Genomic DNA, 40,716 nt, shown 5'->3' on the forward strand with positions numbered 1-40,716 from the left:
AAGTTGAAGGGGCGGGGTAGCGATGTTCATGTAAGAAGCTTATGGCGATGCCCGCGCCATTTGCTTGCAAAATCTACCCTGTATTCGCTTTGATGGAGAATAGTTTTCTACATCCAAGGCGCGTCGAGCAATCATCGCAATATTTTTCCCGGAGGCCGTTGGTAGACTCGTTTGCAGAAAACCCAGCCGCTTCATTTCCCTTCTTTTCCCAGGAGTTTTTCATGAAATCCCGCGCCTTTCTGGTCTCGCTGCTGTCCCTGGCGGCCCTGGCCGGCCTGCCTGCCCAGGCCCAGTCTTCCTTCCCCAACCGCCCCGTCAAGCTGGTGATTCCGTTCCCGCCGGGCGGCTCGACCGACATCATCGGCCGCGCGCTGGCGCAGCAGCTGTCCGACCTGTGGGGCAAGCAGATGGTGGTGGACAACCGCCCGGGCGCGGGCGGCAGCATCGGCGCCGACTTCGTCGCCAAGTCGCCGGCCGACGGTTACACCCTGCTGCTGGGCCACACCGGCACGATGTCGGTGAACCCCTTGCTGTACCCCAAGCTGCCTTACGACCCGGTCAAGAGCTTCGAGCCGATCTCGCTCGTGACGCTGCTGCCGCTGGTGTTCGTGGCCAACGCCTCGATCGAGCCCAAGACGGTCGCCGAGGTGATCAGCTACACCCAGGCCAACCCGGGCAAGCTGAACTACGGCTCGGCCGGCAACGGCAGCGCCAACCATCTCGCGATGGAGTATTTCAAGATGCTGACCAAGACCAACATCGTGCACGTGCCCTACAAGGGCACGGCGCCGGCGGTGACCGACCTGCTGAGCAACCAGGTCTCGCTGGTGATGGTGGGCGCGGCCACGGTGCTGCCGCACATCCAGGCCGGCAAGGTGAAGGTGCTGGCCGTGGCCAGCCCCAAGCGCCTGGAGGTGCTGCCCGATGCACCGACGATGGCCGAAGCGGGCCTGCGCAACTTCGACCCCTCGCCGTGGTTTGGCATCCTCGCGCCGGCCGGCACGCCGCCCGAGCTGGTCGCCAAGATCAACGCCGACATCGTGAAGGTGATGGGCACCGAGCAGAGCCGCAAGGCGCTGGCCTCTGAAGGGGCGGTCATCACGACCAACACGCCGCAGCAGTTCGGCGAGCTGATCAAGGCCGACCTGGTGCGCTGGTCCAAGGTGGTCAAAGACACCGGCATGAAGATCGAATGACGCAGGTCGCCAACCCCGTGAAGGTGCGCGACGCGCGGCGCGCGCGCGTGGAGGCCGCGGTGCAGGGCGGCACGCCCGACCGCGTGCCGGTCAGCGCCTGGGGTCACTTCTATCCGCAGGAGATCTCGGCGCGCTCGCTGGCCGACACCATGGTCGATTTCTTCGAGCGCCACGACTGGGACTACCTCAAGGTGCATGCGCGCGCGAGCTACCACGTGGAAGGCTGGGGCTTCGAGTACGAAGCCTCCACCGACCCGGCGCAGCTGCACACCTGCACCGCGATGCCGATCCGCTCCAGCGCCGACTGGGGCCAGCTGCGGCCGCTGCCGCTGGACACGCCCGCGCTGCACGAGCAGATCGAGGCCATCCGTTACATCCGCGAGCGCGTGGGCCGCACGGTGCCGCTGATCATGACGGTGTTCTCGCCGCTGGACGTGGCCGACAAGCTGGTGGATCGCGACGGCGCGCTGCTGCGCGCGCACATCGAGGAGAACCCGCAGGCCGTGGAAAGCGCCATGGCCGCCATCGGCGACACCTTTGCGCGCTTCGTCGCGCAACTGGTGGGCGAGGGCGTGGACGGCATCTACTTCTCCACCAAATGGGCCAACGACGGGCGCCTCACGGCCGAGCAGTACGCGCGCTTCGTGCGGCCGTTCGACCTGCAGGTGCTCGAAGCCGCCAGGCCGATGTGGTGCAACATGCTGCACCTCTGCGAGGACGCGATCCGCCTGGACGCGATGGCCGACTACCCCGTGCAGGTGTTCCACTGGGACCGCAGCGCGGGGCACAACCCCGGCCTGGCCGCCGGCCATGCCGAGCTGGGCAAGGCCGTGGGCGGCGGCGTGGACGCCAGGACCCTGCGCGCCGGCACGCCGGCCGACGTCACCGCGATGGCGCGCTCGGCCATCGACGAGATGCAGGGCCGTTCCCTGCTGCTCGGGCCGGGCTGTTCGATCCAGGTGGCGACGACCACCGAAGCCAACCTCGACGCGCTGCGCGCAGCCGTCGAAGCCTGAAAGGGAAGGGAAGACATGGTCAATGCGCTGGACAACACCGATCGCGCCATCCTGGAGCTGCTGCAGAAGGATGCCACGCTGTCCGTCAACGAGATCGGTGAACGCGTCAACCTGTCTTCCACCCCGTGCTGGCGCCGCATCCAGCGGCTCGAGCGCGAGGGCTACATCCAGCGCCGCGTGGCGCTGCTCGACCCCGAGAAGCTCAACGTCGGAGTGACCGTGTTCGTGGCCATCAAGACCAACCAGCACAACGACAAGTGGTTCCGCAAGTTCGCGGACGTGGTCTCCACCATTCCCCAGATCGTGGAGTTCTACCGCATGAGCGGCGAGAACGACTACCTGCTGCGCGTGGTGGTGCCGGACATCAAGGCCTACGACGCGGTCTACCAGCGCATGATCCGGGAGATCGAGCTGTCCGACGTGAGCTCGAGCTTCGCGATGGAGCAGATCAAGTACACGACGGCGCTTCCGCTGGACTACGCCTGATCGCGCGAAAGCCCTGGCGGATGCGTTCGACCAGCGCCTGCTCCAGCGCCGAGGCCGGGAAGTTGGGGTTGCGCACCATGTACACCTTGCTCGACGGCGCTTTCTTGACCGGGCGGAAGGCCAGCCGGTCGTGCGGCCAGGCGCGCGCGGTGAGGCTGTCGACCACCGCCACGCCGGCGCCGGCCGCCGCCAGCGCGCAGGCCACCTGGCCGGAGCGCACCTCGATGCGCTGGCGACCCGGCTCCAGTGCGTGCGGGTAGGCCTCGGCCACCATCCGGCCCTGGGGCGTGTCGGGGCTGAAGGCGATCAGTGGTTCCTTCACGATCTCGCGCAGCGAGACCGCGCTGTCCTGCTCGAAGCGGTGGCCCTTCTGGAACACGCAGCTCAGCGACCACGAGCCGATGGCTTCGCTGACCAGGGGCGGGTGGTCGACGGCCAGGCTGCTGAAGCCCACGTCGGCCTCGCCGCTGGCGAGCAGGCGCACCATCTCGCGCACCAGCTGGGACTCCACGTAGAAGCGCGAGTCCGGGCGTTCGGCCGAGAGCGAGGCCACCGCCTCGGGGATGATTTCCAGCAGCAGGCTGGGCGTGGCGAGCACGCGCACCGACAGCCCGCCGCCCGACTTCAGGGCCTGGGCCCGCGCGTCGATGCGCTGCACGCCCCGGTACACCTGCTCCACCTCGGCGTACAGCGCATGGGCCTCGGGCGTGGGCTTGAGCCGGCCCTTGCCGCGCTCGAACAGGCTCACGCCGAGCTGCAGTTCGATGTGGCCGATCATGCGGCTGATACCCGGCTGCGAGACGTGCAGCAGGCGGGCCGCATCGGCGGTCGAACCGGTGAGCATGGTGGCGCGAAACACTTCGATCTGGCGCAGGTTCATGGCTTTCTTTCCGTCGATAACAGCATGTTATTACATGGCATCGAATTGGTATTTGCAGGTTAGGGGTGCCGTTCCTACCATGCCGGCTTTCGATACCGATCCTGGAGACAAGCTCATGACCTCGCCTTCCTCTTCCTCGACCCTCGTGCGCCGCCGCGCGCTGCTCTCCGGCGCCGCCGCGCTGACCTGCGCCGCCGCTGTCTGGCCCGATCGCGTGTTCGCGCAGTCGACCTGGCCCTCGCGCACCGTGCGCATCATCGTGCCCTTCGCCCCCGGTGGCGGTGCCGACAGCTCCGCGCGCGTGCTGGCCGAGCTGTTCGCGACCCAGCTGGGGCAGGGCGTGATCGTCGAGAACAAGCCCGGCGCGGGCAGCGCCGTCGGCGTGAACGCCGCCGCGCAGAGCAAGGACGGCCACACCTTGCTGATGGGCAGCAACAGCATGGTGATCAACCCCTCGCTGATCCCCAACATCGGCTACGACGTGGCGCGCGACTTTGACGCCGTGGGCATGGTCTCGGCGCAGCCGCTGGTGCTGGTGGTGCCGGCCAACTCGCCGCTCAAGAGCTTCGCCGACGTGGTCGCCGAAGCCAAGGCCAAGCCCGGCCAGCTCATGGCCGGCAACAGCGGCAACGGCACGCTGGCGCACCTCGCGTCTGAAATCTTCGCCAGCCAGACCGGCACCACCATCACCCCCGTGCCCTACAAGGGCGAAAGCGCGCTCATGCCCGACCTGATGGGCGGCCTGGTCTCGATGGGCTTCCTGAACCTGCCCAGCGTGATCGCGAACATCCGCGCGGGCCGCCTGCGCGCGCTGGCCGTTTCCTCGCCGAAGGAAGTGCCGGAGCTGCCCGGTGTGCCCACCTTCCGCTCGCTCAACCAGCCCAGCCTGGAAGTGCAGGGCTGGGCCGCGCTGTTCGCGCCCAAGGACTCGATTCCCGCCGACGGCCTGGCCAAGCTGGAGAAGCTGCTGGCCCAGGCGCTGGCCTCGGACGCGGTGAAGAGCCGCTTCGCCACGCTGGCCGTGTCGCCGGTGAGCCAGAGCCGCGCCGAGACCGTGAAGTTCATGAAGGCCGAGACCGAGCGCTACGCCGCCGTGATCAAGGCGCGCGGCATCAAGGCGGAGTGACGCACGTGAGCCATGCCAACGGACGGGCACCGATGACGGTGGATGTGCTGGTGTGCGGCGGCGGTGTCGCCGGCACCATGGCGGCCGTGGCCGCGGCGCGCCAGGGCGCCTCGGTGCTGCTGGTCGAGCGGTATGGCTTCCTGGGCGGCAACGCCACCGGCGGGGCCGTCGCGCAATTCAACAGCTGGCAGACCGAGAACGGCCGCCGGGTGATCGCCGGGCTGGCCGGCGAGGTGGTCGAACGGCTGCGCGCCTACCAGGCGGCCGGCGAGCACGAGGTCTTCGTGATGTCCACCGGCCACCGCATGGACCGCGTGGAGTACGCGCCCGAGGTGCTCAAGCTGGTGCTGGACGACCTCGTGACGGAAGCCGGCGTGCAACCCATGCTGCACGCCCAGGTGTGCGACGTGGTGCGCGAAGGCCAGCGCATCCAGACCGTGCGCCTGCTCACCAAGAGCGGCGTGATCGAGGTGAACCCGCGCGTGGTGATCGACACCTCGGGCGACATCGACGTGCTGCACCGCGCCGGCGCGGACTTCCTGGAGCTGGACGCGGGCGACGCCTTGCAGCCGGCGACCATGATGTTCCGCTTCGGCCCGATCGACTTCGCGCGCTTCGACGCGCTGGCGCCGGCCGAGGTGCAGGCCCTGGCGCGCCAGGGTTACGAGAGCGGCGAGCTGGCGCGCGCCGCGCTGCACTCGTCGCGCGACCCGTATTCCACCGACGGCTGGTTCAACATCAGCCGCCTGGGCATCGACGCCACCGACGCCGGCGCGCTCAGCCGCGCCGAGATCGAAGGCCGCCGCCAGGCCTGGAAAGCCGCGGCCTACCTGCGGCGCGCCGTGCCCGGCTGCGAGGCCGGCCGGCTGCAGGCCTTCGCCACGCAGGTCGGCATCCGCGAGACGCGGCGCATGCGGGGCGACCACGTGCTCACCGCCGAAGAACTGCTGAAGCCCGAGCGCTTCGCCGACGGCATCGCCTGCGGCGCCTACCCGATCGACATCCACCCCGCCGCGGGCGGCGAGCTGATCTATTCGGGCCTGGGCGAAGACCACGCGTACCAGATTCCCTACCGCAGCCTGATCCCGTCGGGCCTGTCGAACGCGCTGGTGGCGGGGCGCGGCATCTCGGCCACGCACGCCGCGCTGGCCGCGATCCGCGTCATGACGATCTCGATGGCGGTCGGCCAGGCCGCCGGCACCGCCGCCGCCATGGCCTGCCGGGCCGAGGGCGCGCCGGATGTGCGCGCCGTGGACGCGGCGGCGCTGCGCGCCAGCCTGGTCGCACAAGGTTCTCTGGTAGGCGACTGAGCGTGGGCATCGATGGACGCACCGAGCTGATCGCCCTCATCGGCCACCCGACCCACACGGTCAAGTCGCCGATGATCTACAACCCGTACTTCGAGTCGGCCGGCATCAATGCCCTGGTGGTGCCCATGGACTGCCGGCCCGAGCACTTCACCGGGCTGATGCACAGCCTGTTCGCGCTGGAGAACACGCGCGGCGCGCTCATCACCATGCCGCACAAGGTCGCCACCCTGGCGCTGCTGGACGAGACCAGCGTGGCCGTGAAGGTGGCCGGTTCCTGCAATGCGGTGAAACGCACCGAAGACGGCCGCCTGGTGGGCGACATGTTCGACGGCGAAGGCTTCGTGCGCGGCGTGCGCCGCAAGGGCTTTCGCCTGGCCGGCGCGAGCGCGCTGGTGGTGGGCAGCGGCGGTGTGGGCTGCGCCATCGCGGCCTCGCTGGCCGGGGCCGGCGTGGCCACGCTGGCGCTGTTCGACGCCAACACCGCTTCGGCCCAGGCCCTGGCCGATCGCCTGCGCCAGCACCACCCGGCGCTGCAGGTGCTTGTGGGCAGCAAGGACCCGCAGGGCTTCGACCTCGTCGTCAACGCCACCCCGCTGGGCATGAACGCGGGCGACCCCCTGCCGCTGGACGTGGACCGCCTCTCGCCCCACACCCTGGTGGGCGAGGTGGTGATGAAGACCGAGATGACGCCCCTGCTGCAGGCCGCGCAGGCCCGGGGCTGCGCGGTCCAGGTCGGCTCCGACATGCTCTTCGAGCAGATCCCCGCCTACCTCGAATTCTTCGGCCTGCCCACGACCACGGCCGAAGCCCTGCGCGCCGGCGCCCGGCTGTCGTACTGACCACCCGTCGCCCGCCGTCACCTGGGCGACGGAGTTAGGGGAATACCCTAATATGTGTACGGTACCTTACATACAACAATAAAGGCATTCCAGGTTTTTTCGGAGACAGCCATGCCTTGCCGCCTTCACGGCCGCACCGTGCCCCCCGCACGGTCGGTGTTTTTTCTGGAGGCGCCATGAGCACGGTGTCGACCCGCAGCGGGCCCGTCGTGCGCGTGCTCGAAGCCTTTCTCGCTTTCTGTCTCATCGCCATGGTCGTCATGGTGTTCGGCAACGTGGTGCTGCGCTACGGCTTCGACTCGGGCATCGTGATGTCGGAAGAGCTGTCCCGCTTCGCCTTCATCTGGCTGGTGTTTGTCGGCGCGGTGGTGGCCATGCACGAAGGCTTGCACCTGGGCGTGGACTCGATGGTCAAGGCCCTGCCGCGCGGCGGCAAGGTCGCCTGCCTGGTGATCAGCGAGCTGCTGATCCTGGGGTGCTGCGCGATGTTCTTCTGGGGCACCTGGCGCCAGCATGAGGTCAACCAGACCACGATCGCGCAGGTCACCGGCATGTCGATGATCTGGGTCTTCGGCATGGGCTACTTCACCAGCCTGGGCATCGGGCTGGTCTCGCTGCACAAGCTCTGGCGCCTGGCCACGGGGCGGCTGCGCGACGACGAGCTGATCACCGTGCACGAGAGCGAAGAAGAAGTGGCCAAGCAGCCGGCCGGGGAGCGCGCATGACCGCCGGCGTCTTTGTCTTCTCCCTGCTCGGCGCCATGGCGCTGGGCATGCCGATCGCGTTCGCGCTGCTGGTCTGCGCGGTGGCGCTGATGATGCTGCAGGGCTCGGTGGACACCACCATCCTGTCGCAGAAGATCATCGAAGGTGCCGACAGCTTCCCGCTGCTGGCCATCCCCTTCTTCATGCTGGCCGGCGAGCTGATGAACGCCGGCGGCATCTCCAAGCGCATCGTCAACTTCGCGCTGGCCTTCGTGGGCCACATCCGGGGCGGCCTGGGCATCGTCGCCATCGTGGCGGCGGTCATCATGGCCGCCATCTCGGGCTCGGCCGCGGCCGACGCCGCCGCGCTGGCCACCATGCTGATCCCGATGATGCGGCAGGCCGGCTACAACATCCCGCGCTCGGCGGGCCTGATCTCGGCCGGCGGCGTCATCGCCCCGGTGCTGCCGCCCTCGATCGGCATGATCATCTTCGGCGTGGTGGCCAACGTGTCCATCGGCAAGCTGTTCATGGCCGCCATCGTGCCGGGCCTGCTGATGGGCGTGTCGCTGCTGGTGGCCTGGATGATCGTGGCGCGCAAGGACCAGGTCGCGGTGCTGCCGCGCATGCCGATGCGCGAGCGCGCCAAGGTGGCGGTGAACAGCACCTGGGCGCTGATCATGCCGGTGGGCATCGTGGGCGGCATGAAGTTCGGTGTGTTCACGCCGACCGAGGCGGCCGTGGTCGCGGCGGTCTACGCCTTCGTGGTCGGCATGTTCGTCTACCGCGAACTCAAGTGGAACGCGATCTACCCGCTGATCGTCAGCGCGGCCAAGACCACGGCGGTCGTGGTGTTCCTGATCGCCTGCGCGCTGGTCTCGGGCTGGCTGATCACGGCGTCGGACATCCCGCAACAGGTCAGCGAGCTGCTGCAGCCCTTCGTGGACAGCCCGATCCTGCTGATGGCCATCATGATGCTGCTGGTCGTGATCGTGGGCACCGCGCTGGACTTCGCGCCCACGCTGCTGATCCTCACGCCGGTGCTCATGCCGCTGGTGCGCGAGGCCGGCATCGACCCGGTGTACTTCGGCGTGCTGTTCATCATGAACAACGCCATCGGCCTGATTACCCCCCCGGTGGGCATTGTGCTCAACGTGGTCTGCGGCACCGCCAAGCTGAGCATGAGCGAGCTCATGAAAGGGATCATGCCCTTCCTGCTGGCCGAGATCGCCGTGCTGTTCCTGCTCGTGCTGTTCCCCTCCATCGTGCTGGTGCCGCTGCGCTGGCTGACGGGCTGATCGCCTGTCCATTCCCCTTTCTGCCTTCATTCCAACCAGGAGACCTTCCCATGATGTTCCGCCTTGCCGCCCTCGCCATCGCCGCCGCTGCGGTCACCGTCCCCGCGCACGCCCAGTTCGAGGCGCGCTCGCTGCGCGTGTCCTCCGGCGTGGCCAAGGGCCACCCCATCAGCTTCGGCATCACCAAGATGACGCAGTGCGCGGCCGACAAGTCCGGCGGCAAGCTCAAGCTGGTCACCTACTACGACGGCGCGCTGGGCAACGACACCACCGCGTCGCAGCAGGTGCGCACCGGTTCGCTGGACATGGTGCTGACCTCCACCGCACCCCTGGTCGGCGCGATCCCGCAGCTCGCGGTGTTCGATCTGCCGTTCCTGTTCTCCAACGAGCGCGAAGCCGACCAGCTGCTCGACGGCCCGGTGGGCAAGTCCTTCGCGCCCAAGTACGAGGCCGCCGGCCTGGTGAACCTGGCCTATTGGGAAAACGGCTTCCGCAACGTGACCAACTCCAAGCGCGCGGTGGGCAAGTGGGAAGACCTGCAGGGCGTGAAGATGCGCGTGATGCAGAACAAGGTGTTCCTCGACACCTTCAGCGCGCTGGGCAGCAACCCCACGCCGCTGGCCTTCTCCGAGGTCTATTCGGCCCTGGAAACCCGCACCGTGGACGGCCAGGAAAACCCGATCGCGCTGATCGAGAACATGAAGTTCTACGAAGTGCAGAAATACCTCTCGCTCACGCGCCACGCCTACAGCCCGCTGGCCGTGCTGATCTCCAAGAAGAAGTACGACACCCTCTCGCCGCAGGAACAGGCCGTGATGCAGGAATGCGCCGTGACCGGCCAGGAAGAGTCGCGCCGCGTGGGCCGCGCGGCGGACGCCGATGTCATCGCCAAGCTCAAGAAGAACGGCATGCAGGTCAACGAGGTCTCGCCCGCCGAGCTGCAGCGCATGCGCGACAAGGTCAAGGACGTGTACGCCTCGCAGGCCAAGGTGGTCGGTGAAGACGTGATGACCGCTGTGAACGCCGAACTGCAACGCATCCGCGCCGCCAAGTGAACGTGAGCACCGCCAACGCCATCGCGACCCAGCCGCCGGCCGGCCTGGTCGTGGCCATCACCGGCGCGGCCCAGGGCATCGGCCTGGGCCTGGCGCGGCATTTTGCGCAGTCCGGCGCGCGCGTGCTGCTGTCGGACCTGAACGCCGAGGCCTGCACCGCCGCGCGCGATGCGCTGCGCGCCGAAGGCCACGAGGTCGAAGCCGCCGCCGCCGACGTGACCGATGCCGCCGCCTGCGAGCGCATGGTGGACGCTGCCGTGCGCGCCTTCGGCCGCCTCGACGTGATGGTGTGCAACGCCGGCGTCGCGCAGGTCAAGCCCTTCATGGAGCTGCAGGCCGCCGACTGGGACCTGCACATGGCGGTCAACGTCAAGGGCACTTTCCTCAGCCTGCAGGCCGCCGCGCGCTGCATGAAGGCGCAGGAGCCGCTGGCCCCGGGCCGCCCGCGCGGCAAGATCATCACCATGGCCTCGATCGCCGCGCGCTACGGCGCGGGCGTGATGGCGCCGTACCAGGGCCCCTACCGCGCGAGCAAGGCCGCCGTGGTCAGCCTCACGCAGACGGCGGCCTACACGCTCTCGCCCGACATCACGGTCAACGCGCTGTGCCCCGGCATCGTGGCCACCGACATGTGGACCCGCATGGACCGCGACCTGGCGCAGCTCAACAACGGCCGCGAGGGCGACGTGTTCGCCAGCCGCGTGGCCAACGTGCCGATGGGCCGCGCCCAGACCCCGCAGGACGTGGCGGGCCTGGCGCTGTTCCTCGCATCGCCGGCATCGGACTACATGACAGGCCAGTCGATCAACATCGACGGCGGTCTGGTGCTCAGTTAAGGTTCGGGCACTTTGCAACACGAGGAACCCGCATGACCCGCAAATTCGACTTCGAGATGCCCAAGTCCCTGACGGAGATCGTCGCCAGCCGCCTGCGGCAGGCGATCGTCGACGGCGAGTTCGCGCTGGGCGAGATGATCTCGGAGGACACGCTGGCCGCGCTGTTCGGCGTCAGCCGCACGCCGGTGCGCGACGCGCTCACGCTGCTGCAGAACACGGGCCTGGTCGAGATCCGGCCCAAGCGCGGCAGCTTCGTGTTCCAGCCCACCGAGGCCGACATGCGCGCCATCTGCGACTTCCGCGTGATGCTCGAAGTGCAGGCCGCGCGCTGCGCCCACCGGCACGACCGTGCTGGCGTGGTCGCCGCCCTGCAAGCCGGCATCGACGAGATGCAGGCCGCCATCGCCGCCGACGACGACGTGCGCTACGGCCATGCCGACTCGGCCTTCCACCTCACGCTGTTCCTGCACTCGGGCAACTCCTACCTGCACGACGCCTACGACCTGGTCGCGGGCAAGATCGCCGCGCTGCGCACCGCGATGTCGCGCCAGTTCGCCGACGCGCGCGAGGTTTCGCTGGCCGAGCACCGAGCCGTGGTGGCCTTCGTGGACCAGGGCGACTTCGCCGGGCTGGAAGACCTGCTGCGCGTGCACATCGACCGCACCGTGGACGCCTACCGCCTCGCGCTCGACAGCGGCCGCATCGCGCCCGCCACTTCATCCCGGGTGCAACGCATCCATCCCACCGCTTCCACATGACCTCTGCTTCCCAATTGCGCCGCCTGCTGCAAACCGGCGAGATCGTCATGGCGCCCGGCGCGCCCGATGCCATCACCGCCCGCCTGGTGCAGAAGGCCGGTTTCCCGGCCGTCTACATGACCGGCTTCGGTGCCACCGCCAGCCGGCTGGGCACGCCCGACATCGGCCTGCTGAGCCAGACGGAGATGACCGGCCATGCGCGCGACATGGTGCGCGCCGTGGACATCCCGGTGATCGCCGACGCCGACACCGGCTACGGCGGCCCGTCCAACATCCACCGCACGGTGCGCGAGTACCTGCAGGCCGGCGTCGCCGCGATCCACCTGGAAGACCAGGTGGCGCCCAAGCGCTGCGGCCAGATGGCCGGCATCCGCCTGATGGACGCCGGGGAAAACGTGCGCCGTCTGTGTTGCGCGGTCGAGTCGCGCGGCGACGGTGACCTGCTCATCATCGGCCGCACCGACGCCTTGCCCGCCGCCGGCATCGACGAGGCCGTGCGCCGCGCCAAGCTGTACCAGGCGGCCGGCGTGGACCTGGTGTTCGTCGACGGCATCAAGACCGTGGCCGAGGTGGAGGCCGTGGCGCGCGCCGTGGAAGGCCCCAAGGTGGTCTCGCTGGTGGACGGCACGCCCGCCGCCGCGCTGACGGCCGCGCAACTGCAGTCCATGGGTTTTGCCGTCGTGTTCTACGCGGTCACCGCGCTGTTCACCGCTGTGCGCGCCGTCTCCGGTGCGCTGGCCGAGTTGAAGCGCGCCGGCACGCCCCTGGGCGCGGCCGGCGGCATGGTGAGCTATGCCGAATTCACCGAACTGGTCGACCTGGACTTCCACAAGGGCCTGGACGACCGCTTCGGCGCATGAAGATGCAACCCCCAGTCTGCGCGCTGCGCGCTCCGCCAACCCCCTTCTGCTTCGCGAAGGGGGCGCACCCAGCGGCCGGGCAAAGCCCGTTCCGCGGGTGCCCTGGTATGGCCTGCTCCGCGGCCTTCTGACCGACAACCTTTTCATTTCATCGATTGCTGCCCATGTCCACGCTTGCCGTCTCCCATCCCGCCCTGCAGGAACTGCTCGACCAACTCGGCCCCGTCGCCGTGCTGGTGGGCGATGCCGTGCCGGTGCGCAACCACAACGACTACAGCGGCCTGCCGCCCACCACGCCGCTGGCGGTGGTGCGCCCGGCCGACACGGCCGGTGTGGCCACGGCGCTGCGCATCTGCCACGCGCACGGCATCGGCGTGGTGCCGCAAGGCGGGCTGACCGGCCTGTGCGGTGGCGCCCGCGCCGGTGAGAACGAGATCGCGCTCTCGCTGGAGCGCCTGGTCGGCATCGAGGAAATCGACACCGCCGCCGCCACCATGACCGTGGCCGCCGGCACGCCGCTGGAGACGGTGCAGCAGGCCGCGCTGGCCGCCGGCTTCTTCTGCCCGCTGGACCTGGGCGCGCGCGGCTCGTGCGCCATTGGCGGCAACCTGTCCACCAACGCCGGGGGCAACCGCGTCATCCGCTACGGCATGGCGCGCGAGATGGTGCTGGGCGTGGAGGCCGTGCTGGCCGACGGCACGGTGGTCAACAGCCTGAACAAGATGATCAAGAACAACGCGGGCTTCGATCTGAAACACCTGTTCATCGGCAGCGAAGGCACGCTGGGCGTGATCACCCGCATCGTGCTGCGCCTGTTCCCCAAGGCCGGTTCCTCGGTGGTCGCCATGTGCGCCTGCGAGGACTACGCCGCCGTGCTGCGCCTGCTGGGCGCGGCGCGCTCGGGCCTGGGCCCGCTGCTCTCCGCCTTCGAGGTGATGTGGCCCGACTACTGGGACCGCGCCGTGGGCGAGCTGCGCGCGCGCAACCCGTTCGCCGGCGACGACACGCGCTACGGCGCCTACGTGCTGATCGAGGCGCTGGGCACCGACCCGGCGACCGACCTGCCGCGCTTCGAGTCCTGGATGGAAGGCCTGCTGGAAGAGGGCGTGGTGCCCAACGCCGTGGTGGCGAAGTCGCTGGCCGAGGAGCAGGCGCTGTGGGGCGTGCGCGATGCCTGCGGCGAACTGCACCAGACCTGGCCCGGCCACCTGGCCTTCGACATCGGCCTGCCGCAGACCGCCATGGACGACTACGCGCGCGCCTGCAAGGCCGAGCTGGCCGTGAAGGTGCCGGGGCTGGAGAGCGTGTTCTACGGCCACATCGGTGACGGCAACGTGCACATCGTGGCCTACCGGGCCGGTGACAAGGTGCAGCCCAAGGACGAGGTGGAAGAGGTGGTCTACAGCCTGGTGCAGCAGTACGGCGGCACGGTGTCGGCCGAGCACGGCATCGGCACCATCAAGCGCCGCTGGCTGGGCCACGCGCGTTCGCCCGAGCAGGTGGCGCTGATGCGCACGCTCAAGAACGCGATGGACCCCAAGGGCATCCTGAACCCCGGAAAAGTGCTGTGAAGACCCTGGCCGGCCGCGTGGCCGTGGTCACCGGCGCGGGGCGCGGCATCGGCCGCGCGATCGCGCAAGACCTGGCCGCGCGCGGTGCCGACGTGGCGCTGTTCGACCTGCAGTCGCCCGACGACACCGCCGCCGAGATCGCGGCCGCGCACGGCGTGCGCGCGCTGCCGGTGGCGGCCGATGTGAGCGACGAAGCCGCCGTGCAGGCTGGCTGCGCGCGCGTGGCGGCCGAGCTCGGCCCCATCGGCGTGCTGGTGAACAACGCCGGCATCATGCAGCGCGAATCCGCCGACCACCACACCCTGCCAGCGAGCGATCTGCAGCGCATGCTGGCCGTGCACGTGGGTGGCGCCGCCGCCCTGTGCGCCGCCGTGCTGCCCGGCATGCGCGCGCAGCGCTTCGGCCGCATCGTCAACCTGTCTTCGGTGATCGGCCTGGTCGGCCTGCAGCGGCGCACCGCCTATTCCACGGCCAAGGCCGCTATCGCCGGTCTCACGCGCGGCTTGGCGCTGGAGAACGGCCGGCACGGCGTGACCGTCAACGCGGTCGCGCCCGGCTACGTGCTGACCGAGGTGCTGCGCGAGAAGATGCGCCTGGGCACGCTGGACTACGCGCTGTTTGCCGAGCGATCGGCCGTCGGCCGCTGGGCCACGCCGGAAGAGATCGCGCGCGTGATCGGCTTCCTGGCCGAGCCGGCCTCGGGCTTCATCACCGCCGCCGTGTGGGCGGTGGACGGCGGTTATGCCGCCAACGGCAACCCCGGCGAGGCGCTGGGCCCGCTGCAGGCCATGGAGGCCTGAGCTTCGCTTCAGGTGCGGGCGGCGTGCTGGTAGCCGGTGCGCAGCAGCGGCGTGAGGGCGCCGAAGCGCGGCCACTCCAGCAGCACGCCCTGGGCTTGCAGCAGCCGCTGGAAGTCCTGCAGCAGCGCCGGTTGGGCACGCACCGCGCGCGGCGGCTCGGCCCGTTGCAAGGCGAAGGCGGCGAGCGAGCCGGCGGCTTCGCCGATGCTCCATTCGGTGGCGTGCTCGCGGTAGGCACCGTTGGTGACGCGCGTGGTACCGAGGTTCTTGCAGGCCGGCAGCAGGTTCTCCACCCGCTGCGGCAGCAGGGCGCCCAGCGGGATCTGGAACGGGTACGAGTCGATGTCCACCGTGTTGCGCCCGCGCGTGCTGGGGTGCAGGTCGATGCGGTAGGCGCCGATGCCCACGCTGTCGAAGAAGCGCTCCGCGCCATCTTGCCCAGGCCGCGCGGCCACGCCGATGTGCTGCTCCCGCACCGTGAACTCGGCCTGGATGCGCCGGCCTTCGCGCCAGTAGACCTGCTGGGCCAGGCCGTCCTCGGTGCCCAGCACGTCGCCGCGCAGGCGCAGGCCCGGGTAACCCACGCCGCCGTCGTGGCGCGGGGCCTCGGTCTGCATCCAGTAGAAGAAGCCCAGGCTGAAGAGCTTGGCCTGTTGCAGCGCGTGCCGTTCCTCGGCTTCGGACACACCGATCAGCGGCTTTTCCCAGTAGTCCATCTGCGGCCAGTTGGCCAGCGTGATGTCGCTTTCGTAGGCGCCGGGCTGGAAGTGGCCGCGCCAGGCGATGCGGCGCGCGTGCCAGAGGTCGTACACGCCGGGCGCGTCGGTGTCGCCCGCGAACAGGGCGCGGGTGCGCGGCTGGTGGGTGACGAAGTCCGACAGTGTCCAGCTGTACTGGGCGTTGGGCCAGCAGTCGAGCTGCAGGTTGCGAAAGCGGTCGTAGCCCTCGGGCTTGTCGATCACATGGTGCTCGCCCGGGCGGTGCTCCATGGCGAAGCACCAGGTCACGGCCTGCTGGTCCATCGGGTCGGCCTGCGCCAGGGCGTGCGGCTCCTGCGTGACCGACTGCGCCTCGGCGCCCAGCACGTGTTCCACGCCGGCTTGCTGCAGCAGTTCGCCGGTTTCGGTGGCGTCGATGAACAGCGGCGCCTGCAGCACGCCCTCATGGCCGGTGGCGAGATCGCGCAGTTCCAGCGCCGTCAGCCGGTCGCCCTGGCTGTGCGCGCGTTGCACGCGGTGCCGGCGCAGCACGCGCAGCTGGCCGTCGTGCTCCCACGGCGCGAGCAGTTCGTCGATCACCTTCGCGGCCACCCAGGGCTCGTGGCACAGGGTGCTCACGTTGCCCTGGCCGGGGTTGAGGCAGAGCGCGCGCCGCGCCTCGGGGGTCAGCGGCAGGTGCAGGCGGTAGTGCTCGCGGATGGCGCGGCGCAGCTGCGCGTAGCTCTGCGAGGCCTGCAGCGATTCGATCCAGGGGTACTCGTCGGGCGGCACGGCCTGCGCCGTGAGCTGCCCGCCGAGCCACTGCAGCGCCTCCACCAGCACCACGCGCCGGCCCAGCCGCAGCGCGGCCAGTGCCGCCGACACCCCACCCAGACCGCCGCCGACGATGGCGACCTCCGTGCTCCAACCGCTTGCCGCCACCGCCATGCTCATTCCACCTTGATGCCCATGCGGCGGATGGCTTCGCCGTAGCGCTGCGTGTCCGATGCGATCAGTTTCTGGAACTCGGCCGGCGTGCCGCCGCCCGATTCGAGGCCCAGGCCGCTCAGGCGCTCGCGCAGCTCGGGCTGTTGCAACGCGGCGTTGAGTTCTCGGTTCAGGCGCTCGACCACGGCGGCGGGCGTGCCGGCGGGCGCCAGCACGCCGAACCAGCCGACCACCTCGAAGTCGCGGATGCCTTGTTCGATCACGGTGGGCACATCGGGCAGCGCGGCGCTGCGGGTGCGGGTGGTCACGGCCAGCGCGCGCAGCTTGCCCGACTGGATGTGGGGCAGGGCGCTGGACGGAATCTCGAAGCCCACCTGCACCTCGCCCGAGAGCAGCGCGGTGAGCGCCGGGCCGGAGCCGCGGTAGGGCACCTGGACCATGTCGGTGCCGGTGTCCTTCTTGAGGAACTCGGCCGCCAGCGCGGTGGTGGTCGCGCCGCCGCCGCCGGCCGCGTAGTTCAGCGTACCGGGCGCCTTGCGCGCGGCGTCGAGCAGCTCGTTGAGCGACTTCCAGGGCTGGGCGGCCGGGGCCACCACCACCACGGGCGTGGCCGCGAGCTTGATCACCGGGGTGAACGCCTTGATCGGGTCGTAACGCAGCGTGGGGTAGAGCGCGCCGCTGCCCGCGTGGCCGCTGGTCACCAGCAGCAGGGTGTGGCCGTCGGGCGTGGCCGAGGCCACGGCGGCGGCGATGGTGCCGCCCGCGCCGGGCTTGTTGTCCACCACCACGGGTTGGCCGAGCACGCCGGTGAGCTTTTGCGAGATGGCGCGCGCCAGGATGTCGGCCGAGCCGCCGGCGGCGAAGCCCACGGTCAGGGTGACGGGCTTGGTGGGCCAGGACTGGGCCTGGGCCAGCAGGGCGGTCGAAGAGAGTGTGGCGGTGAGGGCGGCGGCGAGCGCGGTGCGCGCCAGGGCGCGCCGGTGAAGCTTGAACATGTCTTGTCTCCTGAATGAATCCCGGTGTTCGGGCCGGGTAGGGGGATGCTAGGAGGCCGGGTCCATACGATCCAATACTTTTGCGCGAGTTCTGAATAACACCGGGTTATGCGTGAGCGACAATGCGGCCCATGAACCTGCGTCAGATCGAGGTGTTTCGCGCCGTCATGACCACCGGCTCCACCACCGAGGCCGCGCGGCTGCTGCACGTGTCGCAGCCGGGCATCAGCCGCCTGGTGCGCCACCTGGAGCTGCAGCTGGGCGTGGCCCTGTTCGAGCGCCGCAGCGGCCGGCTGGTGCCCACCGCCGAGGCGCGCGAGCTGCAGGAGGAAATCGAGAAGGTCTACCGGGGTGTGCAGCACGTGCGAGACGTGGCGGCCCACCTGCGCTTCGGCACCCGCACCACGCTGCGCGTGCTCTCCAGCGCCAACACCGCACTGCAGCTGGTGCCGCGCGGCATCGCCGCGCTGGTCGACCAGTTCAGCACCGCGCGCGTGCTGTTCGAGTCGCTGCCCACGCGCGAGATCGTCAAGCTGCTGGTGACGGAAGAAGCCGACGTGGCGATCTCCAGCGCGCCGCTGGACCACCCGGCGCTGGACATCGAGGAGATCGGTCGCTGGGAACTGCTCTGCGCCTTGCCCGCTGGCCATGCGCTGCTGAAGAAGGCCAGACCGTCGCTGGCCGAGGTGCTGGCCGGCCGCCTCGTGGTCTACAGCCCGGAGGCGCCGCAAAGCGCGGTGATCGACCACTGGATCGAGTCGCATGGTGTGGCGCGCAACGTGGCGGCCGAAGTGCGCTCGGGCCTGGCCGCCTGCTCGGTGGCCGCCACCGGCGCGGCGGTGGCCTTCGTGGACGACCTCTCGGCCCGCGCCCACCGGCCCGAAGGCCTGGTGTTCACCGCCTTGCCGGGTTCCCCCACGTTCCCCATCTTCGCGGTGCGCAACCGGCACCGCCCGCTCTCGCGCCTGGGCACCGCGTTCCTGCAGATCGCGCGCGAGCAGCTGGAGGCTCTGCGCGCGGCACCCCTGCCGCAGCACAAGGCCGCGCTGCGCTGAGGCTCAGGCCGCCGCGATCGGCAGGCCCACGAGCCTTTCGAGTTCGGCGTGTTCCAGGCCCTCGACCTTGTCGATGAGCTTCAGGCCCTGCGGCGTGCAGGCCAGCGTGGCCAGGTCGCTGTAGATGCGCTTGACGCAGCCGATGCCCGTGAGCGGGTAGCTGCACTGGGCCACCACCTTGCTCGCGCCCTGCTTGGTGAGCAGGTCCATCATCACCCAGGTCTGCTTGGCGCCGATGGCCAGGTCCATCGCACCGCCCACGGCGGGAATGGAGCCCGCTTCGCCGGTGCTCCAGTTGGCCAGGTCGCCGGTGGCCGAGACCTGGAAGGCGCCGAGCACGCAGATGTCCAGGTGGCCGCCGCGCATCATCGCGAAGCTGTCGGCGTGGTGGAAGTACACGCCGCCGGGCAGCAGCGTCACCGGCTGCTTGCCGGCGTTGATCAGGTCGTAGTCTTCCTCGCCGGCGGCGGGTGCCGGGCCCATGCCCAGGATGCCGTTCTCGCTGTGCAGCACCACCTCGATGCCCGGAGGCAGGTGGTTGGCCACCAGCGTGGGCTGGCCGATGCCGAGGTTGACGTAGGCGCCGTCGTGGATGTCCTGCGCCACGCGGCGCGCGAGTTCGTCCTTGGTTCTTCGGGTATAGCTCATGCCGCTTCCTTGAAACCGCCGGCCTGCGTGGCCACGCGGGGGATCTGCACGATGGTGCTGACGTGGATGCCGGGTGTCACGACGGCCTCGGGGTCGAAGCTGCCGAGCTCGGCGATCTCGTAGACGCTGGCGATGGTGCGCCTGGCGGCGGTGGCCATCACCGGGCCGAAGTTGCGCGCGGCCTTGCGGTAGGTGAGGTTGCCCCAGCGGTCGCCGCGCTCGGCCTTGATGAGCGCCACGTCGCCGAAGATCGGGTACTCCAGCACATAGGCCTTGCCGTCGATCACGCGCGTTTCCTTGGGCGAGCCGTCGGCGTTCTTCGCGAGTTCGGTGCCGAAGCCGGTGGGCGTGAAGAAGGCGCCGATGCCGGCGCCGGCGGCGCGCAGGCGCTCGGCCAGGTTGCCTTGCGGCACCAGCTCGAGTTCGAGCTGGCCGCTGCGGTAGAGGGCGTCGAACACGTGGCTGTCGGCCTGGCGCGGGAAGCTGCAGATGACCTTGCGCACGCGCCCGGTCTTGAGCAGCGCGGCCAGGCCGGTGTCGCCGTTGCCGGCATTGTTGTTGACCACGGTGAGCTCGCGCGCGCCCTGGTCGATCAGGCCGTCGATGAGTTCACCGGGAATGCCGGCGGTGCCGAAACCGCCGATGAGCACGGTGGCGCCATCTGCGATGCCGGTGAGCGCCTCGGCAACCGAAGCGGCAATCTTGTTGATCACGGAATTTCTCCTTCAAGGCAAGGGGCCCGCGCATTGTGTCAGCGAAAACGCCGCCATTTCGCGCCCACATTTCCCTGTGCGGAAAACTGATTTTCAGGGGCTCCGGGCGGTGCCGGGACGGGGATACGCTGCGATCATCGCGGGGAACGACGCATTCAGAAAGGGACAAAAAGGCATGAAATCATTCATCTACCAGAACCTCCCGTCGCGCGTGGTCTTCGGTGCCGGCTCGCTGGCGCAGCTGCCGCGCGAGATGGACGCGCTGGGCGCGGCGCGCGCGCTGGTGCTCAGCACCCCCGAGCAGCGCGCCTCGGCCGAACACGTGGCCGATCTGCTGGGTGCGCGCGCCGCCGGCATCTTCGACCGCGCGGTGATGCACGTGCCGATCGAGACCGCGCGCGAAGCCCGCGAAGTCGCGCGCCAGCTCGGTGCCGACTGCGCCGTGGCCATCGGTGGTGGCTCCACCACCGGCCTGGGCAAGGCCATCGCGCTCGACTCGGGCCTGCCCATCGTCGCCATTCCCACCACCTACGCGGGCTCGGAGATGACGCCCATCTACGGCATCACCGAAGCGGGCCTGAAGAAAACCGGCCGGGACCCGCGCGTGCTGCCCCGCACCGTGATCTACGACCCCGAGCTGTCCCTGGGCCTGCCCGTGGGCATGAGCGTGACCAGCGGCATCAACGCCATCGCGCACGCGGCCGAGGGCCTGTACGCGACGGACACCAACCCCATCATCGACCTCATGGCCGAAGAGGGCATCGCCGCGCTGGGCCGCGCGCTGCCGCGCATCCACGCGCAGCCGACGGACGCCGAGGCGCGGTCCGACGCCTTGTACGGCGCCTGGCTCTGCGGCACCGTGCTCGGTACGGTGGGCATGGCGCTGCACCACAAGCTGTGCCACACCCTGGGCGGCAGCTTCAACCTGCCGCACGCCGAGACCCACACCATCGTACTGCCGCACGCGCTGGCCTACAACGCCGCGGCGGCCCCGCAGGCCATGGAACGCATCTGCCGCGCCCTGGGCGGCGCGAGCGCGGCGCAAGCCGTGTACGAACTCGCCAAGGCCAACGGTGCGCCGGTGGCGCTGAAGGACATCGGCATGAAGGCCGGGGACCTGGACAAGGCCTGCGAGATCGCGATGAGCAACCAGTACCCGAACCCCAGGCCGCTGGAGGCGGGGGCGATCCGGCGCTTGCTGCAGGCGGCGTTCGAGGGTGTTCGGCCTTCCTGAGGCTAGCGCTGGCCCTGCGTCAGCAAATCCACATACGCCCCACCCACCAACTGCGACGGCGCCACGCCCAGTTCCTTCATCAGCCGGTGCGCCTCCTGCACACCCGCTTCCAGCGGTTCACCGTCTTCCAGCACCACCTCCAGTTCAAGGAAGTCGCCCAGGCCCTGCACGTGGTCGAGGTGGACCCGGGTGCGGCCCACCAGGTACAGCGTGCGGTCCTTGATGACGCGGCCGATCTCGCCGTGCGCCAGCGTCAGGGCCTCGCGCAGTGTGGCCGGGCTGGCGGTGGGGGAGCGCACGTAGAACGATTCCTTGGGGCCTTGCCGGTCGGTGCGGCGGTAGAAGATCAGCTCGCCTTCCAGCTCGGAGAACACGCGCAGCTTGAGGCGGCCGTGGTCGCAGCGGAAGAAGGTGTCGTCCTGCGCGATGGCGATCGGGCCGTGGTCCGCCAGGGCGGCGGCCTTGGCGGCGACGGCGCCGAAGTTGTCCAGGCGGGCTTTGATCTCGACGTTTCTCGGCATGGTCTTGGGCGATGGTGCGGTGGTCAGGCGGCGGCCTGGGTGGGTGTGAGCATCTTGCGCATCAATGCGTTCGGGATGATGACACCCGCGCGCACGGGAAAGCGCTGTTCCACGATCTCGAACCCGAAGCGGGCGAAGAAGGGCTGCGCGGTCTTGCTCACGTCCGCCGTGAGTTCGGCGATGCCCTGGCGGGCCGCCTCTTCGTGAATCCGCTCCATGAGCAGGCGACCCACACCCTGGCGCGGGAAGTCGGCGGACACGAAAAAGTGGTCGATGTAGCCACTGGGCTGCAGGTCCGCATAGCCGGCGATCGCGCCGTCGGCCTCGGCCACGAAGGGCCGAAGGTGGCGCATCTTGATGGCCCACGGCCCGGGATCCTGCCGGGCCGGTGCCCAGGCCTGGATCTGCTCGGGCGTGTAGTCGCGCGAAGCCACGCGGTGGATGGCCTCGCGGTGCACGCGGTAGAGCGCGGGTTCGTCGCCGGGTTGGAAAGGTCGGATGCGCATGTGGGACGGTCAGTACACCGGGAACCGGCCGGTCCATTTGCGGTCGTAGTCCATCTTCTCGAAGTGCTCGGCCATGAAGTCGATGAAGGTGCGCACCTTGGCGCTGAGGTGCTTGCGGCTGGGGTAGGCGAGGTTGACGGTCAGGCGGGGCAGGTCCCAGTCGTCGAGCATGGGCACCAGGCGACCGGCCACGATGTCGTCGTAGACGATGTAGCTGGGCTGGATCAGGATGCCCATGCCGTCGAGCGCGGCGGCGCGCAGGATCTGGCCGTCGTTGCTCTCCAGCAGGCCCTTGACGTGGATGGTCTGCTGCTCGTCGCCGCGTGTGAAGCGCAGCTCGTCGGGGCGGTTGGCGTGCGTGTAGATCAGCAGCTTGTGCCGGTGCAGGTCGTCGATCTCGCGCGGCACGCCATGGCGCGACAGGTAGGCCGGCGCGGCCACCAGGATGCGCCGCGTGCCCGCGAGCCGGCGGATGGTGATGTTGGAGTCGGGCTCGACCTCGCGGTTGCGGATCGCCACGTCGATGTTGTTGTCGATGATGTCCAGGTAGCGGTTGGCCGCTTCCACATGCACCGTCACGTTGGGGTAGCGATCGGTGTACGCGCGCAGCAGCGGCGCGATGTGGTGCATGGAGAACGAGAGCGAGGCGGTGACGCGCAGCACGCCGGTGGGGTCGAGCGCGGCGGCGTTCACCGTGGACTCGGCGTCGCGCAGGTCGGCCAGGATGGCGCGCGAGCGCTGGAAGAACTCCTGGCCTGTCTCGGTGAGGTACAGGCGGCGCGTGTTGCGCTCCACCAGGCGCACGCCCAGCCGCGTCTCCAGCGCGGCCAGGTGGCGGCTCGCGCTGGCGTTGGACAAATTGAGCAGCTCGGCCGCGCGGCTCAGGCTGCCCGTCTCGGCCACCTGCACGAACAGTTCGATCTCGGTCCAGCGGTCCATGGTCTCCTCTTTGTTGCGCCTGACGGAAAAGTCATTTTTGTCCCCGGTCTTTTCCAGGGTCTCCCAACGCCGTACATTGTGCCGGCACTCCCGGAGACCCCGATTGAGAAACCTCGACCAATACAACATCACCCAGGCGGTGCTCGCGCGCCTGGCGAACACGCCCGACCCCCGCCTGAAGCAGATCATGACCAGCCTGGTGCAGCACCTGCACGCCTTCGCGCGGGAGGTGAATCTGACCGAGGCCGAGTGGAAGGCCGGCATCGACTTCCTCACCGCCACCGGCCACATGTGCGACGCGCAACGGCAGGAATTCATCCTGCTGTCGGACGTGTTGGGCCTGTCCATGCTGACCGTGGCGCAGAACAACGACAAGCCCCAGGGCTGCACCGAGGCCACGGTGTTCGGCCCCTTCCACGTGGAAGGGGCGCCGCACTATGAGCACGGTGCGGACGTGGCCAACGGCGCGGCGGGCACGCCTTGCGAAGTGCGCGGCAGCGTGCGCGGCCTCAACGGCGAGCCGGTGGCCGGCGCGCTGATCGACGTGTGGCAGGCTGATGCCGAGGGCCTGTACGACGTGCAGCGCCAGGACCTGACCGGCGCCCAGGGCCGCGGTGTGCTGCACAGCGGGCCCGATGGAAAGTTCCACTTCCAGAGCGTGGTGGCCGAGCCGTACCCGATCCCCGACGACGGCCCTGTGGGCGACCTGCTGCGCGCCACCGCCCGCCACCCCTGGCGCCCCGCGCACCTGCATTTCATGATCCAGGCGCCCGGCTACGAAACCCTGGTGACGCACGTGTTCCGCGACGGCGACCCGTACCTCGACTCCGACGCCGTGTTCGGTGTTCGCCAGTCGCTGGTGACGGACTGGTTGCAACAGCCTGACGGCTCCTACACGCTGGACTTCGACTTCGTGCTCAACCGCGCCAAAGCCGCCGCATGATCAAGCACATCGTCATGTGGAACGTGCACGGCGAAACCGCCGAGGCCAAGGCGCACAACGCGCAGCGGCTCAAGCGCGCGTTCGAGGGCCTGCGAGAGCAGATCCCCGGCCTGCTGCGGCTGGAGATCGGCCTGGACGAAAGCGGCGTGGACTACGCCTGCGACGCCGTGCTCTATACCGAGTTCGAGTCGCGCCAGGCGCTGCAGGACTACGCCCACCACCCAGCGCACACCCGCGTGCGCCAGGAACTGGAGGGCGTGCGCACCGCGCGCCACCAGGTCGATTTTGAATTCACCGATTGATTGCAACCACCCGAGGAGACCAGAGAAATGATCGAACAACAACTGAAAGACGAACTGCAGATACGGCAGATGGTGGAGCGCTGGGCCGTGTGGCGTGACGCCGGCGACTGGGCGCGCTTCGCCACCGTGTGGCACCCGCAGGGCGTGATGATGGCCACCTGGTTCCAGGGCCCGTTTGCGGAGTTCATCCGCGTCACGCAGGAAGGCTGGGCCAAGGGCGTGAGCATCCTGCACTTCCTGGGCGGCTCGGCGATCGAGGTGGCGGGTGACCGCGCCATCGCGCAGACCAAGATGACCATCTCGCAGCGCGGCATGGTCGACGGCGCCAACGGCCCCGTGATGTGCGACGTGGTCTGCACCGGCCGCTTCTACGACTTCGTGGTGCGCGAGAAGGGCGAATGGAAGCTGCTGCACCGCCAGCCCATCTACGAAAAAGACCGCATCGACCCGATCGACTCCACCGCCGTGCTCGCGCTCGACCAGCAGGCCCTGGCCCAGATGCCCGAGGGCTACCGCCACCTGGCCTATATCCAGACCCGCATCGGCTACACGGTGAAGATGGACATGCCCATGCTCAAGGGCCCCGAGGTGGACGAGCTCTACCGCCGCGGCGCGCGCTGGCTGGCCGGCGGTGAGCTCGAGCGCGAAGTGAATCCGGGCTGAGCTGAGATTCATGCGGCGGGCGCGGGCCGCTGTTCAACCGCGCCGATACAACAAGGAGACAAGACATGAACGCACTCGATCTGACGTGCGGGGGACCGGCTTCGCCGCTTCGCCGCCAACTGCTCGCCGCCGTGCCGGCCGCCGCCATGGCCGCGATGGCGCCGAACGCCGCCTGGGCGCAGGCCGACTACCCGAACCGCCCGCTGCGCGTGATCGTGCCGCAGCCGCCCGGCGGTGGTTTCGACTTCGTGGGCCGCGCGCTCGCCGACCGCCTGGCCCAGCCGCTGGGCCAGCCCGTGGTGGTGGAGAACCGCACCGGCTCGGGCACCGTGGTGGGCACCGACGCCGCCGCCAAGGCCCCGGCCGACGGCTACACCCTGCTCACCGGCTCGGTGTCGAACATGGTCCTGAACATGGGCCTGTACAAGAACCTCTCGTACGACAGCCTCAAGGACTTCGAGCCCGTGGGCCTGGCCGTGAGCTACAGCTACACGCTGCTGGGTCGCAACAGCCTGCCGTTCAACAACCTGGCCGGCCTGGTGGCCTACGCCAAGGCCAACCCCGGCAAGCTCACCTACGCCTCGGCCGGCAACGGCTCGGGCCAGCACGTCATTGCCGCCGCGCTCTGGAGCCTGGCGGGCGTGGACATTGTGCACGTGCCGTACCGGGGCGCGCAGCCGGCCTACGCCGACCTGCTGGGCGACCGCGTGGACCTGTTCTTCGACCTCACGCCCACCACCCGCGCGCACGTGGACACCGGCAAGCTCAAGGCCATCGCCGTCTCCAGCGCCGAACGCAACCCCATGCAGCCCACGGTGCAGACCATCAACGAGTCCGGCACCGTCAAGCTGGAGCTGGAATCGTGGTTCGGTTATTTCGCGCCCAGCAAGACCCCGCCCGAGGTGCTGGCGCGGCTTCGCACGGAATTGGCGAAAATCATCGCCACGCCCGAGCTTCAGGACACCTTCCGCAAGGCGGGGGGCTCACCCATGAAAATCAGCGTGGCCGACACCAAGACCATGCTGGCACGGGACGTGCAACGCTGGACCGGCCTCATCAAAGCCGCCAACATCAGCCTGGACTGAGTTTTTCTTTTTCTACCTTCTGCCTCACACCATGACCCTCGACGCGCAAGCCCTCGACCAGATCTTCCTCAAGGCGCGCACCGCCAACACCTTCCTCGACAAGCCCGTGCCCGACGAGCTGCTGAAGCAGGTGTACGACATCGCCCGCATGGGGCCGACCTCGATGAACACGCAGCCCGCGCGCTATGTGTTCCTCAAGACGCCCGAGGCGCGCGCGCGCCTGCTGCCTGCGCTCTCGCCGGGCAACCTGGACAAGACGCGCGCGGCGCCGGTCACGGTCATCGTGTGTGCCGACAACCGCTTTCACGAGTTCATGCCCCAGGTGTGGCACCGTGAAGGCGCGAAGGAGAACTTCGAGAGCAACCCCGCGCTGAGCGAAGCCACGGCCACCCGCAACAGCACGCTGGGCGGGGCCTACTTCATCATCGCGGCGCGCGCGCTGGGCCTGGACTGCGGCCCCATGAGCGGCGTGGACCTGGCCAAGGTGAACGCCGAGTTCTTCCCCGACGGCCGCTGGCGCGCGAACTTCCTGATCAACCTCGGCTACGGGGATGGCAAGGTGTTCGACCGCAATGCGCGCCTGAGTTTCGAGCAGGCTTGCCAGGTGCTCTGAACGGGCCGCGGGTGGCGGTGGCCGTTCTGCCGCTCGCGCTGTGACCGTGATGCGATACTTTCGCTCCTAGCTGGCGGAGCGTTGGGCATTTCAGCCTGCGGCACGACGCTTCGCAGGGTCGCAGTCTGTGTCGGACTGCCTGAAAGCCAGAGATGACAAAAGCCTACTTCAACATCTCCGGCAGCGGGATCGCGCTCCCGCGCCGGGTCGTGAGTTCCTCGGAGATCGATCGTCGCATCGGCATGCCGGACGGGCATGTCGCAGCAACCTTTGGAATCAGGCAGCGCCGCTGGGCGGATGCGGAGGAAACAAGCTCCGCGTTGGCTGCTCAGGCCGCCCGTCAGGCCTTGCAGGACGCTGGGTGGGCTGCCGACAGTGTGGATGTCATTGTGGGCGCCTGCGGCGTGATGGAGCAGCCCATCCCGGGAACCGCGCCCCTGGTGCAGCGCCGGCTGGGGCTCGGAGGCAGTGGAATCGCTGCCTACGACGTCAACGCGACCTGCCTGTCCTTCTTGCTCGCGCTCGATCACGTGCTGGCCGGCTTCGCGCTCGGCCGCTGGCGACGCGCGCTGGTGTTCACCGCCGATATCGCATCGGCGGCGCTCGACTTCGACAACCCCGAGGCGTCCGTCATCTTCGGAGACGGTGCCGCTGCGTTTGCACTGGCGGCCGATGGCCCACATCAGTGCCTGGGGCTGCGCCTGGAAACCTACGCTGACGGCGCTGCGCTGTGCCGTCTGGAGGCTGGTGGAACGCGGCTGAGGCCTGCGGACGGGCTGGACCAGTTTCTGGCCGCGGCGAAATTCCGCATGGACGGGCTCGGTGTGTTCCGTGCGACTGCCCGCCGGTTCCCGAAATTCATGGAGAGACTGCTGGGCGCGGCCGGCACGCGCCTGGATGGCATCTCGACCGTGGTGCCGCACCAGGCCAGCCAACCGGCTCTTCAACATCTCAAGCGCTATGTGCCCGACGGGCATGCGAAGACGATCGATCTCTTTGCGGAGCACGGCAATCAGATCGCTACCAGCCTGCCGCATGCCTTGCACGTCGCCAGGGTCACCGGTCGCCTGAGACCGGGGGAGCGCGCGCTGCTGATCGGCTCGTCTGCCGGCATTTCCCTTGGCGGAGCCGTGCTGCAGTGGTGAACGGCCGCGTCCTGGTGACGGGCGCTACCGGCGGCCTCGGGCGCGTGCTGGTGCCAGCGCTCGCGGCGCAGGGTTGCGAGGTTGTCGCGACCGGTCGACAGGACCACATCGGCCGTGCGCTGGTGGGGCCGGGCATCTCTTTCCGCGCCGCCGACCTGACGCGGGATGCGCTCGATCCGTTGCTGGACGGCGTCGACACCGTGTTCCACCTCGCCGCCCTGTCCTCGCCCTGGGGGCGGCGCGCGGCTTTCGAGATGGCCAACGTGACGGCCACGCACCGTCTGCTGGAAGCGGCACAGGCACACGGCTGCCGCCGCTTCATCCACACGTCGACGCCCTCGATCTACGTCGACCGGCGCCACCAACTTCTTCTGACCGAAGACTCGCCTCTGCCCTCGCGTTGGGTGAACGACTATGCGCGAACCAAGTTCGAGGGCGAACGACTGGTGCGCAAGGCGGCCTCGACGGGCATGGCCACCGTGGTGTTGCGCCCGCGCGCGATCGTCAGCCCCTTCGACTCCGTGCTGTTGCCACGTCTGCTGCGGGCAGCGGATCGCGGGGCTGTCTGGCTTCCCGCGGGTGGGCGGGCGCTGGTTGAACTGACCGACGCGCGCGACGTGGTCGCTGCCTTGCTGGCCGCGTGCTCGCTCGCCGAGGCCGTGAACGGACAGGTCTTCAATGTTTCCGGTGGCAAGCCGATGCCCATCGCCCAGATTGCGTCCCTCGTGTTCGATGCCCTGGGCCGGCCGCTTCGCGTGCACTCGATCAACCCCCATCTGTCGCTCGCCATGGGGGCCTTGGCCGAAACGCTGGCACGGCTGTGGCCCAGCCGGCCCGAGCCGCCGCTGACGCGCTACGGCGCCATGGTGGCTGCATGGTCCCAGACCTTCGACCTGACGGCGGCGCGCACCCGCTTGCAATGGACACCGCGGCATTCGCCCGAGGACGCCATCATCTGGGCGCTGCAGGAGGGGGCGCATGCGTGAGGTGGCGGTTCACGTGCTGAACGCTGGCTGGTGCAACCACCCGGAAGCCATGACGCTGCATGGCGGTACCTGGCGGGCCACGCCGTTTCCGGCATTGCCGGCCTTGTTGCTGCACCCGATCGAAGGGCCGGTGTTGTTCGACACGGGGTATGCGCCCGCTTTCACAGAGGCCACGCAGACCACACCAGAGCGCTTCTACCGCTGGCTCACGCCCATGCACCTGCCCGATGGGCACGATGCGGCGTCTCGCTGCCGCGAACTGGGGATATCGCCCGAGGAGGTGCGCCACGTCGTGCTGTCGCACTTCCACGCCGACCATGTCGCGGGCCTGCGGGCATTCGGCCATGCGGCCGTGCACTGCGCGCGCGCCGGGTTCGTGGGTGCCATGCAGGGCGGCCGTTTCAGGAGCGTCTGCAACGGGGTCTTGCGTGGGCTGTTGCCCGTCGACCTGCCCGAGCGCGCGCTGTTCTTTGAAGATCGGCCGCGCGTGGCCTTGCCACGGGATCTGCACCCATTCGAGGAGGGTGCCGACCTGCTCGGCGATGGATCGCTGTTGGCCGTGGAACTGCCTGGGCATTGTCCAGGTCATTGGGGCCTGCTGGTGGCGGATCGTGCCCGGGGCTTGCATTTCCTGGTGGGCGATGCCGCCTGGTCGTCGGATGCGATCACCCGGAACGTGCCGCCGCCCGCCATCACGACCGCCTTCCTTGGCACAACCGGCGTCGCCCGGCGGACTCTCGCCGCGCTGCATTCCCTGCACACCCGCAACGCCGATGTCCTGATCACGCCTTACCACTGCCGACAGCGTGCTGCAGCCGCGCGCGCGGAAGCGGGCGAGCAGCCATGACACGGGCTGTGCTCGTCACCGGTGCCCGCGCACCCGTCGCCATCGAGCTGGCGCGCGCCTTCGCGGCGGCGGGCCACCCTGTCTCGCTCGGCGATTCCGTGGCCGCGCATGCCGCGCGTGCAGCGCGCGTGGGGCGTGGCCAGGTGCTTCGGCTCCCGCCGGCCCGTCATGCTTTCGCCGCCTATGCCGATGCGCTGCAGGACTGGGTGCAACGCCACCCGGATGGCGTCATCGTCCCGACCTGCGAGGAGGTGTTCTACGCGGCGGAGGCTGGGTCGCGCCGTGGCTTCGCGGCGCAGGTGATGGCGCCACCGCCGGACACGCTGCGACGCCTGCACTCCAAGATCGAGTTCGCCGCCTGGGCGCGCGAACTGGGCATCGCGGCGCCCGAGACCACGGCCATTGCGTCCGCGCGGGAGGCCTCAAACCTCGCCGTGGACGCCCGGCAGGGTCTCGTGCTGAAGCCGGAGTTCTCCCGCTTCGGAACGGCAACCCTGATCCGGCCCACTGCGCGTCAGCTTGCCGGGCTGCAGGCCTCCGTGGACTGCCGTTGGGCTGTGCAGGCGTTCGTTCAAGGCGATGAGATTTGCCTGTGGACCGCCGCCGTTGACGGTGACATCGTTGCCAGCGTTGCTTACCGGCCTCTCTGGCGCCTCGGCCGCTCCGCGTCCTTCGCTTTTGAAGCGATCGACTGCCCGGCGGCGCTGGAGGTGGCTCGCACGCTGGCCGCCGCTGGGCGCATCACCGGGCAACTGTCCTTCGACATCATCCTGCGCCCTGACGGCGAGGCCGTACCCATCGAATGCAATCCCCGCGCGGTCAGCGGGGTGCATCTCTTCTCTGGCGACGCTGCCTTGGCGCAGGCGATGCTGGGCAGCGGTCCGCCCGTGCACCGCACGCAAGGGCTGGCGTATCTCGGCCCCGCCATGGTCCTCCTGGGCATGCCCCAGGCCCTGCGGGACGGTGAGCTGCGGCGCTGGGCCGCGGACATGCGCCGTGGCCATGACGCCCTGCTCGGCGCTGGTGGGGTTCTTGTTGCTGTGGGTGCGCTGCTGGACGCCGGGCGCTTCGCCTGGACCGGCCTGTCGCGCCACCGCAGCCCAGCGCGGCAGACCACCGATGACATCGAGTGGAACGGCGAGGTGATCCAGTGAGCGCGGTGCTGTTCGATCCGCTCGATCCGCCGCCCGATGCGTGGCCGGCAGGGCGTCCCGTGGAACGGCAGTACATCGAGGCCATCGCTCAGGCAAGTGTCAAGGCCATGGTCTCGAACGTGCGCACGCGCTGGTGGGCCTTGCGCAGCGGCGACCGGGTGTACCCGGTGACCGTGAACGATCTTGAGCGCGGGGACAGTTACGTCTGCCTGCCGCGCAGCGCCTACGTGTTCTACGGGCGGGAGGAGCTGGCGCTGGTGGACGTCGGCGCGTGGCGACCCCTGCTGTTGGCGGCCATCTCCGGGGTCGATGTCCTGTTGCGCGCGGCCCGGATCGACCGGATCGTGCACGTGGACAACTGGCTGCTGTCCACCAACCTGCACGGTGACTGGGACGGCAGCGATCTCCCGCAAGTGCGGCAGACCGTGCAGGAGCGCTTTCCCCATCACCACATCGCGGTGCGATCGGTCGACCCGTGGTCTTCACCGCGCCTGACAGCTGCGCTGCAAGCCGACGGCTGGTTGATGTTGCCCAGCCGGCAGGTGTGGGTGATCGATGATGTGGCCAGCGGCTGGAGGCCGCGCAAATCGGTCGGTCATGACGCCAGGATCCTGCGACGCAGCGGCATGAAGGTGGAGGAACTGGAGACCTTGCGGCCCGGCGACGCCGAACGGATCGCGCAGCTGTATCGGATGCTGTATGTCGACAAGTACTCGGCCCTGAATCCCATCTTCACACCCGCATGGATCGAGCTCACGCACCGCTCGGGGTTGTTGCGCTATCGCGTTGTGCGCGACCACGACGGCGCCATCCTGTCGGTGGCGGGCAGCCTGGTGAGGAACGGGGTCCTGACGCCACCGGTGGTGGGGTACGACACGGCGCGCCCGCGTTCGGAGGGTTTGTACCGGATCGCCAGCTACTTGTTCTCCGAACAGGCGCAGGCGTTGGGTGCGCGGTTGCACGCGTCGGCGGGGGCGGCCGATTTCAAACGGGTGCGAGGCGCCCGGCCGGTGGTTGAATGCACCGCCGTCTGGACCGGGTCGGTACCCCGGTGGCGCCGCTGGCTGCTGCGATGCTTCGCGGGCGTGCTGTGGCAGGTGGCGGTTCCCATCCTGCGGCGGAGGCAGCTGTGAGCGCCCAGTGGCCGGTGGCCGTCGCAGCGGGCTGGCATCCGCTGGCGCACTCGCACGAACTGAGGCGTCCACTGGCGCGAACGCTGATGGATGTGCCGGTGGTGCTGTTTCGCGCCGGCCCGGATGCGGTGGCGCTGGTGGATCGGTGCCCTCATCGCAACGTGCCGCTCTCGCGCGGCAAGGTTTGCGCTGGCCACCTGGTCTGTGCCTACCACGGGTGGCGCTTCGATGGCCGCGGCCATTGCGTGGGTGTGCCCGGCGCCCATACCGTGCCCGACGTCGGAGCGCGGGCGCTGGCCGTGCACGAAGCCGCCGGGCTGGTGTGGGTTTCGCTGGCCACGCAGCCCCCGCCTTTCCCGGTGCTGAGGCCCGAGCTCAGTGACCCGTCGCTGGACCGGTTCTGGTGGCCCTTGCCCGCGAGCAGGGCGCGCCTGCTCGACGCGATCGAGAATCTGCTGGACCCTGCGCACCCTCATTTCCTGCATCCGTATCTCGTGCGGCGTCCGGATGCGCGGCGAGCGGTGGACGTTCGCTTCACCAGCGGTGCGGCCGGCGGCGAGGCTCGCTACACCGAGGCGGGTACGGCGTCGGCGTGGCTGCCGCGCCTGTTCGAGGGCCGTCGCACAACCAGCATCGGTCGCTACGCGGCGCCGACCACCGCCCAGCTCGCCTTTGAAAGCGACCACGCGTTCACCCTGGCCATCACGGTGGTCTTCGTTCCCGAATCCCAGGATCGAACACGCCCGTTTGCGCATTTCGCCACGCCTCGCGGTTTGCTGCCCGCGTGGTTGAAGCGGCAGGCGCTGATCGCGTTCCATACCCCTGTGCTGCGCCAGGACCGGCGCGCCCTGGCTTTGCAGGCCGAGACCATCGAGTGCATGGGGGGGCCCGACTACCACCACGGGCCGCTGGATCTCTTCGGTCCGCTGATCTGGCGCCTGGCGAACGGCCATGTACCGCCCGACGAAGAGCGCGAGCTTCAGTTCTGGCTGTGAGTGGCTGCGGCTGGCGGCGTCCAGGCGCGGCGGACGCGGCGCAGCTTGCGGTCCATCGGCACATCCATCGTGTGGCCGAGGGTGAGTTCCACCGGACCGACCGCCATGTCCTCCAGCCGTGATTTCAGGGCCTGCAAGACCCGGTCTTCGACCCCGGCGGGTACGTCCAGCGGCAGCATCACTTCAATGCGGTCGGGTGCTGTCTGCACGGCGCGAAAGTCGCGGATCGCTGACGACGCATCGACGATGGCGTTGCGGATCAGGTCCGGCGTCACCATCCGCCAGGCGCCCGAGCTCGTCTGCAGCCAGAAGACATCGTCCTGACGTCCCTCCACGCGCGAGATGGGCTGCAGGATCGAGCCGCAGGGGCAGGGTTGCGCCTGCAGAGCCAGCAGGTCGTTCATGCGGTAGCGGATCATGGCCTGCGCGCGGCGGGTGAAGTCGGTGACCAGCGGGGTCCGCAGGCTCGAGTCAGGGCTCGGCCGTTGCCACTCGAAGTGGACGACGTCTTCCGCCAGATGCAGTGTGCCGTGCGCACACGACACGCCGAAAAGGCCCTCGGTCGCCATGTAGATCTCGCGCACCTGGGTGCGCGCATGGTGTTCTATGGATTCGCGATCCAGCGGGTCAAGCACCTCGGCCCCGCTGAAGATGCGTTCCGAGCGCAGCACGCCCCGTTCCGCCAGGTGGCGAAGCACTTTGGGGGGCGCCACGATGGTGTCCGCATCAAAGCGCTTGAACGCATCGAGCCAGGCGTCCACGCCCTGTGCAAGATCGAAGTACGCCAGCGAGATCCTGCTGCCGGAAGAAGCGGACCGGTACAGGCGCGAAAGACCGGGCAAGGCCAGCGCGACCCGGTGCCGGCGCCAGAGGGCATCGGGGAGGGCCTTGGCCAGCAGTGTGCCCAGCCAGGCGTAGCGCTCCGCGTCGGTGATGACGTAGTAGCCGCGGTTGCCGGACGTGCCCGTGCTCTGGCCAACCACGTGCCCGGAAAGCGCTTCATTGCCGCTCGCCAGCGTCTCGCGCACGCTCTCCAGCGTGATGCCAGCGCGATTGCATGCCTGGAAGTTGGCCAGGAGCTGCGGCTTGTCCATGATCGGCAGCGCCGCGAGGGACGACGGGCTGCTGTTCCGGTAGTGCGTGAAGTGCCGCTGGGCATGCGCCAGCAGCGCGCGAACGCGCATGGCCTGGTAGGCCTCGAGCTGCGGCCGGGACCGCAGGCTCGCCGCGAGCCAGCGGGTGCGGCCGAACGCGGCCGCGGCGGCAAGGTAACCCACGTGCATGAATGGTGCTTTGAACCCTGGATACTGGCCGCAACGGTGTGAAGCGCAACCGCCGGGAACTTTACACGCAAGCAGCGTCAGCTGGCGTTGAAGCCGTGCCGCGCGACGGCGAAGGGCACGATGTCGATGCTCGCCCACAGGCCCAGACCGCGGAACGGGTCTTGCGCGTTGAAGGCTTCGGCCTCGGCGCGGTCCCTGGCCTCGATGATGAAAAGGCTGCCGGTCATCTGCGAGCGGTCTTCGCTCAGGAGCGGGCCCGCCAGCAGGATCCGGGTCGGGGTGGCGCCCAGGTACGCGCGGTGCAAGTGGATGTTCTCGGCGCGCAGGGAGGCGGTGTTCGGTTTGTCTTTGCAGTAGATGGCGAAGACGGGGGTGTCGCTCACGGGTGGTCCTGATGTGAAAGAGGTGAGGGGAGTTGAAGGCCGCCAGGTTCTCGGCCCGGCGGCCCGCGCATGCATCAGAGCCGGACGTCGACCGGCTGGCCGAGCCGGCCGCTCTCTGCCAGGGCCACCAGCGTGGCGGCGTTCTCGATGCTGACCACCGCCGCGCGTTCCATGGCCTGGGTGTCGCGCTCGCGCACCATGCGGGCGAAGGCTTCGGCGGCAAAGCGGAAACCGCTGCCCGTGGCGGTGGTCTGCGGCTCGAACGGGAGGTTGGCGGCAATGCCCCGGCGCACGCGCAGCTCGCTGGGCAGATAGCCCACCGCATTGCCGGCGGCCTGGTCGCTGGTGTGGTTGAGGAACTCGGTTTCGATGGTGCCGTCGCTGCCGTTGATCGTGGCCCGGCGCACGTTGGCCACGTCCATCGCGCAGGAGAGCTGTGCGCGGCGTCCATCGGCGAAGTACAGCGTGGCCGTGGTGCTGATGTCCACGCCGCTGTCGGCCCAGGTGGCATCGGCCGCCACGCGCACGGGCGCAGCACCCATCACGAGGCGGATGATGCTCAGCGCGTAACTGCCCGCATCGAGCAGGCTGCCGCCCCCCAACTCGGGTTGCATGCGGATGTTCTTCAGGTTCATCAGACGGAAGCCGAACACGGCCTGCATGGAGCGCACCTGGCCGATCGCGCCTTCTTCGATCAGGCGCACCATGGCCTGCGTCTGCGGCTGGTGGGCATAGGGGTAGGCTTCCAGCAGCAGCACGCCGTGTTGGCGTGCGGCGTCGAACATGGCGCGGGCTTCGTCCGGCCCCATCGCCAGCGGCTTTTCGCACAGCACGTGCTTGCCCGCCGCGGCGGCCTTGATCGCCCATTCGGCGTGCAGGCTGTTGGGCAGCGGCAGATAGATGGCCTCAACATCGGGGTCGGCCAGCAGGGCCTCGTAGCTGCCGTGGTGCCTGCCGATACCCTGTGCCTCGGCGAAGGCTTTGGCATTGGCGGCGTCGCGGCTGGCCACGGCCACGAGGTTCACGTGTTCGCTCGGTGTGACATCGCGGGCGAATTGTTTGGCCACGTTGGCGCAGCCCAGAATGCCCAGGCGCAGCGGGGCGGATGGCTTGTCGGAAACGGTCATGAAAACGGGGTCCTGTTCAGGGTGAGAGGTATCGCGGGGCGTGCGGTCAGGCGGCGGCGTCGGCCTCGTAGGGCTCGCCCAGGTTGAGCATCAGGCGGTTGGCCCAGCCGAACATGGCGGTGGCGTGCACCGCGTCCAGGATGTCCAGCGGCGCCACGCCCGCGTCTTTCAGGCGGCGAAGGCTCTCGGTGTTGACGTTCTGCGGCGTGAGCGTGAGTTCGATCGCGAAGGCAATGAGCGCGCGCTCGCGGGCGTTGGTGCCCGCGGTGGCCGGGTCTGCGTAGACCTGCGCAATCACATCGTTGCGCTTGGCCAGTTGCTCGAAGAAGCGCGAGTGCACCGAGCAGCAGTACACGCAGCCGTTGACGCGCGACGCGACCAGGGCGCACAGTTCGCGCTCGGCGCGCGAGAGGCCGCGCGGGGCATACATCACGGCGTTGAAGGCGGCCGAGCGGATGTCCAGGATGTCCGGGTTGTGCACCAGGGTGAGGTAGTAGTCGGCCGTCTTGGCGGACTGGTGGCTGGCTTCGAGCACGGCGATCTGCTGCGGCGTGGCGGTCTCCAGCTTCACCACGTCAAGCCAGGCGCGCCACATCAGCATGCGGTTGGTGAAACCGTTGGCTTCCACGTTGGCGCTCACGCGCAGCATGTCGTTGGAGAGCATTTCGTGGTCGGGCGCGGCTGCGGCGGGAGTTTCCGGCGTGCCTTCGGCCGCGTCCATGGCGCGCAGGCCGGCGACGATGCGCGTCTGGTACGACAGGAAGGACACGAGTTGCGCCAGCAGCACGGTGTCGGGGGTGCTCAGGCCGGCGGCGGGCAGCTTCATGAGTTCGGCGCGGTCGCCTTCGATCGGGCGCGTGGCCAGGATGCGCGTGAAGTTGAGCAGGGCGGCGAGCTGTGCGTCCACGCCAGCACTCAGTTCGGCGGGGGTGCCGGTGTCCACCAGGCGCACCGTGCGGGCATCGGCGCCGAGCGCCTGCAGGCGTTCGCGGTAGTGTGCGGCCAGGGTCTCGGACGGCGTGAGGCGGCAGGCGTAGAGCGCGACCAGCAGGCGGTGCGTGAGAGAGAGCGGGCCCGTGTCTTCCACGGCTTCGCCGAAGAACGCATCGTGGCTGCGCTGGGCCGTGGCCACCACCTTGTCGCGCTGGTGCCGCAGCGCATGCACGGGCGAGCCTTCGGCCAGTTGGGCGATGTCGTCGATCAGGTCCTGTTCCAGGACGGGGGCGATGGGGGTGTTCATGAAGCGATGCTCTCTTTCTGGGGTCGGTAAGGGGTCCATTCGTCGCCGAACACTTCGGGTTCGGCGAATGCCTCGATGGCCTCGAAATAACGCGGGAAGTTCTCGCGGTACAGCAAACTGGCGATGCCCTCGGACAGGCGGCGCGCGGCCACCGAGATGCCCGGGATGTCGCCGGACACGTAGCCGTGCGTCAGGGCGGACGGGAAGTTGAAGCAGTGGATGTGGTCCAGCCCGGGGCAGGCGCCGGGCACGCGCTCCTGCAGCTCGAAGGCCCGGCCCAGATCGGGTGAGGACGCGAGCTCGGCGTCGTCCTGCCCCGGCGGGGCCACGAAGCGATCGCCCCACGAGCGCACGTGCGCCGCGAACGGCGCGAACGCGGCGCGCTCGGACCAGTCGATGTGAAAGCCGGTGGAGAAGACCATGAAGTCGAAGTTCATGGTCTGCTCGGGCGTGGTGACGCGCAGGCCGTCGCCGACCGCCTGCACGTCGAGCACCGGGCAGCCGAGGTGGAAGCGCGCGTTGGCGTGGCGGGAGACGCGCTGCACACTGGCGCGCGGTGGCGGCACCTGCTGCACGTTGATGTAGTGGCGGATGCGCCACTTGTCTTCATCGGGCAGGTCCCAATGGCCGAAGGAAAAACCGGAATTGCCGGCGCCCTTGACCTTGTTGATGCGCGGAATGTCGCGGCGGCGGATCAGCAGGTCCACGCTGGCCGCGCCGGCTTCGAGCGCGGAGGCGGCGCTGTCCATCGACGACGCGCCCGCGCCCACCACGCCCACGCGCAGGCCGCGCAGGCGGTTGAAGTCGAACACGTCGGAAGAGTGGCACCAGCGGTCGGTGGGAAGGCCGTCGACGAAGGCGGGCAGGCGGCGCCCGCCCAGGCCGTCGTAGCCGGTGGCCAGCACGACACGGCGCGCGGTGTGGACCTGGGGGCCCGAGGGCGTGTCCATGCCCAGCCGCACCAGGCCGTCGGGCAGCGGTTCGATCTTCGTCACGGTGTGCTGGTTGCGCACGTCCAGTGCCATGACCTTGCGGTACCAGCGCAGGTAGTCCATCCACTGCAGGCGCGGGATCTTGTCGAGCGCGGCCCAGGCCGTCTTGCCCCACTGCGACTCGAACCAGGCGCGGAAGGTGAGGCTGGCGAAGCCCAGCGCGGGGCCGGTGAGTTCCTTGGGCGAGCGCAAGGTCTCCATGCGCGCGGTGGTGGCCCAGGGGCCTTCGAGGCCAGCGGGCGCAGCGTCGAAGTTGATCGTTTCGATGCCCAGATGGCGCAGCGCGGCGCTGGCCGCGAGGCCGAACTGGCCGGCACCGATGACCGCCACGTCGAGCACGGGTGCGCCCTCGTGGGTGCGCGGGAACACCCAGCGCTTGGCGGGCAGTTCCAGCCGGCTCAGGTCTTCGGCCAGGCGGGCTTCCAGCGCGGCCAGGCCCGCGCTGCCGTCGAGAGAGGTGGTCGGCGTCATGGTGTGGGGGTGTCCTGCAACAGGCCGAGCATGGCGTCCAGGCCGATGGTGTAGGAGCGCAGGCCGAAGCCGTAGACCACGCCGTCGGCCACGGCCGCGAGCATGGACGGAAAGCCGCGCGCTTCGATGTTGGAGATGTGGATCTCCACATAGCGCATGGGCACGGCGCGCAGGCACGAGGCGATGGCGTAGCCGTTGCGCGAGAAGCTGGCAGGGTTCATGACGATGCCCTGTACGCCTTCGTTCTCGGCGGCGTAGATGCGCTCGATGGCCGCGCTCTCGCTGTGCGTGTAGAAGATGTCCAGCTTGTAGCCGCGCGACTGGGCGTGTGCCAGACAGATCTGGTCGAGTTCGGCGGCGGTGGTGGTGCCGTAGATCTCGGGTTGGCGCTTGCCCAGGTAGGAAAGATTCGGTCCCTGAATCAACAGGATGGAAGGCGTGGTCATCTGGCGAAGTGAAAGGGTGGTGTGAAGGCGCTGCCCCGCGCTCAGCGGGTGAGCGCCTCGTAGGTGGCCTCGTCCATGAGGCTGTCGATGGCGGCCGGGTCGTCGGGACGGAACTTGAAGAACCAGCCCGAGCCCAGCGGATCGGAGTTGGCCAGCGAAGGATCGTTCACCAGTTGCTCGTTCACCGCGAGGACTTCGCCCGAGGCGGGCATGTGGACGTCGGAGGCGGTCTTGATCGACTCCACCACCCCGGCGGCGGTGCCGGCATCGAAACGGGCCCCCACCGAGGGCATTCCGACGCTGACGATCTCACCCAAGGTGTCTTGCGCGTGGGAGGTGATGCCTGCGATGGCCACGCCATCTTCAAGGCGGACCCAGACGTGCTCGTCGGTATATCGGTTCATGTTCACTCCGCTTTGATGTTGGCACGGGTGATGGTTTCGCGCCATCGGGCCGTGTCTTCCTGGATGACCTGCGCGAACGGCTTCGGGCCGGCGCAGACGATGATGTCGGTGAAGCGCGTGGTGGTCTCCGGCAGCGCGCAGGCGGTCAGCAGCGCGTTCGACAGCTTCTCGACCACCGCGGGGGCGGTGCCCTGGCGCACCATCACACCGAGCCAGACCGGAAACGCGACGCCCTGGGCGCCGGTGACCTCGGCCACGGTGGGGGCGTTGTTCATGGTCTTCAGGCGCTTGTCCGTGAAGGTCGCGAGCGGGCGCATCTTGTTGGATGCCACAAGCTTTTCCACCGAGGTGGCGCTGGTGGACAGCACGTCGAGCTGTCCCCCCATCAGGTCAGTGAGGGTGGCCGTGGTCTGGTACGGCACCTGGACGAAGCTCACGCCCATTTTTTGCGACAGCAACTCGGTCGCCAGATGCGACACTGCGCCGATGCCGGTGTTGCCCACCGTGATCTTGCCGGGGGTGGCGCGCGCGGCGGTCAGCAGATCGTTCATCGACTTGTACGGACTGTCGGGCCGCACCACGAAGGTCATCGGCATGTCGGCGACCATCGCGACCGGCACCAGATCGGCGGCCGGGTCGTAGCTCATCTTCTTGTGAAGGGACGGCGCGATGGACACCGGGCCACCGGTGGTGAAGAAGATGGTTTTGCCGTCGGCCTGTCCGTTGGCCACGAAGGAGGCGGCGATCATGCCGGAGGCGCCGGGGCGGTTGTCGACGATGACCGGCACCTCCAGCGAGGCGGCGAGCTTCTCGCCGAAGTAACGGCCGAGTGCGTCCAGCTGCCCTCCGGCGGAGAACGGCACGACCAGCCTCACCGGGCGCTTGTCGTTGACATCGCCCTGGGCCATGCCGAGGGTGCAGGTGAGCGTGGCGGCGGCGGCCAGCGCCACGCGGAAGAAAAGTGCTTTCATGGGCGTTCCTCTGAGGTGATGTGAAAGGAAAGAAAGGGGGAGGGGGCAAGGCCTGCCGAATCGGTCAGGCGCAGGAGAAGATCGACAGCACTTTCCAGGCCAGCGTGAATGAACCGAGTGATGTGCTTGCATGCTGGAAAGTCTAGAAGTACCAGCCGAGCAAAAGTTTTCTTTATTCGCCTGGACATCACTTTGTGGAGAATTATTTTCCACGCATCGGCGATTGATGAGCGGAATCCTCTTCATGCGCTAAAAATCGCGCATAACCCTATTCAGCCGAGCCCTGCGGCATGGCGTGCGGCGATGTAGCCGAACGTCATGGCGGGCCCCAGGTTGATGCCGCCCGAGGGGTAGACGCCGCCCATGATGCTGGCCATGTCGGTGCCGACGGCGTACAGGCCGGGGATGGGTTGATCGTCTCGCCCGAGCACTTGAGCCGAGGCGTTGGTCTTCAGGCCGGCGAAGGTGGCAAAGCTGCCCGGCAACACCTTCACGGCGTAGAAGGGCGCGTGCTCGATGGGGGCCACGCAGGGGTTGGGGG

Annotated in this window: 44 protein-coding genes; 27 read left to right on the top strand and 17 right to left on the bottom strand. The window is 69.0% G+C overall.

Annotated features, from left to right (window positions below; all coding sequences use genetic code 11):
- The first annotated feature begins 221 nt into the window (after positions 1–221).
- From AC07ZS_RS21860 to AC07ZS_RS21870, 3 genes are read left to right on the top strand one after another with little or no spacing between them, the layout of a single operon-like run.
- Complete coding sequence (locus AC07ZS_RS21860) at positions 222–1,196, top strand: Bug family tripartite tricarboxylate transporter substrate binding protein (protein ID WP_494800637.1); 975 nt, start codon at positions 222–224, stop codon at positions 1,194–1,196.
- Positions 1,193–2,212 carry a uroporphyrinogen decarboxylase family protein gene (locus AC07ZS_RS21865; RefSeq protein WP_494800638.1) on the top strand — a complete coding sequence of 340 codons (1,020 nt, stop codon included), beginning with the start codon at positions 1,193–1,195 and terminating at the stop codon, positions 2,210–2,212. The genes AC07ZS_RS21860 and AC07ZS_RS21865 overlap by 4 nt, the downstream gene beginning before the upstream one ends.
- 27 nt (positions 2,213–2,239) lie before the next feature.
- Positions 2,240–2,698, top strand: a complete 459-nt coding sequence (locus AC07ZS_RS21870; RefSeq protein ID WP_494800680.1) for an Lrp/AsnC family transcriptional regulator — start codon at positions 2,240–2,242, stop codon at positions 2,696–2,698.
- Here the strand turns inward: AC07ZS_RS21870 and AC07ZS_RS21875 are convergent.
- Positions 2,661–3,578, bottom strand: a complete 918-nt coding sequence (locus AC07ZS_RS21875; protein WP_494800639.1) for a LysR family transcriptional regulator — start codon at positions 3,576–3,578, stop codon at positions 2,661–2,663. The genes AC07ZS_RS21870 and AC07ZS_RS21875 overlap by 38 nt on opposite strands.
- Before the next feature lie 115 nt (positions 3,579–3,693).
- Here AC07ZS_RS21875 and AC07ZS_RS21880 point away from each other — a divergent pair, with 115 nt between their 5' ends.
- The 11 genes from AC07ZS_RS21880 (at position 3,694) to AC07ZS_RS21930 (ending at position 14,735) form a co-directional block, all read left to right on the top strand.
- Positions 3,694–4,704 carry a Bug family tripartite tricarboxylate transporter substrate binding protein gene (locus AC07ZS_RS21880; RefSeq protein ID WP_494800640.1) on the top strand — a complete coding sequence of 337 codons (1,011 nt, stop codon included), beginning with the start codon at positions 3,694–3,696 and terminating at the stop codon, positions 4,702–4,704.
- 5 nt (positions 4,705–4,709) lie between these two features.
- Complete coding sequence (locus AC07ZS_RS21885) at positions 4,710–6,014, top strand: FAD-dependent oxidoreductase (protein WP_494800641.1); 1,305 nt, start codon at positions 4,710–4,712, stop codon at positions 6,012–6,014.
- 2 nt (positions 6,015–6,016) lie between these two features.
- Positions 6,017–6,853 (top strand): shikimate dehydrogenase family protein, encoded by an 837-nt coding sequence (locus AC07ZS_RS21890; RefSeq protein WP_494800642.1) that lies wholly within the window; start codon positions 6,017–6,019, stop codon positions 6,851–6,853.
- A gap of 176 nt (positions 6,854–7,029) precedes the next feature.
- A complete protein-coding gene (locus tag AC07ZS_RS21895) occupies positions 7,030–7,578 on the top strand; it encodes a TRAP transporter small permease (RefSeq protein WP_494800643.1) in 549 nt (182 codons plus the stop codon).
- Positions 7,575–8,855: a TRAP transporter large permease gene (locus AC07ZS_RS21900; RefSeq protein ID WP_494800644.1), complete on the top strand. Its 1,281-nt coding sequence runs from the start codon at positions 7,575–7,577 to the stop codon at positions 8,853–8,855. Before AC07ZS_RS21895 ends, AC07ZS_RS21900 begins: the two co-directional genes overlap by 4 nt.
- A gap of 50 nt (positions 8,856–8,905) precedes the next feature.
- The gene (locus AC07ZS_RS21905; protein WP_494800645.1) at positions 8,906–9,910 is read left to right on the top strand and encodes a TRAP transporter substrate-binding protein; all 1,005 of its coding nucleotides are present in this window, start codon (positions 8,906–8,908) and stop codon (positions 9,908–9,910) included.
- A gap of 2 nt (positions 9,911–9,912) precedes the next feature.
- Entirely contained in the window at positions 9,913–10,746 is an 834-nt protein-coding gene (locus AC07ZS_RS21910) for an SDR family NAD(P)-dependent oxidoreductase (protein ID WP_494800646.1), read from the top strand.
- Between the two features lie 32 nt (positions 10,747–10,778).
- Entirely contained in the window at positions 10,779–11,504 is a 726-nt protein-coding gene (locus AC07ZS_RS21915; RefSeq protein WP_494800647.1) for a GntR family transcriptional regulator, read from the top strand.
- Positions 11,501–12,364: an isocitrate lyase/PEP mutase family protein gene (locus AC07ZS_RS21920; RefSeq protein ID WP_494800648.1), complete on the top strand. Its 864-nt coding sequence runs from the start codon at positions 11,501–11,503 to the stop codon at positions 12,362–12,364. Before AC07ZS_RS21915 ends, AC07ZS_RS21920 begins: the two co-directional genes overlap by 4 nt.
- Before the next feature lie 164 nt (positions 12,365–12,528).
- Positions 12,529–13,935 (top strand): FAD-binding oxidoreductase, encoded by a 1,407-nt coding sequence (locus AC07ZS_RS21925; protein ID WP_494800649.1) that lies wholly within the window; start codon positions 12,529–12,531, stop codon positions 13,933–13,935.
- The gene (locus AC07ZS_RS21930; RefSeq protein WP_494800650.1) at positions 13,932–14,735 is read left to right on the top strand and encodes an SDR family NAD(P)-dependent oxidoreductase; all 804 of its coding nucleotides are present in this window, start codon (positions 13,932–13,934) and stop codon (positions 14,733–14,735) included. Before AC07ZS_RS21925 ends, AC07ZS_RS21930 begins: the two co-directional genes overlap by 4 nt.
- Before the next feature lie 8 nt (positions 14,736–14,743).
- Here AC07ZS_RS21930 and AC07ZS_RS21935 read toward each other — a convergent pair whose 3' ends face one another.
- Both AC07ZS_RS21935 and AC07ZS_RS21940 read right to left on the bottom strand, forming a co-directional pair.
- Entirely contained in the window at positions 14,744–16,381 is a 1,638-nt protein-coding gene (locus tag AC07ZS_RS21935; RefSeq protein WP_494800651.1) for an FAD-dependent oxidoreductase, read from the bottom strand.
- 2 nt (positions 16,382–16,383) lie between these two features.
- Positions 16,384–17,376, bottom strand: coding sequence for a Bug family tripartite tricarboxylate transporter substrate binding protein (locus AC07ZS_RS21940; RefSeq protein ID WP_494800652.1), 993 nt, complete (start codon positions 17,374–17,376; stop codon positions 16,384–16,386).
- 131 nt (positions 17,377–17,507) lie between these two features.
- Here AC07ZS_RS21940 and AC07ZS_RS21945 point away from each other — a divergent pair, with 131 nt between their 5' ends.
- Entirely contained in the window at positions 17,508–18,431 is a 924-nt protein-coding gene (locus tag AC07ZS_RS21945; protein ID WP_494800653.1) for a LysR family transcriptional regulator, read from the top strand.
- Between the two features lie 3 nt (positions 18,432–18,434).
- Here AC07ZS_RS21945 and AC07ZS_RS21950 read toward each other — a convergent pair whose 3' ends face one another.
- The gene (locus AC07ZS_RS21950; RefSeq protein WP_494800654.1) at positions 18,435–19,079 is read right to left on the bottom strand and encodes a 3-oxoacid CoA-transferase subunit B; all 645 of its coding nucleotides are present in this window, start codon (positions 19,077–19,079) and stop codon (positions 18,435–18,437) included.
- Positions 19,076–19,792 (bottom strand): 3-oxoacid CoA-transferase subunit A, encoded by a 717-nt coding sequence (locus AC07ZS_RS21955; protein WP_494800655.1) that lies wholly within the window; start codon positions 19,790–19,792, stop codon positions 19,076–19,078. Before AC07ZS_RS21955 ends, AC07ZS_RS21950 begins: the two co-directional genes overlap by 4 nt.
- A 175-nt stretch (positions 19,793–19,967) precedes the next feature.
- On the opposite strand from AC07ZS_RS21955, the gene AC07ZS_RS21960 reads away from it, so the two are divergent.
- Positions 19,968–21,026, top strand: a complete 1,059-nt coding sequence (locus AC07ZS_RS21960; RefSeq protein ID WP_494800656.1) for a maleylacetate reductase — start codon at positions 19,968–19,970, stop codon at positions 21,024–21,026.
- 2 nt (positions 21,027–21,028) lie between these two features.
- Here AC07ZS_RS21960 and AC07ZS_RS21965 read toward each other — a convergent pair whose 3' ends face one another.
- From AC07ZS_RS21965 to AC07ZS_RS21975, 3 genes are read right to left on the bottom strand one after another with little or no spacing between them, the layout of a single operon-like run.
- The gene (locus AC07ZS_RS21965) at positions 21,029–21,547 is read right to left on the bottom strand and encodes a class IV adenylate cyclase (protein ID WP_494800657.1); all 519 of its coding nucleotides are present in this window, start codon (positions 21,545–21,547) and stop codon (positions 21,029–21,031) included.
- A 23-nt stretch (positions 21,548–21,570) separates the two neighbouring features.
- Positions 21,571–22,053 carry a GNAT family N-acetyltransferase gene (locus AC07ZS_RS21970; RefSeq protein WP_494800658.1) on the bottom strand — a complete coding sequence of 161 codons (483 nt, stop codon included), beginning with the start codon at positions 22,051–22,053 and terminating at the stop codon, positions 21,571–21,573.
- Between the two features lie 9 nt (positions 22,054–22,062).
- Positions 22,063–22,992 carry a LysR family transcriptional regulator gene (locus AC07ZS_RS21975; RefSeq protein WP_494800659.1) on the bottom strand — a complete coding sequence of 310 codons (930 nt, stop codon included), beginning with the start codon at positions 22,990–22,992 and terminating at the stop codon, positions 22,063–22,065.
- A 103-nt stretch (positions 22,993–23,095) separates the two neighbouring features.
- Here AC07ZS_RS21975 and AC07ZS_RS21980 point away from each other — a divergent pair, with 103 nt between their 5' ends.
- The 11 genes from AC07ZS_RS21980 to AC07ZS_RS22030 all read left to right on the top strand — a co-directional run bounded on the left by AC07ZS_RS21980 (position 23,096) and on the right by AC07ZS_RS22030 (position 32,858).
- Entirely contained in the window at positions 23,096–23,935 is an 840-nt protein-coding gene (locus AC07ZS_RS21980) for an intradiol ring-cleavage dioxygenase (RefSeq protein ID WP_494800660.1), read from the top strand.
- On the top strand, positions 23,932–24,237 hold the full coding sequence (locus AC07ZS_RS21985; RefSeq protein WP_494800661.1) for a Dabb family protein: 306 nt from the start codon (positions 23,932–23,934) through the stop codon (positions 24,235–24,237). The genes AC07ZS_RS21980 and AC07ZS_RS21985 overlap by 4 nt, the downstream gene beginning before the upstream one ends.
- Before the next feature lie 27 nt (positions 24,238–24,264).
- The gene (locus AC07ZS_RS21990; RefSeq protein WP_494800662.1) at positions 24,265–24,900 is read left to right on the top strand and encodes a nuclear transport factor 2 family protein; all 636 of its coding nucleotides are present in this window, start codon (positions 24,265–24,267) and stop codon (positions 24,898–24,900) included.
- 65 nt (positions 24,901–24,965) lie between these two features.
- Positions 24,966–25,985 (top strand): Bug family tripartite tricarboxylate transporter substrate binding protein, encoded by a 1,020-nt coding sequence (locus AC07ZS_RS21995; RefSeq protein ID WP_494800663.1) that lies wholly within the window; start codon positions 24,966–24,968, stop codon positions 25,983–25,985.
- Between the two features lie 31 nt (positions 25,986–26,016).
- Entirely contained in the window at positions 26,017–26,598 is a 582-nt protein-coding gene (locus AC07ZS_RS22000; RefSeq protein ID WP_494800664.1) for a malonic semialdehyde reductase, read from the top strand.
- A gap of 152 nt (positions 26,599–26,750) precedes the next feature.
- Positions 26,751–27,743 carry a 3-oxoacyl-[acyl-carrier-protein] synthase III C-terminal domain-containing protein gene (locus AC07ZS_RS22005; protein WP_494800665.1) on the top strand — a complete coding sequence of 331 codons (993 nt, stop codon included), beginning with the start codon at positions 26,751–26,753 and terminating at the stop codon, positions 27,741–27,743.
- Positions 27,740–28,729 carry an NAD-dependent epimerase/dehydratase family protein gene (locus tag AC07ZS_RS22010; RefSeq protein ID WP_494800666.1) on the top strand — a complete coding sequence of 330 codons (990 nt, stop codon included), beginning with the start codon at positions 27,740–27,742 and terminating at the stop codon, positions 28,727–28,729. The genes AC07ZS_RS22005 and AC07ZS_RS22010 overlap by 4 nt, the downstream gene beginning before the upstream one ends.
- The gene (locus AC07ZS_RS22015) at positions 28,722–29,576 is read left to right on the top strand and encodes an MBL fold metallo-hydrolase (protein WP_494800667.1); all 855 of its coding nucleotides are present in this window, start codon (positions 28,722–28,724) and stop codon (positions 29,574–29,576) included. The genes AC07ZS_RS22010 and AC07ZS_RS22015 overlap by 8 nt, the downstream gene beginning before the upstream one ends.
- Positions 29,573–30,730, top strand: coding sequence for an ATP-grasp domain-containing protein (locus tag AC07ZS_RS22020; protein ID WP_494800668.1), 1,158 nt, complete (start codon positions 29,573–29,575; stop codon positions 30,728–30,730). The genes AC07ZS_RS22015 and AC07ZS_RS22020 overlap by 4 nt, the downstream gene beginning before the upstream one ends.
- The gene (locus AC07ZS_RS22025) at positions 30,727–31,863 is read left to right on the top strand and encodes a hypothetical protein (RefSeq protein ID WP_494800669.1); all 1,137 of its coding nucleotides are present in this window, start codon (positions 30,727–30,729) and stop codon (positions 31,861–31,863) included. Before AC07ZS_RS22020 ends, AC07ZS_RS22025 begins: the two co-directional genes overlap by 4 nt.
- On the top strand, positions 31,860–32,858 hold the full coding sequence (locus AC07ZS_RS22030) for a Rieske 2Fe-2S domain-containing protein (protein WP_494800670.1): 999 nt from the start codon (positions 31,860–31,862) through the stop codon (positions 32,856–32,858). The genes AC07ZS_RS22025 and AC07ZS_RS22030 overlap by 4 nt, the downstream gene beginning before the upstream one ends.
- Here the strand turns inward: AC07ZS_RS22030 and AC07ZS_RS22035 are convergent.
- From AC07ZS_RS22035 to AC07ZS_RS22075, 9 genes are all read right to left on the bottom strand, one after another.
- A complete protein-coding gene (locus AC07ZS_RS22035; RefSeq protein ID WP_494800671.1) occupies positions 32,843–34,141 on the bottom strand; it encodes a F390 synthetase-related protein in 1,299 nt (432 codons plus the stop codon). The genes AC07ZS_RS22030 and AC07ZS_RS22035 overlap by 16 nt on opposite strands.
- A 77-nt stretch (positions 34,142–34,218) precedes the next feature.
- Positions 34,219–34,524 (bottom strand): YciI family protein, encoded by a 306-nt coding sequence (locus AC07ZS_RS22040; RefSeq protein ID WP_494800672.1) that lies wholly within the window; start codon positions 34,522–34,524, stop codon positions 34,219–34,221.
- 74 nt (positions 34,525–34,598) lie between these two features.
- Positions 34,599–35,651, bottom strand: a complete 1,053-nt coding sequence (locus AC07ZS_RS22045; RefSeq protein ID WP_494800673.1) for a Gfo/Idh/MocA family protein — start codon at positions 35,649–35,651, stop codon at positions 34,599–34,601.
- A 46-nt stretch (positions 35,652–35,697) separates the two neighbouring features.
- On the bottom strand, positions 35,698–36,891 hold the full coding sequence (locus AC07ZS_RS22050) for a CMD domain-containing protein (protein WP_494800674.1): 1,194 nt from the start codon (positions 36,889–36,891) through the stop codon (positions 35,698–35,700).
- On the bottom strand, positions 36,888–38,354 hold the full coding sequence (locus AC07ZS_RS22055) for an NAD(P)-binding domain-containing protein (RefSeq protein ID WP_494800675.1): 1,467 nt from the start codon (positions 38,352–38,354) through the stop codon (positions 36,888–36,890). The genes AC07ZS_RS22050 and AC07ZS_RS22055 overlap by 4 nt, the downstream gene beginning before the upstream one ends.
- Positions 38,351–38,800 carry a type II 3-dehydroquinate dehydratase gene (locus AC07ZS_RS22060; RefSeq protein WP_494800676.1) on the bottom strand — a complete coding sequence of 150 codons (450 nt, stop codon included), beginning with the start codon at positions 38,798–38,800 and terminating at the stop codon, positions 38,351–38,353. Before AC07ZS_RS22060 ends, AC07ZS_RS22055 begins: the two co-directional genes overlap by 4 nt.
- A 41-nt stretch (positions 38,801–38,841) precedes the next feature.
- Complete coding sequence (gene gcvH / locus AC07ZS_RS22065) at positions 38,842–39,204, bottom strand: glycine cleavage system protein GcvH (RefSeq protein ID WP_494800677.1); 363 nt, start codon at positions 39,202–39,204, stop codon at positions 38,842–38,844.
- Between the two features lie 2 nt (positions 39,205–39,206).
- A complete protein-coding gene (locus tag AC07ZS_RS22070; protein ID WP_494800678.1) occupies positions 39,207–40,175 on the bottom strand; it encodes a tripartite tricarboxylate transporter substrate binding protein in 969 nt (322 codons plus the stop codon).
- A 272-nt stretch (positions 40,176–40,447) separates the two neighbouring features.
- On the bottom strand, positions 40,448–40,716 hold a 269-nt coding region (locus AC07ZS_RS22075), incomplete at its 5' end, for an FAD-binding protein (protein ID WP_494800679.1).

This window comes from Hydrogenophaga sp. GW456-12-10-14-TSB4, assembly GCF_059424305.1.

Bases quoted from the DNA above. Each gene is read 5' to 3' on its own strand.
- AC07ZS_RS21860 (WP_494800637.1), top strand. From the start codon at position 222: ATGAAATCCCGCGCCTTTCTGGTCTCGCTGCTGTCCCTGGCGGCCCTG.
- AC07ZS_RS21865 (WP_494800638.1), top strand. From the start codon at position 1,193: ATGACGCAGGTCGCCAACCCCGTGAAGGTGCGCGACGCGCGGCGCGCG.
- AC07ZS_RS21875 (WP_494800639.1), bottom strand. From the start codon at position 3,578: ATGAACCTGCGCCAGATCGAAGTGTTTCGCGCCACCATGCTCACCGGT.
- AC07ZS_RS21880 (WP_494800640.1), top strand. From the start codon at position 3,694: ATGACCTCGCCTTCCTCTTCCTCGACCCTCGTGCGCCGCCGCGCGCTG.
- AC07ZS_RS21895 (WP_494800643.1), top strand. From the start codon at position 7,030: ATGAGCACGGTGTCGACCCGCAGCGGGCCCGTCGTGCGCGTGCTCGAA.
- AC07ZS_RS21900 (WP_494800644.1), top strand. From the start codon at position 7,575: ATGACCGCCGGCGTCTTTGTCTTCTCCCTGCTCGGCGCCATGGCGCTG.
- AC07ZS_RS21905 (WP_494800645.1), top strand. From the start codon at position 8,906: ATGATGTTCCGCCTTGCCGCCCTCGCCATCGCCGCCGCTGCGGTCACC.
- AC07ZS_RS21915 (WP_494800647.1), top strand. From the start codon at position 10,779: ATGACCCGCAAATTCGACTTCGAGATGCCCAAGTCCCTGACGGAGATC.
- AC07ZS_RS21920 (WP_494800648.1), top strand. From the start codon at position 11,501: ATGACCTCTGCTTCCCAATTGCGCCGCCTGCTGCAAACCGGCGAGATC.
- AC07ZS_RS21925 (WP_494800649.1), top strand. From the start codon at position 12,529: ATGTCCACGCTTGCCGTCTCCCATCCCGCCCTGCAGGAACTGCTCGAC.
- AC07ZS_RS21935 (WP_494800651.1), bottom strand. From the start codon at position 16,381: ATGGCGGTGGCGGCAAGCGGTTGGAGCACGGAGGTCGCCATCGTCGGC.
- AC07ZS_RS21940 (WP_494800652.1), bottom strand. From the start codon at position 17,376: ATGTTCAAGCTTCACCGGCGCGCCCTGGCGCGCACCGCGCTCGCCGCC.
- AC07ZS_RS21945 (WP_494800653.1), top strand. From the start codon at position 17,508: ATGAACCTGCGTCAGATCGAGGTGTTTCGCGCCGTCATGACCACCGGC.
- AC07ZS_RS21950 (WP_494800654.1), bottom strand. From the start codon at position 19,079: ATGAGCTATACCCGAAGAACCAAGGACGAACTCGCGCGCCGCGTGGCG.
- AC07ZS_RS21960 (WP_494800656.1), top strand. From the start codon at position 19,968: ATGAAATCATTCATCTACCAGAACCTCCCGTCGCGCGTGGTCTTCGGT.
- AC07ZS_RS21965 (WP_494800657.1), bottom strand. From the start codon at position 21,547: ATGCCGAGAAACGTCGAGATCAAAGCCCGCCTGGACAACTTCGGCGCC.
- AC07ZS_RS21970 (WP_494800658.1), bottom strand. From the start codon at position 22,053: ATGCGCATCCGACCTTTCCAACCCGGCGACGAACCCGCGCTCTACCGC.
- AC07ZS_RS21975 (WP_494800659.1), bottom strand. From the start codon at position 22,992: ATGGACCGCTGGACCGAGATCGAACTGTTCGTGCAGGTGGCCGAGACG.
- AC07ZS_RS21985 (WP_494800661.1), top strand. From the start codon at position 23,932: ATGATCAAGCACATCGTCATGTGGAACGTGCACGGCGAAACCGCCGAG.
- AC07ZS_RS21990 (WP_494800662.1), top strand. From the start codon at position 24,265: ATGATCGAACAACAACTGAAAGACGAACTGCAGATACGGCAGATGGTG.
- AC07ZS_RS21995 (WP_494800663.1), top strand. From the start codon at position 24,966: ATGAACGCACTCGATCTGACGTGCGGGGGACCGGCTTCGCCGCTTCGC.
- AC07ZS_RS22000 (WP_494800664.1), top strand. From the start codon at position 26,017: ATGACCCTCGACGCGCAAGCCCTCGACCAGATCTTCCTCAAGGCGCGC.
- AC07ZS_RS22005 (WP_494800665.1), top strand. From the start codon at position 26,751: ATGACAAAAGCCTACTTCAACATCTCCGGCAGCGGGATCGCGCTCCCG.
- AC07ZS_RS22015 (WP_494800667.1), top strand. From the start codon at position 28,722: ATGCGTGAGGTGGCGGTTCACGTGCTGAACGCTGGCTGGTGCAACCAC.
- AC07ZS_RS22020 (WP_494800668.1), top strand. From the start codon at position 29,573: ATGACACGGGCTGTGCTCGTCACCGGTGCCCGCGCACCCGTCGCCATC.
- AC07ZS_RS22035 (WP_494800671.1), bottom strand. From the start codon at position 34,141: ATGCACGTGGGTTACCTTGCCGCCGCGGCCGCGTTCGGCCGCACCCGC.
- AC07ZS_RS22045 (WP_494800673.1), bottom strand. From the start codon at position 35,651: ATGACCGTTTCCGACAAGCCATCCGCCCCGCTGCGCCTGGGCATTCTG.
- AC07ZS_RS22050 (WP_494800674.1), bottom strand. From the start codon at position 36,891: ATGAACACCCCCATCGCCCCCGTCCTGGAACAGGACCTGATCGACGAC.
- AC07ZS_RS22055 (WP_494800675.1), bottom strand. From the start codon at position 38,354: ATGACGCCGACCACCTCTCTCGACGGCAGCGCGGGCCTGGCCGCGCTG.
- AC07ZS_RS22060 (WP_494800676.1), bottom strand. From the start codon at position 38,800: ATGACCACGCCTTCCATCCTGTTGATTCAGGGACCGAATCTTTCCTAC.
- gcvH (WP_494800677.1), bottom strand. From the start codon at position 39,204: ATGAACCGATATACCGACGAGCACGTCTGGGTCCGCCTTGAAGATGGC.
- AC07ZS_RS22070 (WP_494800678.1), bottom strand. From the start codon at position 40,175: ATGAAAGCACTTTTCTTCCGCGTGGCGCTGGCCGCCGCCGCCACGCTC.